This window comes from Polaribacter litoreus, assembly GCF_054584775.1.
Map to the genome: position 1 here is coordinate 1 of NZ_JBTLRD010000013.1, position 57,671 is coordinate 57,671.

56 protein-coding genes and 1 pseudogene (1 of these 57 running past the window's edge) are annotated in these 57,671 nt (G+C 29.6%); 30 read left to right on the forward strand and 27 right to left on the reverse strand.

The features are described 5' to 3' along the window. Positions 1–142: 142 nt before the first annotated feature. The gene (gene ychF, locus ACW9UN_RS12185; protein WP_459486569.1) at positions 143–1,234 is read right to left on the reverse strand and encodes a redox-regulated ATPase YchF; all 1,092 of its coding nucleotides are present in this window, start codon (positions 1,232–1,234) and stop codon (positions 143–145) included. Positions 1,235–1,389: 155 nt separating this feature from the next. Here ychF and ACW9UN_RS12190 point away from each other — a divergent pair, with 155 nt between their 5' ends. Continuing rightward, positions 1,390–2,892 carry a carboxypeptidase-like regulatory domain-containing protein gene (locus tag ACW9UN_RS12190; protein WP_459486570.1) on the forward strand — a complete coding sequence of 501 codons (1,503 nt, stop codon included), beginning with the start codon at positions 1,390–1,392 and terminating at the stop codon, positions 2,890–2,892. Between the two features lie 248 nt (positions 2,893–3,140). Here ACW9UN_RS12190 and ACW9UN_RS12195 read toward each other — a convergent pair whose 3' ends face one another. From ACW9UN_RS12195 to ytxJ, 7 genes are all read right to left on the reverse strand, one after another. Then, entirely contained in the window at positions 3,141–3,416 is a 276-nt protein-coding gene (locus ACW9UN_RS12195) for a hypothetical protein (protein WP_459486571.1), read from the reverse strand. Positions 3,417–3,491: 75 nt separating this feature from the next. Further along, entirely contained in the window at positions 3,492–4,460 is a 969-nt protein-coding gene (locus ACW9UN_RS12200) for a deoxyhypusine synthase family protein (RefSeq protein ID WP_459486573.1), read from the reverse strand. Positions 4,461–4,603: 143 nt separating this feature from the next. Continuing rightward, the gene (locus ACW9UN_RS12205) at positions 4,604–6,127 is read right to left on the reverse strand and encodes a carbon-nitrogen hydrolase family protein (protein WP_459486574.1); all 1,524 of its coding nucleotides are present in this window, start codon (positions 6,125–6,127) and stop codon (positions 4,604–4,606) included. Positions 6,128–6,136: 9 nt separating this feature from the next. Beyond that, on the reverse strand, positions 6,137–7,081 hold the full coding sequence (speB, locus tag ACW9UN_RS12210; protein WP_459486575.1) for an agmatinase: 945 nt from the start codon (positions 7,079–7,081) through the stop codon (positions 6,137–6,139). A gap of 17 nt (positions 7,082–7,098) precedes the next feature. Further along, entirely contained in the window at positions 7,099–8,547 is a 1,449-nt protein-coding gene (locus tag ACW9UN_RS12215) for a type III PLP-dependent enzyme domain-containing protein (RefSeq protein WP_459486576.1), read from the reverse strand. Between the two features lie 481 nt (positions 8,548–9,028). After that, positions 9,029–10,579 (reverse strand): DEAD/DEAH box helicase, encoded by a 1,551-nt coding sequence (locus ACW9UN_RS12220; protein WP_459486577.1) that lies wholly within the window; start codon positions 10,577–10,579, stop codon positions 9,029–9,031. Between the two features lie 59 nt (positions 10,580–10,638). Beyond that, on the reverse strand, positions 10,639–11,040 hold the full coding sequence (ytxJ, locus tag ACW9UN_RS12225; protein ID WP_459486578.1) for a bacillithiol system redox-active protein YtxJ: 402 nt from the start codon (positions 11,038–11,040) through the stop codon (positions 10,639–10,641). Positions 11,041–11,198: 158 nt separating this feature from the next. Here ytxJ and clpB point away from each other — a divergent pair, with 158 nt between their 5' ends. Both clpB and ACW9UN_RS12235 read left to right on the forward strand, forming a co-directional pair. Continuing rightward, positions 11,199–13,805, forward strand: a complete 2,607-nt coding sequence (gene clpB, locus ACW9UN_RS12230) for an ATP-dependent chaperone ClpB (protein WP_459486579.1) — start codon at positions 11,199–11,201, stop codon at positions 13,803–13,805. Between the two features lie 88 nt (positions 13,806–13,893). Continuing rightward, a complete protein-coding gene (locus tag ACW9UN_RS12235; RefSeq protein WP_459486580.1) occupies positions 13,894–14,391 on the forward strand; it encodes a SixA phosphatase family protein in 498 nt (165 codons plus the stop codon). Between the two features lie 20 nt (positions 14,392–14,411). Here ACW9UN_RS12235 and ACW9UN_RS12240 read toward each other — a convergent pair whose 3' ends face one another. The 5 genes from ACW9UN_RS12240 to ACW9UN_RS12260 all read right to left on the reverse strand — a co-directional run bounded on the left by ACW9UN_RS12240 (position 14,412) and on the right by ACW9UN_RS12260 (position 18,633). Beyond that, the gene (locus tag ACW9UN_RS12240; RefSeq protein WP_459486581.1) at positions 14,412–15,014 is read right to left on the reverse strand and encodes an MCP four helix bundle domain-containing protein; all 603 of its coding nucleotides are present in this window, start codon (positions 15,012–15,014) and stop codon (positions 14,412–14,414) included. Between the two features lie 113 nt (positions 15,015–15,127). Further along, positions 15,128–15,427 carry a hypothetical protein gene (locus tag ACW9UN_RS12245; RefSeq protein WP_459486582.1) on the reverse strand — a complete coding sequence of 100 codons (300 nt, stop codon included), beginning with the start codon at positions 15,425–15,427 and terminating at the stop codon, positions 15,128–15,130. Between the two features lie 124 nt (positions 15,428–15,551). Next, the gene (locus ACW9UN_RS12250; protein WP_459486583.1) at positions 15,552–16,187 is read right to left on the reverse strand and encodes a response regulator; all 636 of its coding nucleotides are present in this window, start codon (positions 16,185–16,187) and stop codon (positions 15,552–15,554) included. A gap of 2 nt (positions 16,188–16,189) precedes the next feature. Beyond that, positions 16,190–17,836 (reverse strand): sensor histidine kinase, encoded by a 1,647-nt coding sequence (locus ACW9UN_RS12255; RefSeq protein ID WP_459486584.1) that lies wholly within the window; start codon positions 17,834–17,836, stop codon positions 16,190–16,192. Positions 17,837–17,889: 53 nt separating this feature from the next. Next, complete coding sequence (locus ACW9UN_RS12260; protein ID WP_459486585.1) at positions 17,890–18,633, reverse strand: DUF6503 family protein; 744 nt, start codon at positions 18,631–18,633, stop codon at positions 17,890–17,892. 86 nt (positions 18,634–18,719) lie between these two features. On the opposite strand from ACW9UN_RS12260, the gene smpB reads away from it, so the two are divergent. From smpB to ACW9UN_RS12280, 4 genes are all read left to right on the forward strand, one after another. Continuing rightward, positions 18,720–19,181: an SsrA-binding protein SmpB gene (gene smpB / locus ACW9UN_RS12265; protein ID WP_459486586.1), complete on the forward strand. Its 462-nt coding sequence runs from the start codon at positions 18,720–18,722 to the stop codon at positions 19,179–19,181. Next, entirely contained in the window at positions 19,174–19,752 is a 579-nt protein-coding gene (locus ACW9UN_RS12270; RefSeq protein ID WP_459486587.1) for a Maf-like protein, read from the forward strand. The genes smpB and ACW9UN_RS12270 overlap by 8 nt, the downstream gene beginning before the upstream one ends. Positions 19,753–19,875: 123 nt before the next feature. Further along, on the forward strand, positions 19,876–20,826 hold the full coding sequence (locus tag ACW9UN_RS12275; RefSeq protein ID WP_459486588.1) for a transketolase family protein: 951 nt from the start codon (positions 19,876–19,878) through the stop codon (positions 20,824–20,826). 52 nt (positions 20,827–20,878) lie between these two features. After that, positions 20,879–21,487, forward strand: coding sequence for a porin family protein (locus tag ACW9UN_RS12280; RefSeq protein ID WP_459486589.1), 609 nt, complete (start codon positions 20,879–20,881; stop codon positions 21,485–21,487). Between the two features lie 77 nt (positions 21,488–21,564). Here the strand turns inward: ACW9UN_RS12280 and bcp are convergent, their stop codons facing one another. Then, on the reverse strand, positions 21,565–22,017 hold the full coding sequence (gene bcp, locus ACW9UN_RS12285; RefSeq protein ID WP_459486590.1) for a thioredoxin-dependent thiol peroxidase: 453 nt from the start codon (positions 22,015–22,017) through the stop codon (positions 21,565–21,567). A gap of 89 nt (positions 22,018–22,106) precedes the next feature. Here bcp and ACW9UN_RS12290 point away from each other — a divergent pair, with 89 nt between their 5' ends. Beyond that, on the forward strand, positions 22,107–22,769 hold the full coding sequence (locus ACW9UN_RS12290) for an endonuclease III domain-containing protein (protein ID WP_459486591.1): 663 nt from the start codon (positions 22,107–22,109) through the stop codon (positions 22,767–22,769). Positions 22,770–23,032: 263 nt separating this feature from the next. Here ACW9UN_RS12290 and ACW9UN_RS12295 read toward each other — a convergent pair whose 3' ends face one another. From ACW9UN_RS12295 to ACW9UN_RS12305, 3 genes and pseudogenes are all read right to left on the reverse strand, one after another. Beyond that, positions 23,033–25,258 (reverse strand): TonB-dependent receptor, encoded by a 2,226-nt coding sequence (locus tag ACW9UN_RS12295; RefSeq protein WP_459486592.1) that lies wholly within the window; start codon positions 25,256–25,258, stop codon positions 23,033–23,035. 19 nt (positions 25,259–25,277) lie between these two features. Beyond that, on the reverse strand, positions 25,278–26,573 hold the full coding sequence (locus ACW9UN_RS12300) for a tetratricopeptide repeat protein (protein WP_459486593.1): 1,296 nt from the start codon (positions 26,571–26,573) through the stop codon (positions 25,278–25,280). 141 nt (positions 26,574–26,714) lie between these two features. Beyond that, a pseudogene (locus ACW9UN_RS12305) lies at positions 26,715–27,950 on the reverse strand (DUF4331 family protein). A gap of 198 nt (positions 27,951–28,148) precedes the next feature. Here ACW9UN_RS12305 and ACW9UN_RS12310 point away from each other — a divergent pair. From ACW9UN_RS12310 to ACW9UN_RS12320, 3 genes are read left to right on the forward strand one after another with little or no spacing between them, the layout of a single operon-like run. After that, entirely contained in the window at positions 28,149–28,964 is an 816-nt protein-coding gene (locus tag ACW9UN_RS12310; RefSeq protein WP_459486594.1) for an ion transporter, read from the forward strand. Further along, positions 28,961–29,884, forward strand: coding sequence for a tRNA (adenosine(37)-N6)-dimethylallyltransferase MiaA (gene miaA, locus ACW9UN_RS12315; protein WP_459486595.1), 924 nt, complete (start codon positions 28,961–28,963; stop codon positions 29,882–29,884). Before ACW9UN_RS12310 ends, miaA begins: the two co-directional genes overlap by 4 nt. 60 nt (positions 29,885–29,944) lie before the next feature. Beyond that, positions 29,945–30,478: an OmpH/Skp family outer membrane protein gene (locus ACW9UN_RS12320; protein ID WP_459486596.1), complete on the forward strand. Its 534-nt coding sequence runs from the start codon at positions 29,945–29,947 to the stop codon at positions 30,476–30,478. 174 nt (positions 30,479–30,652) lie between these two features. Here ACW9UN_RS12320 and ACW9UN_RS12325 read toward each other — a convergent pair whose 3' ends face one another. After that, entirely contained in the window at positions 30,653–30,949 is a 297-nt protein-coding gene (locus ACW9UN_RS12325; protein WP_459486597.1) for a DciA family protein, read from the reverse strand. A 100-nt stretch (positions 30,950–31,049) separates the two neighbouring features. Then, positions 31,050–32,129, reverse strand: a complete 1,080-nt coding sequence (gene recF, locus ACW9UN_RS12330; RefSeq protein ID WP_459486598.1) for a DNA replication/repair protein RecF — start codon at positions 32,127–32,129, stop codon at positions 31,050–31,052. 113 nt (positions 32,130–32,242) lie between these two features. On the opposite strand from recF, the gene ACW9UN_RS12335 reads away from it, so the two are divergent. The 8 genes from ACW9UN_RS12335 (at position 32,243) to ACW9UN_RS12370 (ending at position 39,727) form a co-directional block, all read left to right on the forward strand. Next, positions 32,243–33,013 carry a tetratricopeptide repeat protein gene (locus ACW9UN_RS12335; protein WP_459486599.1) on the forward strand — a complete coding sequence of 257 codons (771 nt, stop codon included), beginning with the start codon at positions 32,243–32,245 and terminating at the stop codon, positions 33,011–33,013. 77 nt (positions 33,014–33,090) lie between these two features. Continuing rightward, entirely contained in the window at positions 33,091–33,597 is a 507-nt protein-coding gene (gene ribH, locus ACW9UN_RS12340; RefSeq protein ID WP_459486600.1) for a 6,7-dimethyl-8-ribityllumazine synthase, read from the forward strand. A 258-nt stretch (positions 33,598–33,855) separates the two neighbouring features. Continuing rightward, complete coding sequence (locus ACW9UN_RS12345) at positions 33,856–34,131, forward strand: riboflavin synthase subunit beta (protein WP_459486601.1); 276 nt, start codon at positions 33,856–33,858, stop codon at positions 34,129–34,131. Beyond that, a complete protein-coding gene (gene mutL / locus ACW9UN_RS12350; RefSeq protein WP_459486602.1) occupies positions 34,131–35,945 on the forward strand; it encodes a DNA mismatch repair endonuclease MutL in 1,815 nt (604 codons plus the stop codon). Before ACW9UN_RS12345 ends, mutL begins: the two co-directional genes overlap by 1 nt. A gap of 2 nt (positions 35,946–35,947) precedes the next feature. Next, a complete protein-coding gene (locus ACW9UN_RS12355) occupies positions 35,948–36,673 on the forward strand; it encodes a rhomboid family intramembrane serine protease (RefSeq protein ID WP_459486603.1) in 726 nt (241 codons plus the stop codon). Then, on the forward strand, positions 36,673–37,521 hold the full coding sequence (locus ACW9UN_RS12360; protein ID WP_459486604.1) for a rhomboid family intramembrane serine protease: 849 nt from the start codon (positions 36,673–36,675) through the stop codon (positions 37,519–37,521). Before ACW9UN_RS12355 ends, ACW9UN_RS12360 begins: the two co-directional genes overlap by 1 nt. Positions 37,522–37,542: 21 nt before the next feature. After that, positions 37,543–38,553: an endonuclease/exonuclease/phosphatase family protein gene (locus ACW9UN_RS12365; RefSeq protein ID WP_459486605.1), complete on the forward strand. Its 1,011-nt coding sequence runs from the start codon at positions 37,543–37,545 to the stop codon at positions 38,551–38,553. A 31-nt stretch (positions 38,554–38,584) separates the two neighbouring features. Further along, positions 38,585–39,727: a geranylgeranyl reductase family protein gene (locus ACW9UN_RS12370; RefSeq protein WP_459486606.1), complete on the forward strand. Its 1,143-nt coding sequence runs from the start codon at positions 38,585–38,587 to the stop codon at positions 39,725–39,727. A 16-nt stretch (positions 39,728–39,743) separates the two neighbouring features. Here the strand turns inward: ACW9UN_RS12370 and ACW9UN_RS12375 are convergent, their stop codons facing one another. Next, a complete protein-coding gene (locus ACW9UN_RS12375) occupies positions 39,744–40,061 on the reverse strand; it encodes an antibiotic biosynthesis monooxygenase family protein (RefSeq protein ID WP_459486608.1) in 318 nt (105 codons plus the stop codon). Then, the gene (locus ACW9UN_RS12380) at positions 40,058–40,555 is read right to left on the reverse strand and encodes a GNAT family N-acetyltransferase (protein ID WP_459486609.1); all 498 of its coding nucleotides are present in this window, start codon (positions 40,553–40,555) and stop codon (positions 40,058–40,060) included. Before ACW9UN_RS12380 ends, ACW9UN_RS12375 begins: the two co-directional genes overlap by 4 nt. A gap of 116 nt (positions 40,556–40,671) precedes the next feature. On the opposite strand from ACW9UN_RS12380, the gene mtaB reads away from it, so the two are divergent. The 3 genes from mtaB to ACW9UN_RS12395 are packed head-to-tail and all read left to right on the forward strand — an operon-like array spanning position 40,672 to position 43,674. Further along, positions 40,672–42,006, forward strand: a complete 1,335-nt coding sequence (gene mtaB / locus ACW9UN_RS12385; RefSeq protein ID WP_459486610.1) for a tRNA (N(6)-L-threonylcarbamoyladenosine(37)-C(2))-methylthiotransferase MtaB — start codon at positions 40,672–40,674, stop codon at positions 42,004–42,006. A gap of 57 nt (positions 42,007–42,063) precedes the next feature. Next, positions 42,064–42,723 (forward strand): alpha/beta hydrolase, encoded by a 660-nt coding sequence (locus ACW9UN_RS12390; protein ID WP_459486611.1) that lies wholly within the window; start codon positions 42,064–42,066, stop codon positions 42,721–42,723. 48 nt (positions 42,724–42,771) lie between these two features. Further along, positions 42,772–43,674, forward strand: a complete 903-nt coding sequence (locus ACW9UN_RS12395; RefSeq protein ID WP_459486612.1) for a lytic transglycosylase domain-containing protein — start codon at positions 42,772–42,774, stop codon at positions 43,672–43,674. 355 nt (positions 43,675–44,029) lie between these two features. On the opposite strand, the gene ACW9UN_RS12400 is transcribed toward ACW9UN_RS12395, so the two are convergent. The 5 genes from ACW9UN_RS12400 to ACW9UN_RS12420 form a co-directional block, all read right to left on the reverse strand. Beyond that, positions 44,030–44,221, reverse strand: a complete 192-nt coding sequence (locus ACW9UN_RS12400) for a cold-shock protein (protein WP_397446816.1) — start codon at positions 44,219–44,221, stop codon at positions 44,030–44,032. Between the two features lie 113 nt (positions 44,222–44,334). Next, positions 44,335–45,219, reverse strand: coding sequence for an NAD(P)H-dependent flavin oxidoreductase (locus tag ACW9UN_RS12405; RefSeq protein WP_459486693.1), 885 nt, complete (start codon positions 45,217–45,219; stop codon positions 44,335–44,337). A gap of 56 nt (positions 45,220–45,275) precedes the next feature. Beyond that, positions 45,276–46,940: a S8 family serine peptidase gene (locus ACW9UN_RS12410; RefSeq protein ID WP_459486613.1), complete on the reverse strand. Its 1,665-nt coding sequence runs from the start codon at positions 46,938–46,940 to the stop codon at positions 45,276–45,278. A 35-nt stretch (positions 46,941–46,975) separates the two neighbouring features. Continuing rightward, positions 46,976–48,163, reverse strand: a complete 1,188-nt coding sequence (mnmA, locus tag ACW9UN_RS12415; RefSeq protein WP_459486614.1) for a tRNA 2-thiouridine(34) synthase MnmA — start codon at positions 48,161–48,163, stop codon at positions 46,976–46,978. Positions 48,164–48,306: 143 nt separating this feature from the next. After that, on the reverse strand, positions 48,307–48,972 hold the full coding sequence (locus ACW9UN_RS12420; protein ID WP_459486615.1) for a toxin-antitoxin system YwqK family antitoxin: 666 nt from the start codon (positions 48,970–48,972) through the stop codon (positions 48,307–48,309). 94 nt (positions 48,973–49,066) lie between these two features. On the opposite strand from ACW9UN_RS12420, the gene ACW9UN_RS12425 reads away from it, so the two are divergent. From ACW9UN_RS12425 to ACW9UN_RS12460, 8 genes are all read left to right on the forward strand, one after another. Then, positions 49,067–49,654 (forward strand): HEAT-like fold family protein, encoded by a 588-nt coding sequence (locus ACW9UN_RS12425; protein ID WP_459486616.1) that lies wholly within the window; start codon positions 49,067–49,069, stop codon positions 49,652–49,654. Between the two features lie 43 nt (positions 49,655–49,697). Next, positions 49,698–51,041 (forward strand): adenylosuccinate lyase, encoded by a 1,344-nt coding sequence (purB, locus tag ACW9UN_RS12430; protein WP_459486617.1) that lies wholly within the window; start codon positions 49,698–49,700, stop codon positions 51,039–51,041. A gap of 44 nt (positions 51,042–51,085) precedes the next feature. Then, positions 51,086–51,553, forward strand: a complete 468-nt coding sequence (locus tag ACW9UN_RS12435; protein WP_459486618.1) for a hypothetical protein — start codon at positions 51,086–51,088, stop codon at positions 51,551–51,553. Further along, positions 51,554–52,321 carry a TerC family protein gene (locus tag ACW9UN_RS12440; RefSeq protein ID WP_459486619.1) on the forward strand — a complete coding sequence of 256 codons (768 nt, stop codon included), beginning with the start codon at positions 51,554–51,556 and terminating at the stop codon, positions 52,319–52,321. 37 nt (positions 52,322–52,358) lie between these two features. Then, positions 52,359–52,643, forward strand: a complete 285-nt coding sequence (locus tag ACW9UN_RS12445; RefSeq protein ID WP_459486620.1) for a hypothetical protein — start codon at positions 52,359–52,361, stop codon at positions 52,641–52,643. Positions 52,644–52,679: 36 nt separating this feature from the next. Beyond that, positions 52,680–55,094: a TonB-dependent receptor gene (locus ACW9UN_RS12450; protein ID WP_459486621.1), complete on the forward strand. Its 2,415-nt coding sequence runs from the start codon at positions 52,680–52,682 to the stop codon at positions 55,092–55,094. Between the two features lie 8 nt (positions 55,095–55,102). Next, positions 55,103–56,170: a hypothetical protein gene (locus tag ACW9UN_RS12455; RefSeq protein WP_459486622.1), complete on the forward strand. Its 1,068-nt coding sequence runs from the start codon at positions 55,103–55,105 to the stop codon at positions 56,168–56,170. Between the two features lie 118 nt (positions 56,171–56,288). Continuing rightward, entirely contained in the window at positions 56,289–57,023 is a 735-nt protein-coding gene (locus tag ACW9UN_RS12460) for a hypothetical protein (protein ID WP_459486623.1), read from the forward strand. A gap of 1 nt (position 57,024) precedes the next feature. Here the strand turns inward: ACW9UN_RS12460 and ACW9UN_RS12465 are convergent, their stop codons facing one another. Further along, positions 57,025–57,671: the 3' end of an MFS transporter gene (locus ACW9UN_RS12465; protein WP_459486624.1), read on the reverse strand. It continues 661 nt past the right edge of the window; only the last 647 of its 1,308 coding nucleotides appear in the window; its start codon lies beyond the right edge, outside the window — the gene reads right to left on this strand; it ends in the stop codon at positions 57,025–57,027.

The window sequence follows — 57,671 nt, forward strand, 5'->3', positions numbered from 1 at the left end:
TATATTTGAAAACAGGATTAAACTATGAAAAATCTAATCCTGTAATTTTTAACTTACACACTTGATGGGAAAGTGTCTAAAATCAAAAAAAAAGTCTCAATAATTAAATTGAGGCTTTTTTATTTTTATAACTACTTTATGTTTATACGTTGAATCTAAAGTGCATTACATCTCCATCTTTAACAATATACTCCTTACCTTCTACTCTCATTTTACCAGCTTCTTTCACTTTAGCTTCAGAGCCGTATGTTACATAATCATCATAAGAAATGGTTTCTGCTCTAATAAATCCTTTTTCAAAATCTGTATGGATTACACCAGCAGCTTGAGGCGCTGTTGCACCAATAGGAATGGTCCAAGCTCTAACCTCTTTAACACCAGCCGTAAAATATGTTTGTAAATTTAATAATTTGTATGCAGAACGAATTAAACGAGAAACACCAGCTTCTTCCAAACCAATATCTTCTAAAAACATTTGGCGTTCTTCATAATCTTCTAATTCAGTAATATCAGCTTCTGTGCCAACAGCTAAAACAATTACTTCTGCATTTTCATCTTTAACAGTTTCTTTTACTTTATCTACATAAGCGTTTCCTGAAACCGCTGAATTTTCATCAACATTACAAACATACAATACTGGTTTAGCTGTAATAAATTGTAAAGATTGTACAAACGCTATTTCTTTTTCATTAAAATCTAAAGCCCTTACAGAAATCCCTTGCAATAAGGTTTCTTCTACTTTTAATAAAACTGTCAATTCTGCTTGCGCCTCTTTATTGCCAGTTTTTGCAGTTCTTTTTACACGTTCTAAGCGTTTTTGAACAGTTTCTAAATCTTTTAATTGCAGTTCAATATCAATGGTTTCTTTGTCTCTGACAGGATCAATGGAATTATCTACATGAATAACATTATCATTATCAAAACAACGTAATACGTGTAAAATAGCATCAGTTTCACGAATATTTGCCAAGAACTGATTTCCTAAACCTTCACCTTTACTTGCTCCTTTTACCAAACCAGCAATATCTACAATTTCTACAGTTGCAGGCAGTACTTTTTCTGGTTTTACCAATTCTTCTAACTTTTCTAAACGTGAATCTGGCACATTTACAACACCTAAATTAGGTTCTATAGTACAAAAAGGAAAGTTTGCACTTTGGGCTTTTGCATTCGATAAACAATTGAATAATGTTGATTTTCCTACGTTTGGCAATCCTACAATTCCGGCTTTCATATTGTATAAAATAATAGTTTATAAACGGTTTAACTTAAATTAAGATAACTATTCATAATTTTTTCAGAATGCAAATATAATACTTTGTTAAAGTTAAATGTTGATTTATTTGTAAATCTAAAAAATGTATACTTTTCAAAAAAATTAACTTAACTATGATTAAAAAATTACAGTACCTTATTTTATTTTTCTACGGATGTGTAACAATTCAATCTCAAATTGTAAGCGGTAAAATTATTAGTAAAACTAACGCTAAACCAATTTATAGAGCAGCTATTGTTACTGACTTACAAACAGGAACAGAGTCAGATAAAAATGGTGATTACAAACTACAAATAAAAAATGTAAAAACGGTTACGTTTTCTTGTTTGGGGTTTGCATCCAAAACCTATACTATAAAGGACTTGCAACAACTAAACTTCTTAGTAGCTTTAGACGAAAATATTGATCAGTTAGATGAAATTCAACTTAATCTTACGAAAATAAATTTAGACTCTCTATTGATAAAAACTAAAAAAAGGATGCAAGATCGTTTTATTTCTGAAGCCATTCAAGGACGTATTTATGCTAAAGAATACTCTGAAATCGACTTTAAAAATTTAGATTTATCCTTAGAGAAAAGCACTTTACTAAGCCGAAAATCGCGAAAATTAGCCGAAAAAGAATTGATGGCTTATGCAAAAAAACTCAGAGAAAGTAATCCAAAAGTTAGTTCTGAATTCTTTGGTACTTTAAAAGCGCAAAAAAAATATTCAGAAAAATGGAAAAAAGATATTAATTTCTCAGTAATTGACACCATTAAGGGGATTACCTTTCTTGATAATAACAAAAATATTACGTTAAAAACTGCTCAAAAAAGTTTGCAAAATATCGTTTTAAAACACTTAGACACAAATAAAACCTATAAAATTAATTCTGGTTTATTTAGAATAGAAGATTCACTTTCGTTAAAAAAAATTATTACAGAAACAGATTCTTTAGCTAGCAATAATTCTTTTAATAAAAATTACCCTAAATACTATTATAATGATGCTTATAGTAGTGCTTCCTTTTTTAAATTAGATAATAAAAGTAACTTTTTAAGCCCAAAATACTATGAACATTATTTAGATAAAAATGAGTTTCTAGGCAATAACATGTTTTACTGCATTAATTTTAAACCTAGAAAATCTAAATCAAAATTTAGTGGAAAAATTTATATTTCACCTAATAACTATACCATAAAAAAGATAACTTACTCTTATGCAGAAGATAAAAAAGGATTTAGCCTTAATTTAAAATGGGTTTTGGGGATTAAAGCCTCTCAGACTGTAAATACCGCCACTATTTATTATGAAACAAATCTTGATGGCAAAGTTTATGTATCTTACTTTAAAGAAACTTTAGGAAATTATGCGTATGTACATAGACCCATAAAATTTAAAGAGAATTCTAAGGAAAAAGAAAAAGTGAAATTTGATATTAAAATAGAGGTCAATGTGTTATCTGATAAAGAAGTTTTATTATCAGACATTCAAACTATTAAAAAATCAGAAATTGAATTTACAAAGAAAAATCGACCTATTAAAAAAATACCCTATATTTCGATTGACGAATACAATACAACCATTTGGAAAAATAGAGCGTTAATTGTTGATTATTTAAAAGCCTACGAATAATTGGTTTTAAGCCTATCAATCTGGAGTTTTATCACCAAAACCTTACCTAAAATAATTACAAAAGTTAAGGGCAGCTGTCTGAAAAGTAAATTTGTATATCATTTTATACAAAGTCGAAAAAACCATACAAATAATTTTATCAATAAATAATTTCTCCAATATAGTCGAAACGACATGTTTTAATACTTTTCAGACAGCCTCCTGTTTTTGGTGATAGCTAAAAATTAGTTTACAATTGTTTTCTAATTCTAATCTTCATCAGTAATATTTACATCAAAATCATCATTATCTTCAAAGAAATCTTCATCATCTGCATATTCTTCCATTGCTTCTTCTAACCTGGTACTAATTTTAACTAAATAGTCAGTATCTTCTGTTTTTACTTCTACAGCCTTAATGGTTTCTCCTTTTGCATTTTTAAAAGAAATAATATCACTGTAATCATAACCATCTGGATATTTTTCTATTAATAAATCTAAAATGTCTTTTGTTAATTTTGCGTACTCTACAATTACTCTCTTCATTTTAAGAATTTTTCAATAAGTTTTATTAGCAATATTTAAAATTAAAAAATAAAATTCAATAAAACTTAAACGGGTTTACATTTCTAATAAATATGCAAAAATTAACGGAGCCACAATGGTTGCATCACTTTCTATGATAAATTTAGGCGTATCAATATCTAATTTACCCCAAGTAATTTTTTCATTGGGTACAGCACCAGAATACGAACCATAGCTTGTGGTTGAATCTGAAATTTGACAGAAATAACTCCAAAATGGTGTGTCAGTTCTTTCCATATCTTGGTATAACATTGGCACAACACAAATTGGAAAATCACCTGCAATTCCTCCTCCTATTTGAAAGAATCCAATTCCGTTTTTAGAATTTTCTGTATACCAATCTGCCAAAAACGTCATGTATTCAATACCAGATTTCATAGTAGATGCTTTTAACTCTCCTTTTAAAACATAAGAAGCAAAAATGTTTCCCATTGTAGAATCTTCCCAACCAGGAACTACAATTGGTAAGTTTTTTTCTGCGGCTGCATACATCCAAGAATCTTTGATGTCAATTTCATAATACTGCTCTAAAACACCAGACAATAACAATTTATACATGTATTCATGTGGCAAATAACGTTCTCCATTCGCTTCTGCTTCTTTCCATATTTTTACAATATGTTCTTGTATTCTTCTAAAAGCTTCTTCTTCTGGTATGCAAGTATCTGTAACTCGGTTTAAGCCTTTTTCTAACAAATCCCACTCTTCTTGTGGTGTTAAATCTCTATAATTGGGTACACGTTTGTAATGAGAATGTGCCACCAAGTTCATGATATCTTCTTCTAAATTAGCACCTGTACAAGAAATGATTTGCACTTTATCTTGGCGAATCATTTCTGCAAAAATTTTACCTAATTCTGCTGTACTCATTGCGCCTGCTAAAGAAACTAACATTTTAGATCCTTTATTTAATTGGTCTTCATAGCCTTTTGCAGCATCTACTAAAGCAGCAGCGTTAAAGTGTAAAAAGTATTTTTCTATAAAATTTGTAATCGGTTTTTTCATTTTATTATTTTGTTTGATAAAATTTCTAAATATTCTCGATACGATTTTTCGAAAAAGAAAAATCACTCGAACTGACAGTCCTTTCTTTAAGTGATTATTTATTTAGAGATTTTATCGGTATTCTATTAATTAATTATTTTTTTTTAAAGTTTTTTAACTTCGAAGATGTCTTTTCTTCTATCTTTTAAATTACGTACACTACCAAACTGATTTAAATCTTTTAACAAATCTAAATCTACATCAGCAATTAAAATCATTTCGGTATTTGTAGTGGCTTCTGCTTTAATTCCGTTTGCTGGAAACGAAAAGTCACAAGGTGTAAATACCATGGATTGTGCATATTGTATGTCCATATTATTTACCTTTGGCAAATTACCAACACTACCAGCAATGGCTACATAACACTCGTTTTCTATGGCTCTTGCTTGTGCACAATGACGCACTCTAGAATATCCATTTTGCGTATCCGTTAAAAACGGAATAAACAAAATATCCATGCCTTCTTCTGCTAAAATTCTGCTGAGTTCTGGAAATTCTGAATCGTAACATATTAACACACCAATTTTACCACAATCCGTATCAAACGTTTTTAGCTCATTTCCACCTTGCATTCCCCAAACTTTGGCTTCATCTGGGGTAACATGCAATTTTTCATAACGCTCTGTGCTACCATCTCTTTTACAGATATACCCCACATTGTAAAGCAAACCGTCCTTAATTTCTGGCATACTACCTGTTATAATATTGATGTTATAACTGATGGCCAATTCAGAAAATTTCTGAACAATACCTGGTGTATATTTTGCCAATTCTCTAATGGCTTGCGATTCTGGTAAGTGATTGTTATCTGCCATTAAAGGCGCATTAAAAAATTCTGGAAACAATGCAAAATCAGAACGATAGGCAGAAACTGCATCCACAAAATATTCTGCTTGTTGCATCAATTCTTCCAAATCTTTGTACAAACGCATTTGCCATTGAATTAAACCCAAACGTACTACTTTTTTCTTTGTAGCTGCTTTTTTAGATTTTTTCTCGTAATAAATGTTGTCCCATTCCAATAAAACTGCAAATTCACCAGAATTTTCATCGCCTTCTAAATATCCTTTTAAAATTTTTGAAGGATGAAAATCGTTAGAAATTTGAAAATTTAAAACAGGATCATTTATTTCTTTGCGTTTTACTTTTTCGATATATTCTTTAGGCGATAAACTTGTTGCATACTTGTGGTAATTAGGAATTCTACCACCAAAGGCAATTCCTCTTAAATTCTGCTTTTCTGCCAACTCTTTTCTGTAATCGTACAATCTTCTACCCAGGCGTAAACCTCTGTATTCCGATTTTATAAAAACATCAATTCCGTATAAAATATCACCATTTTCATCATGCGTATCAAAGGTATAATTATCAGTAATATCTTTATAAGTATGCTGATCATCAAAACTATCGTAATCTAATTTTATAGACAATGCACAACCTGCTAACTCTCCATTTATTTTGATAACTACTTGTCCTTCAGGAAATTTATCAATCAACGTTTTAATTTGATTTTCTTTCCAATAGGCATCTGGCATACTTGCATACGCTTGAATCATTGCAGCTTTTAACGCTTTATAATCATCTAAAGTTAAAAACTGCAATTCGATATTTTCTATGTTTTTTATCATTATAGAAACTTAAAAATCGTCGTCATCGTTTTTAAACTTTGATAATTTACTAAACGGATTTGTGTTGTTGATATCATCTCCAATATCATAAGTATCATCATTTGAAGCAAACTTATAGCTTAACATTTTGTAAAACAATTTCGCTGCTAAAAAGTCTGAAGATTTATCCATTTCATTAGGACATAATTCTACCATATCAAAACCAACCACATTTTTTTGTTCAAAAACTTGCTTTAAAAACTCTAAAGTTTCGTAATAAAATAATCCACCTGGTTCTGGAGTTCCTGTTGATGGCATTATTGATGGATCTAAAGCATCTAAATCGAACGTTATAAAAACGTTTTCAGTTAATTGATCAATTACTTCATCCATCCAATAATCATTGCTAGCCATATCGTGTGCAAAGAAAACTTTATCAAGATTCATGCTTCTTTTTTCAGAAATATCCATACTTCTAATTCCAACTTGCACTAAATTCGTTGTAGAATTGGCCTCGTAAACAGCACAAGCGTGGTTGCATGTAGAACCTTCGTATTCTTTTCTTAAATCTGCATGAGCATCTATATGCAACACCGTTAAATTGTTAAAACACTCATTAAAAGCTCTAATTGTACCAATAGAAATGGAATGTTCTCCTCCAAAAACAGTTACAAATTTATTTCTGTTAATGTATTTTTTGGTGATGTCATGTACAGCATCTACCAAAGTTTCTGGAGATGCATTTTCTGTAATTGCGTCTGCCAAATAAACACCTTCTTTATACACTTCAGAATCCGTTTCTATGTCATACAATTCCATGTTTTCAGAAGCTTCTAAAAAAGCTTGTGGCCCTTTATCTGCTCCTTTTTGCCAGGTGCTTGTTCCATCATAAGGAACAGGAATTAATACAATTTTAGATGTTGACAGTTTTCCATATTCTTCGGAAATTCCTGCATAAGTATTACGCGTATTCATTTTGTTATTTTTTGAAGTTAAAAAACTTCTGCTTTTATTAATTTTTCTGATTCTATGTTGTTTTCCTTGGCGTTTTCATATCCTAATATCGATAGTAATTCGCTACTTTTTTGTTGTTCTTTAAATATGCTTGTTATCAAGTTTCCATCTTGATCTCTATCAATAATTAAATGTTTTGGATGCGGAATTAAACAGTGTTGTAAACCGCCAAAACCTCCTATAGATTCTTGATAGGCTCCTGTATTAAAAAAACCGATATAAAGCGGATTTTCTTTTTCGTAAACAGGTAAATAAATTCCGTTAATGTGTTGTTCTGAGTTGTAGTAATCATCACTATCACAAGTTAATCCGCCTAAAAGCACACGTTCATATTGTCTGTTCCATTTATTAATTGGCAACATTATAAAACGTTTATTTATAGCCCAAGCGTCTGGTAATGTTGTAATGAATGATGAGTTGATCATGTTCCAACGTTCTCTATCATTTTGCTTTTTTTGATATAAAATTTCATAAATAGCAGCACCAGATTCGCCAACCGTAAAACTACCAAACTCCGTAAAAATATGAGGTACTTCTACTCCTGCTTCATCACAAGCTTGTTTAATTTGATTAATGATTTCGTCTATCATATATTCGTAATCATAATCAAAACCCAATGAATTTTTAATCGGGAAACCACCACCAATGTTTAAGCTATCTAAACTCGGGCATACTTTTTTTAGGTTGATGTAAACATTTAAACATTTCATCAATTCATTCCAATAATATGCATTGTCTTTGATACCAGTATTGATAAAAAAATGCAACATTTTTAAATCAACTTGTTTATTACCAGCAATTTCACGTTCGTAAAAAGAAACAATATTTTTATACCCAATTCCTAAACGAGAAGTATAAAATTCAAATTTTGGTTCTTCTTCGGATGCAATTCTGATTCCAACATGTAGTTTTTTATCAGTTTCGTCTAATAAAAGGTTTAGTTCTTCGTAATTGTCTATAATCGGAATGCAGTTTTGATGTCCGTTATTGATTAAATCTCCAATATTTTTAATGTATTGATCGCGTTTAAAACCGTTGCAAATAACATAAGTATTCTCTTTTATTTTGCCTTCTTTTTTTAAACTGTTTACAATATCAATATCAAAAGCAGACGAAGTTTCTATATGTATTTCGTTTTTTAAAGCTTCGTTTAAAATGTGTTTAAAATGCGAGCTTTTTGTGCAATAACTGTAAAAATATTTGCCTTTGTAATTGTGTTTTTCAATACTATTTTGAAACCATCCTTTTGCTTTATTGATGTTTTCTGAAATTTTTGGCAAATAGGTAAATTTTAATGGAGCTCCGTATTTGGCGGTTAATTCCATTAAATTAATGCCATGCCAAAATAATTTGTTGTTTTCCGTTTTAAATTCCTCTTGAGGAAAATCGAATGTTTGTTCGATTAAATCTTTGTATTTAGTGTTCACTTGTTTTTTAAATTAATTGTATGATAAATCCACCTAAACTAAAACATATCAACATTTTAGAATAGAAATTATAACCTTAGAAAAAGGGTGATTATCACTGTAATATTTGCAAGTAAACAACATGCAACTTTGAGAAAAGCTGCAATTCTTGAAGAAAAGAAAATGGAGATACCTTAATTTTTTCGTTGCATTTCCAAAATGCAATGTACCCTCCATTCTCCAATAAAGAGCTACTTCCGAAATAAGAAAAACTAAACATTTTACTTAACAATAAGTATTGTAAAAGTAAATTATTTTTCAATACAAAAAACAAAATCAAAAAAAAAGTAAAAAAATAATGCGTTTTTATTTTTCCCTTTAAACATAAGGCTTTCAACACAAAAGAAATTCTATCGCAAAGGAAATAAACTTAAGAACAAGCCAAAACAGAAAAGATAAAACAAAAAAAACGCTGAATACTCAGCGTTTTTTTAATAATAATTTATTCTTCTATTGGTGGATGACCATGAATTTTCTCATAATCTTCGTCGAAGTTTTCTCTTAGATAAGAATTTAGTTTTTTTCTGTAATCGTCTTTTAACCAAGTTACAAAGTTGTGTGTACTTTTAGAAATACATTTTGCGTATCTGTTTATTCTATCGTCTATCTCCTCACCTAGCATTTTAGCTAAAATTAAGGCATCAAAAACATCTTCGCTATTTTCAATACACATTTTTGCGTGGTGAACAATCGATTTTTCTAATACTCTTTTAGAAGATTCTCCTGAACGAATGGTATCTATGTATACTTTTTTCATATCGAAATAGGTATCTGTAGATTTTGCAAATTCTTTTTTAACATCTGCAGGTAATTCGTATCTAAAAGTGCTTTCTATTTCTTCATCAGAAAGAATGGCATTTAAATAATAATCTGGAGCTCTAAACATTTTTTGCCAATCTAAATCAGCGCCCCAAGGTCCAAATCTGTAAAAGTTGTTACCTAAATCAACAACATCAAAAGTTGTTCTGTTTTTATATATACGAGAACCACGACCAATCATTTGATAATACAGAGTTAACGATTTTGTGGCTCTATTTAAAATGATGGCTTCTATACTAGGCTCATCAAAACCTGTAGTTAAAATACTCACAGAAGTTATGATTGCATTTGGTGTTTTATGAAACCAACGTAAAATTAATTCACGTTCTTTTTTGGTATTGGTATTATCTAAATGAGCTATTGGATACCCTGCTTTTTTAAATGCGTGAAACACCTGAATAGACGTATTAATACCATTGTTAAAAATTAATGTTTTCTTGCCTTTTGCAGTTTCTTCGTAAGCAGAAATTAACTTAGAAAGCATGTCTGAATTTGTATATAAATCCTCTGAAGATTTTACAGTATAATCTCCATTAGCACCAACCTCTAAAGAAGTTAATCCCACATTATAAGAATACATATTTGCTTTTGCCAAATAGCCACTATCAATCAAATCTTGAATAGATTCACCTACAAACAATTCTTGATAGTTCTCATACATTGGCAGTTTAATATTAGAACTTAAAGGTGTTGCTGTAACTCCTAAAATAAAAGAGTCATTAAAAAACTTAAATATTTTTGTAAAAGAGTTATAATGCGCTTCATCTACAATTACCAAACCAATATCAGAAATGTCTAATTTATCGTCATTTAAACGATTTTTTAAGGTTTCAACCATAGCCACAAAACAATCAAAATCTTTCTGATCATCTAATTTTGCGGTAGAATTGATAATTTTATTGCTTACACCAAACTCTTTTAACATTCTAGAAGTTTGTTTACTTAGCTCAATTCTATGCGTTAGCACTAAAACTTTCTTTTTAAATGTTTCTAGGTAACGCCTTACAATTTCTGAAAAAATTACTGTTTTTCCTCCACCTGTAGGGAGTTGATACAATAAATGATAATCTTTAGGTGCATTTTCAAATCGTTTAAATATCTCATGCAATGCATCTTTTTGATATCCATATAATTCTTTACCTACAATTTTATTTGAAGTATTTGTATCTGCCAAAAGTTAAAAAATTTAAGTAACAAAAATAAGATTTAAATAAGGTTTAATGCAAGTTTATGTTATATAAATGTTGATAAATCTGTTTCTATGATGTCTTGATGTGATGCATTATATACAGAAACTTCATTTTTAATGACCAATAATTGTGGAGATTGATGCATCACTTGAAATCTAGCTGCTATTTCTGAAGAAATATCTCTATAATTTAGTAAGTCTAAATAGTAAACTTTCAGTTTTTGATGATCTTCTGTAAATAATTTTTCGAATTGCTTGATAACCATGTTACTAATACCACATCTGGTAGAATGTTTAAAAATAAAAATTGGTTCTGTTTTAGACTGATTTTTAATATCTTCTAATTGCTCTAAAGAGCTTAATGGAATCCAATTTAGAAATGAATTACTTTCTTTTTTAGATGATTTACCTTCTTTTTCTCCAAACATTTTATTAAATAAGCCCATTTTTATTATTTTATTTGTACAACAAAGATATAAAACTTTTACGCGTCAAAAAGTCAGTTTTTAAAAGGATTTTAAGACAAAATGACACGACCTCTGTATAAATTAAAGGTGGTATTATTATTGACACATTGTAATTGTAAAAGAAAAACTTAAAAAAAATGAACTTTAATAATTATACAACAAAATCACAAGAAACCATACAAATGGCGCAGCAAATTGCGCAAGGTTATGGGCATAATCAAATAGAAAACGAACATATATTTAAAGCATTAACTCAAGTTGATGAAAATGTATTGCCTTTTTTATTAAAGAAATTGAACATCAATATTAATATTGTAAATCAAATCGTAAACAAACAATTAGAAAGTTTGCCTAAAGTTTCTGGTGCTGAATTAATGCTATCTAGAGAAGCAGGTAAAACTTTAAACGAAGCGTCTATTATTGCTAAAAACATGAAAGATGATTATGTTTCTATAGAGCATTTAATTTTAGCAATTTTTAAATCGAAATCTAATATTGCACAGGTTTTAAAAGACCAAGGTGTTACAGAAAAACATTTAAATTCGGCTATAGACGAGTTGAGAAAAGGAGAAAGAGTAACCTCTCAATCTCAAGAAGAAACGTACAATTCTTTAAATAAATTTGCTAAAAACCTAAACGATTTAGCAAAAAACGGAAAATTAGATCCTGTTATTGGTAGGGATGAAGAAATTCGTAGACTATTACAGATTTTATCACGTAGAACAAAGAATAATCCAATTTTAGTGGGAGAGCCTGGAACAGGAAAAACGGCGATTGCAGAAGGATTAGCACACAGAATTGTTGATGGTGATGTACCTGAAAATCTAAAAGATAAATTGATTTTTTCTTTAGATATGGGGGCTTTAATTGCTGGCGCAAAATACAAAGGTGAGTTTGAAGAGCGTTTAAAAGCGGTAATTAAAGAAGTAACCACTTCTGATGGAGATATCGTTTTATTTATTGATGAAATTCACACATTAGTTGGTGCTGGAGGTGGACAAGGTGCCATGGATGCTGCAAACATTCTAAAACCTGCTTTGGCTCGTGGAGAATTGCGTGCAATTGGTGCTACTACCCTAGATGAATATCAAAAATATTTTGAAAAAGATAAAGCTTTAGAACGTCGTTTTCAAAAGGTTTTGGTAGATGAACCAGATACTGAAAGTGCCATTTCTATTCTTCGTGGAATTAAAGAAAAATACGAAACACATCATAAAGTGCGTATAAAAGATGAGGCTATTATTGGTGCTGTAGAATTATCGCAAAGATATATTACCAATCGTTTTTTACCAGATAAAGCTATTGATTTAATGGACGAAGCTGCTTCTAAATTACGAATGGAAATCAATTCTAAACCAGAAGAACTGGATGTTTTAGATCGTAAAATAATGCAACTAGAAATTGAGATTGAAGCCATTAAACGTGAAAAAGATGAAGTAAAATTAAAATCTTTACGTTCTGATTTGGCAAATATTAAAGAACAACGTAATGAAATTAATGCCAAATGGAAATCTGAAAAAGAAGTTGTAGATAATATTCAAAATGCAAAATCGAATATCGAAAACTTTAAAATTGAAGCCGAAAAAGCAGAACGTGAAGGAGATTATGGTAAAGTTGCCGAAATTAGATATGGTAAAATTAAACAGGCTCAAGAACAGTTAGAAGAATACCAGCAAATTTTAGCAGAAAATCAGAATGGAAATTCTTTAATTAAAGAAGAAGTTACTTACGAAGATATTGCTGAAGTTATTGCAAAATGGACAGGAATTCCTGTTACTAAAATGATACAGTCTGAACGTGAAAAACTCTTAGTTTTAGAAAATCAATTGCATAAAAGAGTTGTAGGGCAAGAAGAAGCTATAATTGCTGTTTCTGATGCTGTTAGAAGATCGAGAGCTGGTTTGCAAAATCCGAATAAACCCATTGGTAGTTTCCTGTTTTTAGGTACAACTGGTGTAGGTAAAACAGAATTGGCAAAAGCACTTGCAGAATATTTATTCGATGATGAAAATGCCATGACACGTATAGATATGAGCGAATATCAAGAACGCCATTCTGTAAGTAGATTGGTTGGAGCGCCTCCAGGATACGTAGGTTATGATGAAGGAGGACAATTAACAGAAGCTGTAAGAAGAAGACCTTATTCTGTGGTACTTTTAGATGAAATTGAAAAAGCGCATCCAGATACTTTTAATATTTTGTTACAAGTGTTAGATGAAGGAAGATTGACTGATAACAAAGGTAGAATAGCAGATTTTAAAAACACCATTATTATTATGACTTCGAACATGGGAAGCCATATTATTCAAGAAAAATTTGCAGACCCTAAAGCTGATGTTGATGCTGTTACAGAACTCGCAAAAATTGAAGTACTTGGATTGTTAAAAAAATCGGTAAGACCAGAATTTTTAAATAGAATTGATGATGTAATTATGTTTACTCCTTTAAACGAGTCTGATATATTTGAAATTGTAAAATTACAAATAGAAAATTTAAAGAAAATGATTGGCAAACAAGAAATTACCTTAGATGCTACTGATGAAGCCATAACCTATTTAGCAAAAAAAGGGTATCAGCCAGAATTTGGGGCAAGACCTGTAAAAAGAGTCATTCAGAAAGAAGTATTAAATCAGCTTTCTAAAGAAATATTATCGGGTAAAATTACTACAGACAGCATTATTCTTTTAGATGCTTTTGATGATAAATTGGTCTTTAGAAATCAGTCTGATTTGGTAATAAATTAAAGATTAAAATTGGGGGATTTTGAAAAGTGGTGTTTTAAAAAACATCACTTTTTCTTTTTTGATTATATTCGTCATCAAAATCAACCTAATGAAAAAATATTTCTTTCTTTTTGTATTTATTTTTAGCCTTTTAATTTCCTGTAGTTCTGGTGATAACACAACGTATTATTTAATTCGCCACGCAGAAAAAGACAGAACAGATCAATCCAATGGCAACCCAAATTTAAATTTTGAAGGCGAAAAAAGAGCGCAACGTTGGGCAAATTATTTTGACGATATTAAAATTGATGCGGTATACTCTACCAAATATTTTAGAACCATGGAAACTGCAACGCCAACAGCCATGACCAAGAAATTAAGAATACAATACTACGATCCAAGAAATATGTACGATTCTGTTTTTAAAGCAGAAACGAAAGGAAAATCTGTTTTAGTTGTTGGGCATAGCAATACAACACCCGCTTTTGCTAATAAAATATTAGGAAATAATATTTATGAAAATATGAATGATAATGACAATTCTAGCTTATACATTGTAACTATTTCTGGTGATAAAAAAGAAAGCAGAATTGAAAAAGTTGAATAATAAAACAAAAATATTTTTTGTTATTCTTTCTTTTTAGGATTATAAATAATTATAATTTGCACAATAACAGCTAAGAAAACTAAAAAATAAATTTCAATTTGAGTAAATAACTCTATTGTAGAGAGTGCTTTTTTACTGACCGACATTAATCTACCTCCTTCTCTAATTTGAATTTCAGACAAATTTTTAAGGCTCTTTTTTATTTGTAAAATAATATTTAGGTAGTTTTTACGATTGGCACTATTTACGTCGTTTAAACTGGCATTTTCTAACTTTGTTAGTGCGCTGATTTGTTCTTTTAAATTATTAAAAACATAGCTTTCTTCTGTAGTTAAATTTGTTTGTTCAAAACTAAAAAGTAATTGATCAATCTCTTTATTTACACTACTATTTTCATGCTTAAAAAAATCTAGATCACTACTAACAATTGCAACTTCTTTAGTGTTAATTTTATTAGAAACTTTAAAAATTAAATCTTTGGCAATAAGTCTATCTTCATAAATAGTAATTGCAGTGTCTTTTACTCGTGTAAAATTATCTTTATCGATTAAGTTTGTTGTAATTATTAACACAAAAATTATTAAAACCCCTAAAATCCATTTTATTTTATCAAAAACTGTCATTCTTAAAACCTTTTAAATTAATTAATATATTTAGAAAAACCTCAAGATAAAAAATCTTGAGGTTTTATAGAATAACATCTGTTATAAAATTAAGATGCTAAACAACAACGTTTTTATTGGTCGTCTCTCCAAGGTTTATAATTCTTATATGCTGGTCCAGTAAGTTTGCTTCTTTTACTAGAAACTACTACAATTTTTGTTTTTTTACTGTTATCTTTCCAAGGCTTATAGTTTTTATAAGCAGGGCCTTTTAAGTCTTTTTTATTAGTACCAACAAAAATTGGTGTTGGTTCAGATTTATGTTCCCAAGGTTTATAATTCTTATATGCTGGCCCTTTTAAATCTTTTCGTTTTTGTGCAAAAATAGATGTTGAAATAAAAACTAATGCAAATACTAAAACTAAATTTTTCATGTTGTTGTTGTTTTAAAGTTATGCCAAACACTATTGTTTAACTACTTCAAATTTACACATGAAACCTAGGTTTTTGTGATATGAGAAAATTGGTAATTTTGTATCCGTATTTATACGGATACAATTATAAGAGTTTATAATCTGCTGCCTTTTTAATAAGCTCAGCAGTATTTTTAACTTCAATTTTTTTTAAAATGTTAGCTCTATGCGTTTCTATTGTTCTAGTACTTACAAATAAGCGATTGGCAATTTCTTTAGTTGTATTACCTTTGGCAATTAATTTAAGTACTTCTGTTTCTTTATTGGTTAAAATATTGGCACTTATTGGGTTTTCTGCCATAAAATTTATCATTTTTTCAGATATTTCAGCACTAAAATATTTTTTACCATTGGCTACTGTTCTAATACTGTTTAGCAGCTCTTGTTCGTCTGCGTTTTTTAATAAATATCCGTAAGCACCATCTTTTGCACATTTGGCAATATAATTACCTTCATTATGCATAGAAATAATAATTGGCTTTGCCTGCGTATTGATTTTTTTGATTTTTTTTAGCACTGTAAAACCATCTAAATTTGGCATGGTAATGTCTAACAAAATAATATCAATATCGTTTACTTTTTGTAAGATGTGCAACAATTTTTCTCCATCAGAAACAGTATCAACAATAAGAATATCTTTATTTTTTTTAAGTAATTCAGATAAACCTACTCTAAAAAGATCATGGTCGTCTGCTATGATTACTTTTATAATTTTATCCATATTTATATTGGTAATTCAATTACAAAAATAGTACTACCATTATTGGTATTTATGTCTATTTTTCCATTAAAAATTTCTACTCTTTCTTTTATGTTTGTTATTCCAGAACCTAATTTTATTGTTTTTAAATCAAAACCGCAACCATTATCAAAATAGTATAAAGATATAAAATCATCAAACTCAGAAAGCGTAACAATTACTTGGGTAGCGTTTGCGTGTTTTATGGTGTTATTGATTAATTCTTGAACAATTCTAAACAGATTTACAGCTTGTTTGTTAGCAATATTTGAATCATTTTTTTTAGATAAATCTTCAAAATTAATTTGAATTTGTACAGATAAACTTATCGCATCAATATAATTTTTTAGGGTAGCTCCTAAACCAAAATCCTCTAAAGTAGATGGCATTAAAGCGTTGGTCATAGACCTTACCTCTGTAATTGTGTCATCAATTCTATTTTTTATTTCTTTTTTATGCCTATCATTATCTACATAATTTTGAACATAAAATTTTAATGATGTTAAAAAAGGGCCAATACCATCATGTAATTCTCTTGCTAATTTTCTGCGTTCGTCTTCTAACCTTTCTACTAAAATCCTTTTATTTAAAAGATTTATTTTTTGTTCTTTATTTCTAAATGCAATTAATTTTTGACGCATTTTTAAAAGTGTATGACCCAATAAATCATCTGAACTTTTAGGGTTGTAGGTTGATTGTAAATTCATGTTTCCTATCTCCACAGAAAAATCAACAGCACCAGAAAGTGCCACTTTAAGACTGGTTAATGCTTCAAACATTTCGTTAATTTCTTTAGGTTTTTTTGAGAAATTACTTACACTACTGTCATCAACATAATTACCTTTTGCCATCACCATTAAATTTTCTTTCATTTTAATGATTGGGTTTGTAATTATTTTGGTTAAAAATAAAGAAAGAATTACAGCAAGAATAAGAATACAAATTATAATGGCAAATAGTTTATGACGCATTTCTATTAAAGGTATTTCAACTTCTTCAACATCCATTTCAGATAAAATACCCCACTTTAAATTAGATATATTTATAGGTTGATAAGCACTATACACATTAATGCCTCTATAATCAGGGAAAATACCCGTTTTTTTTATGCCTTTAATGGCATTGATTGCTCCTTTTGTTTTACAAACAATACTATTTGGAGTTTTACTAGGAAAAAAACGAGATTGTGAGCGTAATCTATAATCGTTACCTACTAAATAAGATTCACCACTTAAACCCATTCCTGTTCTTTCTAGCAAAATATCCTTTATTTTTTGATATGGTAATACACTTGCTATTCTTTTCCCTTTTTCTGTTTTTATAAAAGTGATTGATGTTTCTTTTTTAGGATGCAAATGTGTTAAATCATAAATTCCTGGTGAAGTATATTTATCTTTTGGAATATCAAATTCAATAACATTGTATACAGAGTCTACTTTAAAATTTTCCCATTCAGAATGTAATAACTCTTCAAATTGAATGTACTTTAATGTTTTTATGGAATTTAATTGTTGTAAAACACGGTCGTCTAAAACTTTTGAAAACTCCTTATAAAATATTGCTGATATAAATAGCACAACAAATACAACTAAAACATTAATAATAATCATTATCCAAGTTCTAATATTCATTCGTAAAAAGTTGTTGTGTATATTTATAATTTAAAATTAGTAAAATAATACGATTAATCTAAAATATTAACCTTGACATCTTGTAAAATAATCTCAGAAACCTTTTCTAATTGATTATTCTCAAAAGCGTTGTCTAAATTAATCAATTCAATTGAAGTATTTTTTGGTTTATAATTAAAGTAATCTACAAACCGTATTCCGTTTATATTACACTGTTCTTTTAATACTCTAAAACGCTTTCCACCACCATTTGTATGATATGAATAGGCCAAATAATCGATTAAAAAATCGTCTTTACCAATCCAATATATAAAAACATCTTCAAAATCTTCTCCTCCTCCATCTTCCGAAAACGTAATTTCTACTTTATAGTATTCTTTATTGTGTATTGTAGATGATGGTAATAATTTTTTATGAACGGCTTTATCATTTAAACCAAAAGGCAACACCGAAAAATAATGCACAGAATTAACTGCATTAGCGTATACAGAGGCTGTCGAATCTTCAATTTTTATCAGTTCATCATCTATAAATCTTTTAAAACCATCATTTTTTAAAACATCTACAACCGAATCAAAACTTCTTGAAAGCTCAAATTTTCCATTCTTTCGAATGGCTTTATAGTTTTTATCTCTAAACCTAAACGTAATTTTTGAACTTGCTACTTTATTAGTGCCAGAAGCCAAAATACTATGATCTATAATTTCTTGAGCGGTTAATTTTTTTTCAGTGGGTTTACAAGAAACTGCAATCATCAAAATAAAAAGAAGACAATATTTCATTACGTTTTGTTTCATTTGGTCTATAAATAGAGCTCAAAATTACATTTCTTTGACCAAAGTAAAAATGTATCTTTGTATAAATTTAAAATTTAACTGTAATAGTGCAGAAAAAAATAAACATACAGAATAAAAAAGCGCGTTTCGAATTCGAAATTCTTGACAAATATGTAGCTGGAATTCAATTAACAGGTACAGAAATAAAATCGATAAGAAACAGTCAGGCAAGAATTACAGAGAGCTTTTGCGAATTTAATGATCGAGGAGAATTGTTTATTGTAAATATGTACATACAAGAATATATGTATGGCCATCATTTTAATCATAACCCAAAAAGCGAACGCAGATTATTGTTGAATAAACGCGAATTACGAAGCTTAAAAAAAGATGTTGAAGCCAAAGGAAACACCATTGTGCCTCTAAAATTGTTTATTAATGATAGAGGTTTTGCTAAACTAGAAATTGCTTTAGCCAAAGGAAAACAAACGCACGACAAACGAAATGTTATTAAAGACAGGGATAACAAACGAGATTTAGCCAGAATAAAGAAAAGCTTTAATGCTTAAAGAAAAATTAAAAGACTACAATATAATTTTGGCTTCTGGTTCGCCAAGAAGACAGCAATTCTTTAAAGATTTAGATATCGATTTTACAATTGAGGTAAAAAAAGTCGATGAGATTTATCCAGATCATTTAAAAGGATCAGCCATTACTGATTATTTAGCAGATTTAAAGGCTAAAGCATTTTCAAATTTATCAGAAAAAGATATCTTAATTACTTCTGATACCATTGTTTGGTTAGAAGACCAAGCACTTGGTAAACCAAAAGATGCAGCAGATGCTTTTAAAATGTTAAGACAATTATCAGGTAAAAAACACCAAGTAATTACCTCGATCAGTATTAAAAACCTTCATTTTCAAAAAATTATAAATGATACCACTACCGTTACTTTCAAAAACTTAACAGATGATGAAATTCATTATTATATCAAAAATTACAAACCTTTTGATAAAGCTGGTGGGTATGGAATTCAAGAATGGATTGGTTTTATTGGGATAAAAAAAATAAAAGGCAGTTATTTTAATGTAGTTGGTTTGCCTGTTCAAAAACTTTACGAAGCATTAATGAAGCTATAACCTTATACTTTATAATGATGGTTGATACTTTGTTAAAAAATCTTTAAGCATATCTCAATTTTCTTTTCTTAAAAGCAAAATAAAAGAGTACTTTTACTGCAAATTTTACAATACACTCTTATAATGAAAAAATACACTTACACAGAAAAAAAAGACACTCGTTCTGGTTTCGGTGATGGTTTAACAGAATTAGGAAGAACAAACGAAAACGTAGTTGCTTTATGTGCTGATTTAGTAGGTTCTTTAAAAATGGCAGATTTTATTAAAGAAAACCCAGAAAGGTTTTTTCAAGTAGGTATTGCAGAAGCAAATATGATGGGTATTGCTGCTGGTTTAACCATAGGTGGTAAAATTCCGTTTACAGGTACTTTTGCAAACTTTTCTACAGGTCGTGTGTACGATCAAATTCGTCAATCTATTGCATATTCAAATAAAAATGTAAAAATTTGTGCATCACATGCAGGTGTAACTTTAGGTGAAGATGGTGCAACACACCAAATTTTAGAAGATATTGGATTAATGAAAATGTTACCAGGTATGACAGTAATTAATCCTTGTGATTATAACCAAACAAAGGCGGCTACTATTGCCATTGCTGATTTTGATGGCCCTGTTTATTTACGTTTTGGTAGACCAAAAGTGCCAATTTTTATGCCAGAAGGTGAGTTTGTAATTGGTAAAGGAATTCAATTAACAGAAGGTACAGATGTTACCATTGTAGCAACTGGTCATTTAGTTTGGGAATCTTTACAAGCTGCAGAACAATTAGAAGCCGAAGGTATTTCTGTAGATGTAATTAACATTCATACTATTAAACCTTTAGACGAAGAAATTATCTTAAAATCTGTTGCAAAAACAGGTTGTATTGTTACTGCAGAAGAACATAATAAATTAGGAGGTTTGGGAGAAAGTGTTGCTAGAACTTTAGCATTAAACACCCCTACTCCACAAGAATTTGTTGCTACTGATGATACTTTTGGTGAATCTGGAACCCCAGCAGATTTAATGGCAAAATATGGTTTAGATGCAGCCGCAGTAATTAAAGCAGCAAAAAAAGTAATTTCTAGAAAATAATAACGTTTAAGATTTTAAACGCGTCTTTATTAAAACGATAAATTTTTAAGTGATGAAAAAAATAATTTTAGTATTATGTTTGGCATTTGGATTTAGCCAATTTTCTAATGCACAGTTTAATTTTGGTATAAAAGGTGGTGTAAACTACAATTCAAATTCTGTTGATGGAGTAACAGGTGCAGGTCAAGATATTTTTGGTGGTGCTAATAGTAAAACTGGTTATCATATTGGGGTTTGGTCTCGTTTAAAGATACCTGTTTTAGGAATATATGTAAGACCAGAATTGGTATACACCAATTTAGAGAACGAAGTTGAGTACAACCAATCTGCCAAAACAACTACGCATGCTTTTCAAAAAATTGATATTCCTGTTTTATTAGGTAAAAAGATTTTTGGAATTGGTAATGTATTTATTGGGCCATCATTTCAATATATCCTAGATTCCGATTTTGGAATTGACGATATTTCTAGTGTTGATTCAGATGGATTTACTGTTGGCTTACAATTAGGTGGTGGAATCGAATTTGGTAAATTAGGTATTGATGTACGTTGGGAAAGAGGTTTTTCTGATGTAGAATCTTCATTTGTAGGGCCATTAGGGAGTGTTGAGTACGATACAAGAGTAAATCAAATTATAATAGGACTTTCTATTCAGTTGTAATAACTTCTTGTAACTATCATATAAAAAAAGAGGAAAACGATTTGTTTTCCTCTTTTTTTTGTGATTTAAATTTGCATTTATTCTAAAATCTGAGCAGCGTGTGCTTTAGTTTTTACTTTGGTAATTACATCTTCAATTACTCCATTTTCATCAATAATAAAAGTAGTTCTGTGAATACCATCATATTCTTTACCCATAAATTTCTTTGGTCCCCAAACATTAAAAGCTTCTATAACAGCTTTGTCTTCGTCTGCCAATAAAGGAAAAGGCAATTCGTTTTTATTGATAAAATTTTGCTGTCTTTTGGCAGAATCTGCACTTACACCTAAAACGTCATACCCTTTTGCTAAAAACGTTTGATAATTGTCTCTTAAATCGCAAGCTTCTTTTGTACAACCAGGTGTACTTGCTTTTGGATAAAAGAATAACACTAATTTTTTACCTGAATAATCTGATAATTTTATGGTGTTTCCTGCTTGGTCTTTGGCTTCGAATTGTGGAGCCTTATCTCCTATTTTTAATGATGTCATATTTTTAATTTAATATTTAAAATTCAAAGTTTAAAATTACGAATAAGTTAGCTAACTTTGAGTGTTAAATTTTGAACTTCATATTAATAATGAACAAACAAGAAAAAGTACAATTTGTAATTGACACACTTCAAGAATTTTATCCAGAAATCCCAATTCCTTTAGATCATAAAGATCCGTATACGCTTTTAGTGGCAGTGTTATTGTCTGCACAATGTACAGATGTTCGTGTAAATCAAATCACGCCTTTGTTATTCGCTAAAGCGGATAATCCTTTTGATATGGTTAAAATGACCGTGGATGAAATTAAGGAAATTATTCGTCCTTGTGGTTTATCACCTATGAAATCGAAAGGAATTTATGGTTTATCAAAAATATTGATTGAAAAATATAATGGAGAAGTTCCGCAATCTTTTGAAGGTTTAGAAGAATTGCCAGCTGTGGGGCATAAAACGGCAAGTGTGGTAATGAGTCAAGCTTTTGGTGTACCTGCTTTTCCTGTTGATACACATATTCATAGATTATTATACAGATGGAATTTAACCAACGGAAAAAACGTAAATCAAACCGAAAAAGATGCAAAACGTTTATTCCCAAAAGAATTATGGAACGATTTACATTTACAAATTATTTGGTATGGGCGTGAGTATTCTCCTGCTCGTGGTTGGGATTTAGAGAAAGATATCATTACAAAAACCATTGGTAGAAAATCGGTTTTAGACGCATACTACAAAACCAAGAAAACACTTTAATGCATTTATTTTTAAGTACTAAACCAAAAAGTGTGTAAGTAAAGTTATTCTCAAGTTTTTTGTCTGTCCATGCGTCATGTTTAAATTAAAAATAAAAACACCCATTGCAATTAAGCAATGAGTGTTTCATCCAACTAAAACCAAACAATGGTTTCTTTATTACACATCAAAAGTATCTAAATGTTCTAACTATTAAGATATTTATTTTTGTTGATGCTAAACTAATGTTAGCATTTGTAATGTAATTTTTAAAGATTACATCATTAAAATTGATATGTAATGGTAGCTTTCGCAAAAAATGGGGTTCCTGGTGTAAAGTGAATTTCCTCTACTGAATTTACTTCATTTTGCAATCTACTTTCTGTAGCAAATTGAGTTTCATTCCAAGCTACATCAAAAATATTTTCTACAGCCACACCAAATGTGATGTCTTTTAGCGTATAATTAATATTAAAATCACTTACAAAATAACCCTCAGCTATAATACTATTATCTTCGTTTGCAGGCCTGTCTGCTAAATATCTATAACGTAAACCTCCAGAAAAATTTCCTAAGTTACTAAAAGACAAACCTCCTGTCATTGTAAAACTAGGCGCTAAAGGAATATAATCTTCTCCTGAAAAAGCCTCTAAACTTCTTGCTTTGGTTATTGTTGCATCAGTATCAAAATAGATATTATCTGTAATTTGATAACGAATACCTACATCTAATCCATATCGTTCAGATTCTCCTGAGGGTTCTACAATACCTGCATCACCCACATACACAAATTCTTCTTCAGAAAACAAGTACCACACTGCTGTATTTAGCACAATATTTTTAGTGGGTTTCCAAATATTTCCGAAATCTACTCCATAAGCTCTGGGCAAAACCTTATCTGCATTTTCTTGTAAAACTACTCTTGCATCATTTGAATGAAACCCAATTCCTGATTTTAGAAACCATTGCAAATTATCATTTTGAGTGTATAAGAAATTTAGCTTCGGATTTACAATTGCCTTGGTTTTACTCAATGTTTCATAAGTAGTACTTAAATTATTATTATACAAAAACTTAAAATAATCAAAACGAATTGCAGGTGCTATTTTAAATTTTCCAATTTCGAATTCTGAATTAAAAAAACCGTAAAAATTAGTTTGTTCTACATCGCCAAATTGAATTTGATTTAAGGTTTCTCTTCTATTTTTGGTTGATGACAACTCGTTATCTGTAATATGATCAAAACGCAAGCCTAAACCTTTTGTAAATTTTGCTTCAACACTTCCATACTCTTTTTCAGAAATAATTTTTGCATTCATTCCATAAATATTTCTATCTTCAAATTGTTTAATTTGATCTCCATTTATAGGATCTTCCAAGAAAAAAGTAAAATTAGAATACAACTCAAAATTATAGTTTGAATAAAAAGCATTTGCTAAAAAAATAGATGCATCTGATAATGTTTTTTGTAGTTGTACATTAACATTAGACCTTGATGTAAAACCACCCTCTGTATCATCAATGGCACCAAAACGCGTTATTGTTCCGTTATCAACTGCTCTTTGAGGTATTTGTCCAGAAGCATCCCAACTGCTTGTAAAATGTGATGCTGTGAGCGTTAGCTTATCAGTGCCTTTAATAAATGTATTGTATTTTGCAAATAGGTTTAATCTATTAAAATTTTGTGGCGATTCAAAAGGTCCATCAAATTCAATATATTCTAAAGCTACATAAGCATTGTCTTTGTTTGAATTATCGAGTAAATTAAACATTCCGACTGTTCTGAGCGAATTAAAATCGCCATAACCTACAGCAACCATGTTTTTTTGAATGGCTGTTTTTGTAGCAAAATTTACATAACCAGCCGTATTAAAATCACCTTGATTTGCATAATAAGGTCCTTTACCAAAATCGATATCTTTAATTGTTTCTGGAATCATAAAGTGTAAATCTGAATATCCTTGTCCATGTGCATGAGATACCATATTTATTGGCATACCATCAACAGAAAGTGTAATATCTGTTCCGTGATCTATATCAAAACCTCTTAAAAAAATTTGTTCTGCTTTTCCACCTCCTGCATGTTGGCCAATAAATAAACCTGGTACTTTTCTTAAAATTTCTTGGGAATTATTAACAGGATTCAATTGCAAATCAATTTTAGTTAAGGTTTGCAAGGCATTAATTTCTTTACGCAACACCATTTCATCTAACTTAAATATTTTTGTTTGTAAAATAATGATGATACCATTGTTTATATCTGTTTCTGATACGTTAATAGTTTTCTTTTCAAAACCAAGAATGCTTAGTTGTATAGTACTATTTACTGTAGTTTTTTGTAGCGTAAAACTACCATTTTCGTTAGTATGTGTATGTGTATTTGCTGCAACGTTTACGATATAAACATTTTCTAAAGGTTGATTGAAAGTATCAACAACACGCCCTTTTAATATTTGTCCAAACGATTGTAAACTAAATGCTAGAACAATTAATACTATAATTTGTCTCATTGTGTATAGATTAAAACCGTTAAATATTATGAATTTGTTGTTCAGAAAGTGGCCCTAATTCATAGATGGCTCCTAGTAATTCTTTTTTAATTTCTCTGGCTTGTTTTTGATTCCCATTAGCCTTTAGAATATAAGCTGTATGTAATAATGCTTCTGGCTCAAAAGTATGCCCCAACACAAATTTTTCTGAAATTTCTATAGCTTTTTTTGCATTCCCATTTTTATAATGTGCCCAAGCCAATAAATCGTAAGATTGCGCTGTTGGTCTTGCCTTTACCTCTTGTTTTGCTATTTCTAATGCTTTGTTTCGTTTAGAATCATCATCTGCAAATAACAATACATTGTATTTTGCATACATTGCTCCGTAGCTTTTGTTTTTCACTTTAATTAAGTAGTTTTTTATTTGCTTTTTTTCTTCTAATTTATTGCCAACAAAATTAGCAATTTCTGCTCTTAATAAGTGATAATCTGGTGATGCGTTTTCTTTAGAGATGGTTTCTAAAATTCGTAATGCTTCATTTGGATTTCTTTCATAAGAATACACAATCCAAGCAATTCCTTTTTTAGCATAGCTATTATTTGGGTTTATTGCTAGGGCTTTTAAATAGGCATTATAAGAGTCTGCAATTCTACCTGCATGGCCATAATAATCTGCAAGATTTGTATAATTCCATTGCACTAAACTTTTATTATTAGATGATTTTGCAATTTGTAAAGCTTTTTCTAAGTAGTTAATCGCATTGTTTAAATTGCCTAAGTGGTCATTATATTTTGAAAGACGTACTAAATAATCAAAATCTTTTAGGTTTTTTACTTTTGATAAATATTTTTCTACTTTATTGTAGTTGCCCAATTCTAAATGCACATCAATTAGCATAAATTGAGTTTGTTGTAATTTTTCTCCTACATTTTCTGCTTTATGTAATAACTTTAAAGCTTCTTTAAAACGGTGTTGAGAAATATAATTTTTTGCTAAACTTCTTAAATATCCAGAATTCTTGAAATTGGTTTTTTGGTTAAGAGTTTGCAAACTGTACTCTGCTTTTTTTAATTGATTGATATCTCCTGTTAACTGAAAAATTCTTGAATTTGCTGTGGCAATCTTTGAATAATATGGATATTGATTTGGTGTATTTTTTAATTTACTTTCCCAGAAATCTAACTCAGATTTTGTATTGTTTAAAGCGCTATTGGTTTTAATTTGTAAAAAAGCTTCATAGTCTTTTGAATTTGTTATTTGTTTGGTTTTATGAGTATTGCAACTATTTATGGATACAAAAGTTACAAATACTAAAATAAGTTGGATATATTTCATGATTTGTAGTTGTAATGGTTTTTAATTAACTGGCGCGAAGCTAAACACACCAGTTTTGTTTTTTAGAGGATGTTTTCGGGTGAAACTAGCGTAAATCTTCCAACTTACGCCAGTACAAAGCTTTTTTAAAAAAGCCTTAAATTATTGCCAAGGTGAAGCTAAATAAGGAAATGATGTTAAAAAATCTTTATCATTAGCACTTACATTATCGTCAGATAAACTAGGGTTTTCAGAGAAATCTTCTCCACCAAAAATCAATAACAATTCAACGGTTATTACATCATCTGCTAAAGCTCTACCTGTTAAAACGTTAGTACCATCATAAAAAGTTGTTGTACCGTCTAAAGACACATTTAAAACATCAGTTGCTAATAAGCCTGTAAAGCTTGGTGCATCTAATCCTAATGCATTTGTATCTCCTGAATTTGCATATGCAGGGCTTAATCCTGTTAAATTAGTTTCAAACATCGATTGAAACATTGCACCTTGCTCAGAAGGTATTGTTGTATTAAAGTCATCTTTACTTGCTGCTGATACGAAAACAGTATTTACTGCTGGTCTACCCATTTGATCTTTTTGCACAAAGGTTCCTGAAAAATCTACAGTAGGTTCTGTTGGCATATCATCATCATTATTATTACAACTGATAATAAATAGCGAAAAAACTGCGATGGTAATATATTTTATTTTTGAAATTTTCATAATATGATCTTTTAAATTAGTTGTTAGTTTTTATTGTTTTGCTTTTGCTTCTACCCAAGTGTTTATGGTTCCTGAACCTCCTATTTGGCTTTTTGGCACCTCTATTACAATAGACATTACGTTTGTACCCGCAAAAGTATCTGTACCTGGGCTATTGAAACCTGTTGCATTTCCTGCTATAATTTCGCCATATTGTGCAAAATCCATAAAAAAAGGATCATCTCTTGGGCCTGCAAAAAATTGCATTCCGTTTTGACTTGATGTTATTGCTGATGAAGATGAAATAGCAACCATTGATTTTGTAGCCATTTCATTAATTGTACTATTTAAACCTGTTTGTGATGGTGCATAAGGCCCAAAGAAATACATTTTTCCATCTCTGGGAATGGCTTGAATAACCAAATCTTCTACTTTATCATCATTGGTATCAATGTTAAATTCTACCATTACATTTTCATCAAAAGAGGCAGTTGCTGTTGCAGTAGGACTTAATAATCCTTGTACATTAGCAACAAATACAATATTGTTTGTGTTTTCTCCCTGAAAAGCATAAAAGTCTGTAATGTCTGCTGATGTTCCACTGGTTGCAGGAGCATCAATATGATCTGCTGCAATTGTAATTAAACCAATAATCGATACGAAAACGGTTGCTACTAAAATTTTTGTTTTTTTCATTGTGTGAGTTTTTAAATTATTAATTGAATCTCACCAATACTTACGAGGATATGTAAAGTACGGTTTTAAAAAAGTGCTATTTTTTTGAAAATAAATTACAACCCCCTATAAACAAAGGGAAAAAAGAAGGTAAAAAAACCTCAAATTCAGTAAATAATTGTAATATTGTACTGAAAAATTAATATTATTTTAAAAGAAATGACAAAAAAAAGCTCTTGGAAACAACGCCTTCATGAAATTATTTATGAAGCTGATACACCAGAAGGCAAACTTTTTGATGTGGTTTTACTAATAGCTATTATTGCAAGTATTCTTTTAGTAATGTTAGAAAGTGTTGATAGTTTTGATAAAAAATATCACAATTTCCTTAATCTTTGTGAATGGATTATAACCATCCTTTTTTCTATTGAATATGTGTTAAGAGTTATTTCTATACAAAAACCAACAAAATATATTTTTAGTTTTTACGGTATCATCGATTTACTGTCAACAATACCCAAATACCTATCGTTTATATTTGTAGGTTCTCAACATTTAGTTGCTTTAAGAGCTTTACGATTGTTAAGGGTATTTAGAATTTTAAAACTAACTAGATATGTAGGTGCTTCTAACCATCTTTTGGTGGCTATGAAATCTAGTAAGGCAAAAATATCTGTATTCTTATTTTTTGTTATCATTATTTGTATCATTTTAGGCACCATTATGTACATGGTAGAAGGTGCAGACAATGGTTTTACAAGCATTCCTAGAAGTGTATATTGGGCAATTGTTACTTTAACGACAGTGGGTTTTGGTGATATTGCCCCTCAAACTCCTTTAGGGCAGTTTATATCTAGTATTATTATGATTTTAGGGTATGCTATTATTGCTATTCCTACGGGTATTGTAAGTTCTGAAATGACAAAGAATTCAAAACATGAAAATAACACCCAAGCCTGCCCTAACTGTTTAAAAGAAAAACATAAAGACAATGCAATATATTGTTACAACTGCGGAAGTATTTTAAATCCATGACAAAAAAATTACACAATACTTTAATTACCATTGTTGGGCCAACAGCAATAGGTAAAACTGCCTTAAGCATTCAATTGGCCAATTATTTTAAAAGTGATATCATTTCTTGCGATTCTAGACAGTTTTATAAAGAAATGACCATTGGTACAGCTGTACCTGAACCAAATGAGTTGGCTGCTGCTCAACATCATTTTATACAAGATAGAAGTATTTTTGAGAGTTATAATGTTGGCGAATTTGAGAGAGATGCTTTAAAAAAGTTAGAAGGTTTATTTCTAAAAAATCCGGTTCAAATTATGGTTGGTGGTAGTGGTTTGTATGTAGATGCAGTTTTAAAAGGCTTAGATTATTTTCCTGATGTAGACAAGCAAATCAGAATTGATTTAACTAAAGAGTGGCACGAAAAAGGAATTGAATCGCTTCAAAAAAAATTAAAAGTGTTAGATATTGATACTTACAATACTATTGCAATAGATAATCCTCATAGAATAATAAGAGCATTAGAAATTTGTATTGGCACTAAAACTCCTTATTCTACTTTTAAAAATAAACCCAAAACACCAAGAAACTTTAAGAGTTTAAAGGTGGGGTTAACCGCAGATAGAGATATTATATATAACAGAATACACCAAAGAGTAGATATTATGATGAATAACGGTTTATTAGAAGAAGCTAAAAAACTTTATGAACATAAAAATTTAAATGCTTTACAAACTGTAGGGTATAGAGAATTATTTTCTTATTTTGATGGTGAGTTTACCAAAGATTTTGCAGTTTCAGAAATCAAAAAAAATACCAGACGTTTTGCAAAGCGACAATTAACTTGGTTTAAAAAAGATCCAGAAACACTTTGGTTTGATTATTTAACTGACATTAACAAAATTATCTCAACCATTTCTAGAAAAATTAACGCTTTTTAAGTCATTTAGATTTTGGTTAACCATTCGCTTTTATATATTTGCGCATCTTAATTTAAAACCATGAAATCAAAAATCACACTTTTTTTTATTGCATTTATTAGTTCCATTTCTGTTGCACAAACAAAAACAGGCATTATTAATAACGATTATATCATCAATTTAATGCCAGAAGCAAAAATTGTTATTAAAAGAGCACAATCTTATGGGGCTAAATTAGATTCTTCTTTTTCAATAAAAATGAAAGACTATCAAGATAGAGTTGCCGATTTTAGAAAAAAGGAAAAAGAAATGGGCGAATTAATGAAAAAAACATTAATCAAAGAACTATCTGCTTTAGAACAAGATATTCAAAAATATCAGAAAAACGGTAGTCAGTTGATGCAGTTAAAACAGGCAGAATTAATGCGACCATTGTATAAAAAACTAAATAATGCTATACAAGAAGTTGTAAAAGAAAAAGGCTACACTTTAATTTTAGATAAAAATGGAAATCAGTTTGCTTACATTGATGAAAAATACGACATTACATCATTAGTGATGGATAAATTAGGCTTAAAAGCACCTGAGCCACAAGCTGAACCCTCTCAAAATTAACAGCATTCAATTCATAAAAAATGTGGCTGTTTGAAAAGTAGTTTTGGATGTCATTTTGAGCAAAGTCAAAAATCTTTGTATTCAATTATCAATAAATAAGATTTCTTCATTGCAGTCGAAATGACAAGTTTTAATACTTTTCAAACAGCTTCCATATTTTTTATAATATATTTACTAAACTAACATCAATTTAGTAATAACTTCTTCGCCGAGTTCTTCATTCATCATTTTAATTATTTTATCTTTTCCATAACTTAACTCCTCTCTTAAAACAGAAGAATTTAATTGAACAATAAGTGTTTTGTTTTGTAAACGCGCAGAAGTAGTGTGTGTTGCAACCCCTGGCCCCATCATTTTAGTCCAAGTTTCTTGCACTTTAATTTTTTGCATTCCTTTTGTTAAGTTATTTTCTTTGATAAAAGATTTCATCAAATCTTCAATTGAAAAGGAATCGTTTTCTCTTTTTGCCATTTTTTGGAATTTTTAGACTATTAGATTGTTGGGTTGTTGGGCTGTTGGGTATTTTAAAAAATTGATAATTTACAGCTCTGTAATTTTGAAACTTAATTACCTACAATTTAAAAATTTGATATGCCTTATCGCCTTGTTTTAAGATATTTTCTGTACGTTCTGCATGCGTATCTGTGATAAATATTTGTCCAAATTCATCATTATTTACCAAATCTATAATTTGCGACACTCGATTTTCATCTAATTTATCAAAAATATCATCTAACAATAAGATTGGTATTACCTTAGCTTGTTGCTTAATAAACTCAAACTGCGCCAATTTTAAAGCAATTAAATACGATTTTTGTTGCCCTTGAGACCCAAACTTTTTAATAGGGTACTCTCCTATCTCAAAACTCAAATCATCTTTATGAATTCCTGAGGTAGTGTATTGTAAAATTTTATCTTTTTCTAAAGATTTTTTTAATAAATCTTCCATCAAAAAATCGTGTAACTGACTTTTGTAATTAAGGTTTACTTGCTCTTTATCTCCAGAAATTATTTGATACTTATCATTAAAAATAGGAATAAAAGTAGCCAAAAAGGCTTTCCGTATTTCGTAAATTTTTGCTCCATATGTAGTCAATTGTTCATCGTAAACACCTAAATTTAAAGCATCAAAAGTTCTATTTGCAGCAAAATATTTTAACAAGGCATTACGTTGACTTAATATTTTGTTATATGCAATTAAGTCTTGCAAATACGTTTTGTTTTGTTGAGAAATTACACCATCTATAAACTTTCTTCTGGTATCACTACCTTCGATAACCAAATCTCTATCTGCAGGAGAAATAATTACCAGAGGAAATTGACCAATATGCTCAGAAAACTTTGCGTAAGCTTTATTATTTCTTTTTAATACCTTTTTTTGTCCTTTTTTAAGACTACAAATAACTTTCTCGCTTCTACGATTCAATAAATACTCTCCTTCAATCATAAAAAAACCTTCGCCGTGTTTGATATTTTGAACAGCAACAGCATTAAAATAACTTTTGGTAAAAGACAAATAATAAATTGCGTCTAAAACATTAGTTTTTCCAACACCATTATTTCCCACAAAACAATTTATTTTCTCCTGAAAATCAAAAGATTGAGATGCGATATTCTTAAAATTGACTACTGAAATTTTCTGTAAATACATAAATATATTTGAAGATTGAAAACAGTTTGCAAATTATTGAAAATTTTGCAAAATAAGCGCTTTTAAAATCCAATTAAAAAAACTATTTTTGCGCCACTAATTTTTAAGGAAATATGGCAACATACAAGAAGAGAGGATACAAACCAAAAAATAAGGTTGAAGAACAACAAGTAGATAATATGGATAGCACCACTGCAGAAGTATTTAATACTTTAGATGAAACTGCTTCTAAATCTGAGCAATGGATAGAAAAAAACAGCAAGGTTTTATTTGGTAGTTTGGTTGTGGTTGTGGTTGTCTTTTTAGGCTATTTAGGCTATAATAAATACATAGTTGAACCAAATGAATTAGACGCATCTAATGAATTGGCTTTTCCAAGAAAATATTTTGATGAAGCTGCTACTGCAGGATCAGGTGTTGATTCATTGTTAAATCTAGGTTTAGAAGGTGCAGATGGTAGGTATGGTTTTACAGATATTGCTGAAAAATTTAGCGGTACTGACGCAGGAAATTTAGCAAACTATTATGCTGGTGTTTCTTATTTACAACTAAAGCAATACGACAAAGCCATTGAGTATTTGAGCAAATTTGATTCTGATGATGAAATGTTAGGCCCTGTTTCTTTGGGTGCTATTGGTGATGCTTTTGCAGATATCAACCAACAAGAAGATGCGTTAGAGTATTACGAAAAAGCGGCTAATAAAAAAGATAATGAATTTACAACACCTCTATTTTTATATAAAGCAGGACAAACTGCAATGTTATTAAAAGATTACAGTAAAGCTGAAGAAATGTTTACTAGAATTCAAGAAAGCTACTCAAAATCTGAACAAGGTAGAGATGTTGAAAAATTTATAAATGCTGCAAAATATGCTAAAAAATAGTGATGAGTTAAGAGTTATGAATTAGGAGTAAAACTCTAACTCAAAAACTCTGAGCTCTGAACTCTGAACTCGAATATATGGCAACAAGCAATTTATCTTATTACGATAAAGCAACAATCCCAAACGCGAAACCTTTTCGATTTGGGATTGTTGTTTCTGAATGGAATCCAGAGATTACTCAAAATCTAAAAAAAGGCGCTATTGAAGCTTTTTTAGACTGTGGTGCTACTGAAGATAATATTATTTCTTGGGATGTTCCAGGTAGTTTTGAATTGGTTTATGGATGTAAAAAAATGATTCAAACTCAAAAAGTAGATGCTATTGTTGCCATTGGTAACGTAATTCAAGGAGAAACCAAACATTTCGATTTTGTTTGCGAAGGCGTAACTCAAGGCATTATAGACTTAAATGTAAAATATGATGTTCCTGTAATTTTTTGCGTGTTAACAGACAATACAAAACAACAATCTTTAGACAGATCTGGGGGTAAACTAGGTAACAAAGGCATTGAATGTGCAGTAGCTGCAGTTAAAATGGCAGCTTTAAAAAACATAGACAGAACTTCTGATAGTATTGGTTTTTAATAAAATAACATTAAAAAGTATTCAGCAATATTCATAAAAAATTTACACTATAAGATTTCTTTAGCCTATTAGAAATCATCCATAAATTTAATCCAATACACAAACCTACAAGGTTTTAAAAACCTTGCAGGATTTTTAAGAATACTTTTAACATCATTTTTTGATGTATTGCTTTAAATTTTTTAATTTTGATAAGCTTTAAAATTGGTACAATAATTGTTTTTCTTAAAGCAATATTCACCAATTATCACAAAAACTATGGGATTTTTAAAAAGAACACATAAACAATTCGATTACCAACCTCGTTATTATAAAGGAGAAGGAAATCCTTACAAAATTGAGCATAAGCTCGACAAGTTTAGAAAAACAGCTGGAAAGAATAAAGGAATAAAAGCAAAATTTTCCGACGCTGTTGATGATTTAAAAAATGGCGAAAAAGGTTTTAACAAAACCATCATTTATATTGTTCTTATTTTAGTCTTTATTTTTTTATATATCATTGATTTTGACCTATCAATATTTATAACTAACTAATGTCAGACATCATTCAACTTTTACCAGATCATGTAGCAAATCAAATTGCTGCAGGAGAGGTCGTGCAAAGACCTGCTTCTGTAGTTAAAGAGTTGTTAGAAAATGCTATTGATGCAGGTGCAACTAGCATAAAATTATTACTTAAAGACGCTGGTAAAACCCTAATTCAAGTTATTGATGATGGTAAAGGCATGAGTACAATTGATGCAAGAATGTGTTTTGAAAGACATGCCACTTCTAAAATTCAAAAAGCCGAAGATTTATTTAATTTGTGTACCAAAGGTTTTAGAGGTGAAGCTTTGGCTTCTATAGCAGCTATTGCCCATGTAGAGTTAAAAACCAAACAAAAAAAAGAAGAACTTGGAACTTGTTTAAAAATTGAAGGCAGTAAAGTAATTAGTCAAGACTTTATTTCAACAGCTAAAGGCACAAGTTTAGCTGTTAAAAACTTGTTTTATAACATTCCTGCTAGAAGAAACTTTTTAAAATCTGATACTGTAGAAACCAGACATATTGTTGATGAATTTCAGAGAGTAGCTTTAGCACACCCAAATATTGCTTTTTTACTACATCATAATAACAACGAGGTATATCATTTAAAAAGCAGTAATTTAAGACAGCGTATTGTGGCTGTTTTTGGTGGCAAAATGAATGAAAAATTAGTACCTATTGATGAAAAAACAGATATTTTAGATATAAAAGGTTTTGTGGCTAAACCAGAGTTTGCCAAAAGAAAACGTGGTGAACAGTTCTTTTTTGTAAATGATCGATTTATAAAAAGTGCATACCTAAATCATGCAGTTGTTACTGCTTTTGATGGTTTGTTAGAGCAAGGTGCTCACCCATCATATTTCTTGTATTTAACTGTACCCACAAGTACTATAGACATTAACATACATCCTACAAAAACAGAAATAAAGTTTGATAATGAAAAGGCTTTGTATGCGATGTTAAGAGCCACTGTAAAACACAGTTTAGGACAATATAATGTTGCACCTGTTCTAGATTTTAACAGAGATGCCAATTTAGATACACCTTATCATTACAATAAAAAATCTACATCAGCAGCTACTCCAAAAATTACTGTAGATCCAAATTTTAATCCTTTTAAAGAAACACAAAACAAACAACCTCAAAATAACTTTAAAAAAGAACAACATACCCAAAGCTGGGAATCATTATATACGTCTACTGCAATTATAGATGAGCACAAGCAAGAAGACTTATTTGAAAATCAACAAGAAGTTAAAATACAGAAAACGTTTCAAATTCAACGAAAGTATGTAATGAGTTTGATAAAATCTGGTGTGGTGTTAATTCATCAATCTTCTGCACACCAACGTGTGTTATATGAAGAGTTTTTAGAAAGCATTACTGTAAAAGAAGCGAATAGTCAGCAATTATTATTTCCAGTAAAAATATCGTTTTCATCACAAGAAATAGAAATGATTTATACCATAAAATCAGAATTAGAAAATGCTGGTTTTTCTTTTGATGAATTTACCAAAGATAGTGTTACTATAAAGGGAATTCCGATTTCGGTAACAGAAAGTAAAATCACCATTATTTTAGAAGAATTATTAAATGATATTAATTTAGAAGTGCCAGATACTAGTTTTAGTCATTTTGATGTTATGGCCAAATCATTTGCCAAAACATTATCAATTAAAACAGGAACACAACTCTCTGAAAAAGAACAAGAAAGCTTGGTAAATAATTTATTTTCGTGTAAAGAACCAACCATATCTCCTTTTGGAAAACCCACTTTTAAAACCCTAACATTAAACGAAATAGACAACTTATTTAATAGCTAAACATGAATAGACTTACAGACGCCATAAAGCATTTAATTATAATTAATGTAATTCTATTTATTGCACCACAATTATTACAATTAGATTTTACTAATATACTTGCATTACACTTTCCAAAAAACCAACATTTTGGATTTTGGCAATACATTACTCATATGTTTATGCATGCAAGCTTTCCGCATATTTTATTTAATATGTATGGTTTATGGGCATTTGGTACACCATTAGAACAAATGTGGGGAAAGAAAAAATTTCTATTTTTCTATTTTTCTGCTGGTATAGGTGCAGGTTTAATTTATACTTTAGTAAACTATTATCAATTTAATAGTATTTATGAGCAATTGGTAAATTTTGGACTTTCTAATACACAAATACAAAATATTTTAGATATTGGTAGTTATAATGACCCTAGAATTCTTTTATCTACTGAGGAAATGATTAAATTTTATGGGCTTTATCATACTCCTGCTGTTGGAGCATCTGGAGCTGTATATGGTATTTTAGTGGCTTTTGGTTTGTATTTTAAAGATGCTAAATTAATGTTGATTTTTTTCCCAGTTCCTATTGCTGCAAAATATTTTATTCCGATAATGATATTAGGTGATTTATTTTTTGGGATGACAAAATATTCCGTTGGAAATGTTGCCCACTTTGCACATATTGGTGGTGCTTTAATAGGATTTATAATTGCTTGGTATTGGAAACAAAATCAATTTAAAATTAACTAATGAGTATTATAGACGACATAAAAAGAAGATATATTACTGGTAATATTATAGAAAAATTAATTTTAATTAATATTGGGGTTTTTATTTTAACGGTTTTAGCTGGCTTATTTCAAAAACCTTATGCAGGTAATATGAATTTTATTGCTGAGTGGTTTTCTTTAGATGACACGTTAAGTGGTTTATTTACAAAACCATGGTCTATTATTTCTTACGGATTTTTACATGCTGGTTTTATTCATATCTTATTCAATTGTATTGCTTTGTATTTTATTGGTAACTTGTTTATTCAATTTTTTTCGCAAAAACAACTTTTAAATTTTTATATTCTAGGTACTTTTTTTGGGGGAGTTTTATATATTTTTAGCCAAAGTTTTTTTCCACTTTTTGAAGGAAAAAACTCTTATTTAGTAGGTGCATCTGCAGGAATTTCTGCTATTTTTTTAGGAATTGCTACCTACATGCCAAATTACGAATTAAAATTTCCGTTAATTGGTTATGTTAAGCTTTGGCAGGTAACCGCAGTTTGGATTCTTTTAGATATTATTGGCCTTGTTGGAAACAATGCTGGTGGAAGTTTTGCGCATTTAGGTGGTGCATTATTTGGTTTTTTATATGTAAACAAAGCAAGTAACAAAGAAATAAATTGGTTTAATGGCTTAAATTCTTTATTCAAAAGAAATAAGAAATCGCCTTTAAAAACAGTATATAAATCTAAAGAAAAAAGAAAATCGAGTCCAGATTTAAATCAACAACAGGTAGATAAAATTTTAGATAAAATTAGTAAATCTGGCTATGATACCTTAAGCAAAGCTGAAAAAGACTTTCTGTTTCGACAAGGGAAAAAATAATAAAAGAACAATTCCCCAGCTGTGAAAAAATTATCATTTATCAATAAAATTGTATACATCATCAATTCTTTGATGGCTACGCTATTGTTGCTTTCTTATATATTACCTTACATATCTCCAAAAATTTTTCCTTCTTTTGCTATTCTTAGTTTACTAGCCCCTGTTATCATTCTAATTAATATTGCTTTTGTGTTTTATTGGTTGGTTGGCTTAAAAAAACAATTTCTGTTATCCACAATAATATTAACTATTGGTTGGTTTTTAATTCCGGATATTTACAAGTTTTTTGGAAATACATCTTCTTTAAATGATGATCTTAAAGTAATGAGTTATAATGTAAGAGTTTTTAATTATTGGAACTGGACTGACAATAAAAACTCATCACAATTAATTAAAGATTTTATAAAAAAAGCCTCACCAGACTTACTTTTAGTTCAAGAAAATTATGATGAGGAAAAAAATAATTTAAAATATCCTTACAGCTATATTAAATCTAACATTAAAAGTAAAAAAGCTGGATTGGCTATTTTTTCAAAATTTCCAATTATAAATAAAGGTTCTTTAAACTTTAAAAATACCGCCAATGATATCATATTTGTAGACATTGTTAAGAAAAAAGACACCATTAGAGTTTATAATTTTCACTTACAATCTTTACACTTAAGACCAGAAAAAGAAAATTTTGGTCAAGAAAACTCAAGGAAATTAATAGAAAGATTAAAAGACGGTTTTGTAAAACAAGCAATACAAACAGAACTATTTTTAGCTCATGAAAAACAATGGAAAGGTAAAAAAATAATTGGTGGCGATTTTAATAACACTTCATATTCTTGGGTGTACAACCAAATTTCAAAAAATAAAAAAGATGCTTTTATTGAAGCTGGAACAGGATTTGGAAAAACGTTCGATTATTGGTTTCCTATGAGAATCGATTTTATTTTAACTGATAATAATGCAATCATTAATAAATTTACCTCTTTTTCCGAAAAAAATTCAGACCACTTTCCTATTCAAGCAAAAATAAACTGGTAAAGCTTTATATTCGCAAAAAGATATCTTTTCTATGAAACATTTTACTGTAGCAATTATTGGTAGTGGGCCTTCTGGAGCATCAACTGCTTTTCATTTAGGAAAGCAAGGAATTCATACAGTAATCATTGAAAAAGAAACCTTACCAAGGTATAAAACCTGTGGTGGTGGTTTTGTAAATAGAGGTAAAAAAGAAATGCCTTTTGATATTGCTGAAGTTGTTGAACGTGAGTTTTGTAAGGTTAATACTTATTTTAATAATCACGAAAAATGTTACTATTCTAAAAAAGAGACACCTATTATCACTATGATAATGCGTGATGCTTTTGATAACTTAATTGTTGAAAAAGCAAAAGAATTCGGAGTAACCTTATTAGAAGATCATAAACTTTTAGCAATTGATTTTGTTGATGAAAAAGCCATTTTACAAACTTCTAAAGGAGATATTTCAGCTGATTTTGTAATTGCTGCAGATGGTGTTTTAAGTCCGACTGCAAAAATGGCGGGTTGGAAAAAAGATACGCGTAAACTAATACCGGCTTTAGAGTATGAAGTTGAAGTTGGGCAAGAAGATTTTGAACGACTTTCTAAAAATGCTCGTTTTGATATTGATGCTGTACCTTATGGTTATGCTTGGTGTTTTCCGAAGAAAAATCATTTATCGTTAGGCGTTTTAACGACTAAAAAAGGAAAAATAAATTTAAAAGAATATTACAAAAAGTATTTGAAAACCTTGGGTATTCAAGAAATTATAAAAGAAGATGCTCACGGTTTTCAAATACCAGTAAAACCAAGAACAGATGGTTTTGTAAAGCAAAATGTTTTTTTAATTGGAGATGCTGCTGGTTTTGCAGAACCTATTACAGCAGAAGGAATTTCTAATGCCATTTTAAGCGGAAAATATGCTGCAGAAGCTATTATAGAAAGTAAACTAAATAGAAACTTAGCTAAAAAAATCTATTTAGAAAAATTAGATATTAAATTATTGTATGAATTAAAATCAGGAGCTTTGTTGGCTAAATTCTTTTATCATAACAACCCTGTAAGAATATATTTGTTAAATAAATACGGGCAACTTTTTAATGATATTATGGTAGATGTTTTGCATGGAGATAGAGCTTTTCCTAAAAATATCCCAGAAAAGTTAAAAGCAAAACTTAAAGAGAAAATTTTTTAGATTTTTAAAAATTTAACTATTTCTTAAAACCATATTCACGTTCCACTTTACAGATTCTTAACTGGTATTGTTTGTACCATTTTTCTCTGCCTAAATTTCTGGCTTCTGTATGTTCTATATTATTTTTCCAATGGGTAATATCTGCTAATGTTTGCCAATAAGAAACAGTAATTCCTATTGTATTTCTTGCAGATTCTATTCCTAGAAAGCCTTTTTGTTCTTTTGCTAAAGCTTCTATTCTTTCAGCAGTTTCTAGATAATCTTCTAAATTATCATTTAAAATTGTGGTAAAAATAACAGCATAGTAAGGAGGTTTTAAAGTATCAACAATCATAATTCTAAAACGTATTTAGTTTCTGGCAATTTAATATCATCACTTATAAAATGCTTTACAATTTTAAACTTTAACTTTTCTAAAATCTTTGCTGATGCGATATTCTCATCTACACAATAAGCCACTAACTTTTTAATTCCTCTTTGTTTGCAATAGGCTATTGTTGCTTTGCAAACCTCAAAACCATAACCATTATTCCAATATTTCTCTAAAAAACGATATCCTATTTCATCATCAATATTGTCTTTTACCAAAGCTAAAGTACCTACAAATTTTTGGTCTGATTTTCTTTCGATAGCATAAATCCAAAAATCGTTTAAATGCTTATTGTATCTAGAGATTAAATCTTTTAATTCCTTTTTATTTTCAGAAAGAGTTTTCGCTTCTCCTGTTGCATATTTTAAAACTGTAGAATTGCTTTCTAATTGATGAAAAGGTTCTAAATCCTCTAAATTCAGTTTCCTAATAAGTAGCCTTTGTGTCTCAAAAATCATCAATAATGTTGTAAATTTGCAGAATTAAAAAATCATTTTAATAAGCTTTATTTTAATAAAAAAATAGGGGTTATTAAAAAAATATAAAACCTCGATTATCGAGTAAATGTACAGGAATGATGGCAGATAAAAAAGTAGCTTTTTATACTTTAGGATGTAAATTAAATTTTTCTGAAACATCAACTATTGCTAGAAACTTTGTAAATGAAGGTTTTGAGCGTGTAAATTTTACAGAAACAGCCGATATTTATGTGATTAATACTTGCTCTGTTACAGACAATGCAGACAAACGTTTTAAATCGATTGTAAAAAATGCATTAAAGAAAAACGATGAGGCTTTTTTAATTGCTGTGGGCTGTTATGCTCAATTAAAACCAGAAGAATTGGCTGCTGTAGATGGCGTAGATTTGGTTTTAGGTGCTACAGAAAAGTTTAATGTTACCAGTTATATTAACGATTTAACTAAAAATGATGTTGGTGAAGTGCATTCTTGCGAAATTATTGATGCCGATTTTTATGTAGGTTCTTATTCAATTGGCGATAGAACTCGCGCTTTTTTAAAAGTACAAGATGGCTGCGATTACAAATGTACATATTGTACAATTCCTTTAGCTCGTGGAATTTCTAGAAGCGATACTTTACAGAATGTAATAAACAATGCCAAAGAAATATCATCAAAAGGCATTAAAGAAATTGTTTTAACAGGTGTTAATATTGGCGATTATGGAAAAGGTGAATTTGGAAACAAAAAACACGAACATACTTTTTTAGAATTGGTAAAAGAATTGGATAAGGTTGATGGCATTCATCGTTTACGAATTTCATCTATAGAACCAAATTTATTAAATGATGAAACCATAGAATTTGTTGCAAATTCAGATTCTTTTGTACCTCATTTTCATATTCCTTTACAATCTGGTAGTGATGATTTGCTAAAGAAAATGAAACGTAGATATCTACGTAAAACTTACACAGATAGAGTTGCTAAAATTAAAAAAGTAATGCCAAATGCTTGTATTGGGGTTGATGTAATTGTTGGTTTTCCTGGAGAAACAGATGAACTATTTTTAGAAACCTACAATTATTTAAACGAGTTAGATATTTCTTATTTACACGTTTTTACCTATTCTGAAAGACCAAATACAGAAGCTGTAGATTTTGATGGTGTTGTACCTAAAAAAACAAGAGCAAAACGTAGTAAAATGTTGCGTGGTTTGTCTGCTAAAAAAAGACGTGCTTTTTACGAATCGCAATTAGGGAATACAGTAACAGTATTGTTTGAAAATGAAAATAAAGAGGGCTACATTAATGGCTTTACGGAAAACTATGTAAAAGTGAAAACGCCTTGGAACCCTGATTTGGTAAATACTTTACACAATGTTACTTTAACCAAAATTGATGATGATGGTTTAGTGCGATTTGATTTTGTGGAAGAAACTATTGCTTTGTAATTTAGCACTAAAGTGGTACTTTTAAAAGTATGGAATTTAATATCTTAAGTTTGATAAATGTCTAAAACTCATATTTATTTAATGCCTGGATTAGCAGCAGGTCCAGAAATTTTTGAAAATCTAAATCTTTCTAAAGATTATTATGAGTTGCATTATTTAACCTGGTTGGCACCTTTATCTATAAAAGAAACTATAGCCAATTATGCAATGCGAATGACCGATGAAATTGAACATCAAAACCCTGTTTTAGTTGGGGTTTCTTTTGGTGGAATTATAGTTCAAGAAATGAGTAAGTTTATAGATGTCCAAAAAATCATCATTATTTCGAGTGTAAAATCAAAAAAAGAACTTCCAAAGCGTTTTAAAATTGCAGCAAAAAGCAAAATTTATAAGCTTTTTCCTACTAAAATTGTTAGCAATTTTGAAAATTATGCTAAATTTTTTGTTGGCAAATCGTTAGAAAGAAAAGCCAAATTGTACAAAAAGTACTTATCTGTTCGTAATAAAGACTATATCAAATGGGCCATTCATAATGCTATTAATTGGGATCAAGAAAAACCATTAAAAAACATTACTCATATTCACGGCACAAAAGATGAAATTTTTCCTATTAAAAGCATACAGAATTGTATAAAAGTTAAAAATGGAAATCACTCTATGATTATCATTAAGGCAAAAGAAATTTCAACGATTATTGATACAAGTTTAACTTGTTAAAACTAATTGAATTAATTACTTTTATGCTAATAAGAAATTAATTTGATTATGAACAAAGCACTACGAATTTTATCTATTTTAAGTATTATTTTTATTACAGTACTTTTTATGAATGGTATAAACAAAGAAACTGTTGAACCCATTGTAAACACTCATAAAAACTACAAAATAAAAGCTTTAAAATTACCTGAAAATTTAAATTTAGCAGGCGAAAGAGTTCCTGTAGAAATACCTGATGTTCGTGAAAGAATGGAAAGAGAATTATTGGTAAACACCTATTGGCAATCTAATGGTTTGTTATTGTTAAAAAGAGCTAATAAATATTTTCCAATTTTAGAGCCTTTATTAGAAAAATATGGTTTACCAGATGATTTTAAATTTTTGGCGCTGGCTGAAAGTGGTTTTACAGATGAAACTTCTACTGTTGGCGCTGCAGGAATGTGGCACTTTATGAAACAAACAGGTAAAGAATACGGCTTGGAGATTAATAGAAATGTAGACGAAAGATACCATATTGAAAAATCTACAAAAGTTGCTGCTGAATATTTAAAAAAAGCTTACGATCGCTTTGGTTCTTGGACATTGGCTGCTGCTGCATACAATGCTGGTAACTATGGTATTTCTAGAAGAATTGAAGCTCAAGAAGTGAATAATTATTACGATGCAAAATTACCAGATGAAACTGAACGTTATGTTTTTCGAATTTTAGCATTAAAAGAAATTATCAGCAATCCAAAAAAATATGGTTTTGTTTTTGAAAAAGAAGATTTATATCACTTGAATAAAACAACTACAGTTAAAGTGGATACCGCAATTACAGATATTACTGCTTTTGCAAAAAAATTTGGGATGAATTATAAAGAGTTTAAAATTTATAATCCTTGGCTGAGAGAACATCACTTAAACAACAAAAGTAGAAAGCTGTACGAAATAAAAATTTTGGTAAAATAATCTTAAATAACGAGAGTTCGTTTCAAAAATCACTGATTATTAATATATTATCATTTTTATTCTTTGAAACGAGTTTCATTTCAACTGAAATGGAGAAATCTTAATTTAAATTTGAGATTTCTCAACTACACTATTTGCTTCGCAAACTACTTTTAATAAAAATATATTTTTATCATAGTAATGTTTGAAATAAAATTTGCTGTTTTTCAGTAAATTAAACCGTTATCAACATAAAAAGCTTTATCAAACTCAGGTTAAAAAGTATTTGCTTAGTGATGTAATATTAGATAAAAAAAAGCCTATCAAATTTTGATAGGCTTCTAGATAAAAATTAACTAGTGTAATAAAATATATATTATAATACTCTTACGTTTACTGCGTTTAATCCTTTTCTACCTTCTTTCAAGTCAAACTCAACGTCATCGTTTTCACGAATTTCGTCAACTAAACCTGACACATGTACAAAATGTTCTTTGTTTGTTCCTTCTTCAGTGATGAATCCGAATCCTTTAGATTCATTGAAAAATTTTACGGTACCTTTATTCATTATAAAAAATTAATTTGTTACTGTTTATTTACAGCAACGTTATGTTAAAGTGCAAATATACTACCAATAAAGTTAACTTAATGTAAATAATTGATTTTCTTTCAATTAAATTCTTAAAGCTTAGAAATAAAGGCTTTAACTTGATTAAATTCGTCTATTATTTTATTTATTACCTCTTTTGTAGGCTCTATTTTATGAATTAATCCAGCAATTTGGCCTATTTCTAGTTCTCCTTCTTCTAAATCGCCTTCAAACATTCCTTTTTTAGCTCTTGCTCTACCCAATAATTCTTGTAAATTTTCTTTAGTAGGATTTTTTTGATACAACGTTTGCAAATCATTAAAGAACTTATTTTTAATTAAACGAACAGGTGCCAATTCTTTTAAGGTTAAATGCGTATCGCCATCTTTTACAGCTACAATAGAATTTTTAAAATTGATATGTGCAGACGATTCTTGAGTGGCTGCAAACCTGCTCCCTATTTGCACACCATCTGCACCTAAAACCATTGCTGCTAACATTCCTCTTCCTGAAGCAATTCCACCAGCAGCAATTACAGGAATGTTAACCTGTTCTTTTACCATGGGTATTAACGTAAACGTTGTGGTTTCTTCACGTCCATTGTGCCCACCTGCCTCAAAACCTTCACAAACAATAGCATCAACTCCAGCTAATTCAGCTTTTAATGCAAACTTTACAGAACTTACAACATGAACTACTGTAATTTGTTTTTCTTTTAAAAAGGAGGTCCACTTTTTTGGGTTGCCTGCAGAAGTGAACACAATTTTAACACCTTCTTTTACAATAATATCCATTATTTTTTCAATTTCAGGATATAACATCGGTACATTTACACCAAAAGGTTTATCTGTAGCTTTTTTACATTTCTGAATATGTTCTTGCAACACTTCTGGATACATAGATCCTGCCCCAATTAAACCTAAACCACCTGCATTAGAGACAGCAGAGGCTAGTTTCCATCCAGAAACCCAAACCATACCTCCTTGAATTATGGGATATTTTGTGTTAAATAATTCTGTAATTCGATTTTTTTTCAATTTTTTAAAAGCTTTATTGTTTTCGATTGTTTGTCTGTAAATATCTTGATAAAATAAAGTCCACTATTTATAGCAGAAATATCAATAGGCTGAAATTGCAAAATATTTTTTTCAAAAACCATTTTTCCGAGAATGGAATATATTTTAATGTGATAATTATTAGATGATTTCGATTTACCAGAAATAGTAAATATATTTTCCACTGGATTAGGATAAATTTGTAAATCTGATAAAAAATTATCATTTAAAGAACCCACAGCTCCAATATAACTATTTAATGCATTTTGAAAGTTTGGTATTCCATAGCCATATTGATTTTCTGGGTTTTCATATTTATCAGCAGATTGATATAAAGCTTGTTTTAAATAAACATTAAAATTAGTGCTAGAAGTTGCAGATTTTAAGGTAAAACTTTCATTCTGATTCAAACAAGCAATTAAACCAGCTACAATTGGTGATGAAAAAGAAGTTCCATTTGAGGTAGATATGCCTCCAGTTGAATAATTGATAATAGTAGCGCTAACTCCTTGGCCAACAATTTCTGGCTTAACTCTATTATCAGCAGTTGGTCCAAAAGAACTAAAAGAGGCGATATTACCTGATGCATTTACGGCACCTACAGAAATTACGGAAGGCGCGTCTGCAGGGGCAGCAATATATTTCCAGGCATCATTTCCACTATTTCCTGCTGAATTTACAACCAAAATACCTCTAGAAGCTGCAATTTCTGCACCTCTAGAAATAAAAGTGGTTTTTCCATCCATATCTGCATAAGTATAACTGTGATTGGGATTATCAAAAGTTGTATATCCTAAAGAAGTATTAATAACATCAACCCCCAAACTATCTGCTCTTTCTGCAGCTTCTACCCATAAGGTTTCTTCTAAAACAGTTTCTGTTTCAGCAATTTCGGTAATAAACAAATAAAACTTTGCATCTGGTGCAGTACCCACAAATTCACCTTCTTTATAAGCTGCTATGGTTGATAAAACGTGGGTTCCATGACTATCTCTTGTATAAAAATTCTCACTTCTATCCGCAAAATTATAACCTCCTAAAATTTGATTATTTTCTCTTATTCTTTGAAAAGCATCTATCGTATTTACGTTAGGAAAACCAGCATCGATAACCGCAATTATTTGTCCACTTCCTGTTAAACCTTGTTGATGTAAAAAGTCTCCTTTCAACATTTTTATTTGATTTTCTGCACTACCATAATTAAAATCGGTTAGTGTTTTTAAAAATTTATCATGATGATTTGCGAGTACTTTTTTTTCCTTTTCTTTACCATTGGTGTTCAATGACTTGTTAGCAAACTCAATAGATGCAATAAAAGGAAAATTGGGTATCAAGCCATTTATTTGAGAAACTGTACCTTGAATATGGATGGCATTTAACCATTTCGATTTTCCTAAAACAACAATATTCCCTTCATTTTTAAGTTGATTATAATAATCTAAATGAATAGGAACATCTTTTTCGTCTAAAGAAATACCTAATTTAGTTCTTCTTTGTAATGCTTTTTCTGATAAAATGTCAATAGGATTTTGTAAAACCGTTGTTGCATTTGGTTTATCTTTGAAGTAAACCCATGCATCTTCGGTTTGTGAAAAAGCAGTAAAGACAGTTGTTGTACATAAAAAAAGTAGTATTTTTTTCATCTGTCTAAAATACTACTTTTTTTATTCTAATACTATTAAGAAATCACTCCTGAGCCTAACAATTCATCTTCTTTGTACCAAGCTACAAATTGCCCTTCTTGAATAGCAGATTGTTTATTTTCAAAAGCTACATACAACCCTTCATCTACTTTGTGTAAAGTAGCTTTGTCTAATTTTTGACGATAACGAATTCTTGCTGCTACTTTTAAGGTTTCACCTGAATTTAGTGCTAAATCTTCACGAATCCAATGCAGTTCATCATTCGAAACAAACAAAACATTTCGATATAAACCCGAGTGATTTTTACCTTCGCCTGTATAAATTACATTTTCATTGACATCAGTTTCTATAACATACAAAGCTTCTTTTGTACCACCAACATTTAGTCCTTTTCGTTGTCCTTTGGTAAAATAATGTGCTCCTTGATGTTTACCAACAACTTTTCCATCTTCTTTTTTGTAAGAAAATTTGGTAGACAAGTACTTCAATTCTGCTTCTTTGTTTTCAAATTTTGGAGCTGACTTTGTATATTGTTCAAAATCTGCGGGAATTTGAACGATTTCTCCTGATTTTGGTTGTAATTTTTGCTGTAAAAATTCTGGCAAACGTACTTTACCAATAAAACACAATCCTTGAGAATCTTTCTTTTCTGCGGTAATTAAATCGGCTTGTTTTGCAATTTCTCTAACTTCTGGTTTGGTTAATTCGCCAATTGGGAATAAGGCTTTTGACAATTGTTCTTGCGATAATTGGCATAAAAAATACGATTGATCTTTATTATTGTCTATACCTGCTAACAATTTATACACAGTTTGTCCATCAATAACTTCTTCTGCCTTTCTGCAATAATGACCAGTTGCTACATAATCTGCACCCAACTTTAAAGCGATGTCCATAAAAACATCAAACTTTATTTCTCGATTACATAGCACATCCGGATTTGGTGTTCTACCCTTAGAATATTCATCAAACATATAATCTACAATACGTTCTTTGTATTGCGCACTCAAATCTACCACTTGAAAAGGAATACCTAATTTTTCTGCAACAATCATGGCATCATTAGAATCTTCTAACCAAGGGCATTCATTAGAAATAGTAACAGAATCATCGTGCCAATTTTTCATAAAAAGCCCAATAACTTCATAGCCTTGTTCTTTTAATAAATGTGCGGTTACACTAGAATCTACACCACCAGAAAGACCAACTACAACTCGTTTCATTTTTTAATTTTTGAGGTTGCAAAGTTACGACTTTGTTAGTGAACTATAAATTGAAAGCATTGATGTATTTATTGTAAAAATTGATGGATTAAATTTGTAATATTATTAATGTCTAATCGTAATCCAAATAAAAAAACGAAGTATTAATTTTTATTGGTTTTCTTTTTAGTAAAGGTTTTCTTTTTCTTTAAACCTTCATCAGAAACCATTTCTCCATCCATAAAAAACTGCCATTTTCCATCACGCTTGCCGTTTTTATACCTTCCAGTTTCTCGTAAATCACCATCCAATTCAAAATATTTTGCCAAACCATTAGGCTTTCCATTGCTGTACTCAACTGCTTCAATCAGCACTCCATCACTCGTGTATTTTTTTGAAATACCATTTTTTAATCCGTTTTTATATTGGCTAATTTCTGCTGGTTTTTTATTCGGATAATAATTGATTAACTCACCATTTAATTTACCATCAACATAAAACTCTTTAGACAATAAATTACCATCAGCAAAAAAATACTTCCACTCGCCTACTCTTTTTTTTCCGATAAAAATACCTTTACTTTTTAAAACTCCGTTTACTGAATAAAAAGAAACATCTACAGAATCACTTGTGGCAGAAAATTTTTTAATAATGGTTGGGTTTTTAGAATCTGTAATATCATAAAATTTAAAAACACCAACTTCTTTTCCGTTTACAAACTTACCTGTATAACGTATTCTTTTATTCGGATGATATTTTCTCCAAACTCCTGTTCTTTTTTTATTGGCATCAAACTGATTTATTTTTTGAGCATTACACTCGTTACTCAAAAAAAAACAAACTGAAAATAGTAAAATAAAACTAAGTCTCTTTATATTTAGCATGGCAAAGATTTTAGCGTAAATATACATCAATCTAAGAAAAATGAGTGTTATTTTTTTAACAGAACACCTAAATAATATAGAAAATGCCAAAAGAGAAAACCGTCAAACAGTGGCTAATATTATTTTGGAAAAACAAGAGTTATTCAAAGATTTAGTTGCAATAACTTTTAATATTGATGATAGAATATCAATTAAAGCAGCTTGGATTTTAGAATGGATTTGCACCCATCATCACTTAAATTGGATATTACCACATTTAGATGAATTTACTACAAAAATAAGCACTTTAAAATTTGATGGAGCAATAAGGCCATGTGCAAAAATTTGTGAACATTTAGCAAATGCATTTTATGCTAAACATATAAATAATGTGCAAAAACAACTAAAACCTATCCATATAGACGCTATTGTAGAAGCTGGTTTCGATTGGTTAATTACGCCTCAAAAAATTGCAGTTAGAGCCTACACAATGAATACTTTATATTTATTCGGATTGCAAAAAGACTGGATACATCCAGAGCTAAAACATTTAATTGAAACTAAAATAATTCACGAAAGTAAAGGCACAAAAGCACGAGGAAAACACATCCTAAAATTGATAGAAAAACATCAAAAATCTGGTTCATAAATCTGTTGAAATCCGTATTTTTGCATTTAACAACAGAATTAAAATGAACTTGACACAATTAAATGCCATTTCTCCTATTGATGGACGTTACAGAGGTAAAATATCTAAATTAGCAAACTATTTTTCTGAAGAAGCTTTGATAAAATACAGAGTTCGTGTAGAAATTGAGTATTTTATTGCTTTATGCGAAATCCCTTTGCCTCAATTGGCTGGTTTTGACACCAATTTATTTGAAGAATTACGTAAAATTTATGTTGATTTTACTACTGAAGATGCTCAGAAAATAAAAGATATTGAGAAAATTACCAATCATGATGTTAAGGCTGTTGAGTATTTTATCAAAGAAAAATTTGATGCTTTAGGTTTAGAAAAAGATAAAGAATTTATTCATTTTGGCTTAACATCACAAGACATTAACAACACTGCCATTCCGCTTTCTATTAAAGAAGCAATGAATGACGTTTTTGTTCCTCATTATTTTGAAGTTTTAGAAAAACTACAAGAATTAGTTGTAGAATGGGCAGATATTTCTATGTTGGCAAGAACGCATGGTCAGCCTGCATCTCCAACACGTTTAGGAAAAGAAATTGAAGTTTATGTAGTGCGTTTAAAAGAGCAATTCAATTTATTGAATGATATACCTAGTGCCGCAAAATTTGGTGGTGCAACTGGTAATTATAACGCTCATAAAGTGGCTTACCCAACTATTGATTGGAAAGCTTTTGGAACTGAGTTTGTGCAAGAAAAATTAGGTTTACAACATTCTTTTCCCACTACTCAAATTGAGCATTATGATCATATGGCTGCTTTGTTTGATACTTTAAAACGTATCAATACAATTATCATAGATTTAGACAGAGATTTCTGGACCTATGTTTCTATGGATTATTTTAAGCAAAAAATTAAAGCAGGTGAAGTTGGTTCTTCTGCAATGCCACACAAAGTAAACCCTATCGATTTTGAAAATTCTGAAGGAAACTTAGGAATTGCAAATGCCATTTTTGAACACTTATCTGCAAAATTACCTATTTCTCGTTTACAAAGAGATTTAACAGATAGTACTGTTTTGCGAAACGTTGGTGTACCTTTTGGGCATACTATCATTGCGTTTACATCTACCTTAAAAGGATTGAACAAATTATTGTTAAATAAAGAAAAGTTTGAACAAGATTTAGAAAATAATTGGGCTGTGGTTGCAGAAGCGATACAAACCATTTTAAGACGTGAGGCGTATCCAAATCCTTATGAAGCACTAAAAGGATTAACCAGAACAAACGAAAAAATCAACCAAAACTCAATTGCTAATTTTATTGATACCTTACAGGTTTCTGATGAAATTAAAGACGAATTAAAAGTAATTACACCAAGTAATTATACTGGAATTTAGTTTGAAAAAGAAGTTTGAATTTGAAAATTAAATAAATAAAAATTATGATGATGCAAAAAAAGAGTTTTAAGAGCTGGAAGTTGGAAGTTGGAAGTTGGAAGTGCTTATTCAAACCTTTTTCTTTATACGTAATACTTCGTACTTCAATCTTCATAATTATATCTTCAATACTTTTATTCTTTTCTTCGTGCAAATCAGAATTTAAAGACAATTCAGATAAATTCAAAATTGGGGTTTTCGAAATTCCTGCTGGAGATGATTTTGTAAAAGAAACCATTATTAGAAAGGATAGCATACAAATTAGTAAGTATGGCAACAACATTGATACACTATCTATAAAATGGAAAAATAATTTCTTTTACACCTTAAAGTATATAAACCCAAAAAACAGTTTACAAGAAGACCCAATGTTTGTACAAATCAATAAAATTCGAGAAGATTCTTATGATTTTACCGTAAAAATTGGATTTTCTAAATTTTCAAAAAAAGGAACAATTTATAAAGTAAAATAAATGGAGCTATTTTTACAAGCAGAAACTTGGGTTTCTCTGATTACACTTACTTTTTTAGAAATTGTGTTGGGTATTGATAATGTTATCTTTATATCAATATCCGCAAATAAACTCCCTGAAAATCAGGTAAAAAAAGCAACGCTTCTTGGTTTGGGTTTGGCTATGGTTACCAGAATTTTACTTTTGTTTAGTGTATCTTATTTAATTGCTTTAAAAAATCCTTTTTTCACCATAGATTTAGGTTGGTTTAAAACAGGCTTAACTGGCCAAAGTATTATTTTATTTTTAGGCGGTATTTTTTTACTGTACAAAAGCACTAATGAAATTCGACAAAAAGTTGAAAAAACCAATGAAGATAAAGTATTAAAAGCTCCAAAAATTATTTCTTTTAAAAGTGTAATTATTCAAATTATACTTATAGATATTGTATTTTCTTTTGATAGTATCTTAACTGCAGTTGGAATGACCAACGGAATTGATGGTGCATTGATTATTATGATTATTGCAGTGATTGTTTCTATTATAATTATGATGATTTTCTCTCAGCCAATCAATAAATTTGTAGAAAGAAACCCAACAATTCAAATGTTGGCATTATCTTTTTTAATTTTAATTGGTTTTATGTTAATTGCTGAGGGTGCACATTTATCACATACCATGTTTTTTAACAAAACTGTTGGAGTTATTCCTAAAGGATATTTGTACTTTGCAATCGCATTTTCTCTAAGTGTAGAGTTGTTAAATTTAAGAATCAGAAAGAAAAAATAGCATTAAAACATTTAAAAAACATATCGGATTTTTTCTATTGGCAGTTTTTATATTGCCAATTGCTGTTCATTCTATTCATGATGCTCTTAATCACGAACATAATGTCTGCAATTCAAAGATAGAACAACATATTCATCAAAAAGATGTAGACTGTAAACTACATTTATACAAACAGAGTACTTCTTTTTTAGCTAGTATCGATTATTCTATTCCTATAAAAACTAACATTTCTAAAAGTGTTGGTACACAGTATAGTTTCTTAAAAAATCATTATCAATTATCGTTTTCTTTAAGAGGACCTCCTCTTTGTGTTCATGCCTAAAAATTCCTTTTTTTTTGAACATAAAAGATTACTTTAATGCAAAAATTTTTCTTTTTGTGTGTGTTTCTATGTGCCGTAAGCACAAAAGTAACTGCACAAGATTGTGAGTTTACCTTTAAAGGTAAAATTATTGATTTTCATGATAAAACACCAATTGTTGGTGCATCTGTTGCTATTTTAAATTTAAAAAAATACACTACATCAGATCTTGATGGTAATTTTGAAATAAACAAACTCTGCAAAGGGAAAATCATTGTAGAAGTACGTCATATTTCTTGTGATACTAAACAAATCACGCTAAATCTAAACGAATCCATATCAAAAGAAATTTTTTTAGAGCATCATTTAGAAAAACTGAATGAGGTTGTTGTAAAAACCAATACAAAAACCGAACAAACAAGTGTAGAACAAACTATTAAAAAAGAAGTAATTGCTGATTTTACAGATAAATCTTTAGGAGATGTCTTAAATACAGTTAGTGGTGTATCTTCTTTAAATACCGGTAACGCTATTGTAAAACCAATGATTCATGGTTTACACAGTAGTAGATTATTGATTATTAATAATAATGTTCGTCAATATGATCAAGAATGGGGTGCTGAACATGCACCTAATATAGATATTAATGCTAGTGATAGAATTGATATTGTAAAAGGTGCAAATACGCTTATGTATGGCAGTGATGCTATAGGAGGTTTGATTTTAATACGTCCTGATAATTATGCAGCTAAAGACAGTTTATTTGGCAGCACATCAACATCATTAAATTCTAATGGTAATGGAGGGAATATAAATTCTAAGTTGATAAAAACTTTTAAAAGTGGTTTTTACACCAAGCTACAGGCAAATTATAGAATGTTTGGCGATTTTAATGCCGCCAATTATAATTTGTCGAACTCTGGCATTAAAAACATAAATGCTTCTACAAGGTTTGGATACAAATCTTTTGAAAAAGGTTTTGATGTTTATTACAGTTATGTAGATAATACTATTGGTATCATTAGAGCTGCACATGTAGGTAATGTAAATGATTTAGTAAATGCTATTAATAGAAAAGAACCTTCTTTTATTGATGATTTTACATATACTATTGATAATCCTAAACAAACCATAATACATCATTTAGCAAAATTAGAAGCTTACAAACGGTTTAAAGGACTAGGAAAATTAACATTACAATACGATTTTCAACTCAATAGAAGAAAAGAATTTGATAGAAGAAGAGCCAGTTTTAGAGATCTAGCTGCTGCAGACTTTACTTTATTTACAACCTCTTTTCAGCCTAATTTAAAAATTGATGCCATAGATAATTTAGAAATTAACTCGGGTTTTTTGTTGCGTTTTCAGCAAAATGATTCAGCAGATGAATCCATCACAAGAATTAGTATTCCTTTAATTCCAGATTACGACAAATATGAAACCGGTATTTTTACCATAGCCAAATATAAATTCAATGCAACTACCGAAATTAGTGCAGGCTTAAGATATGACTTTGCCAGAATAGAAGCAGAAAAGAAATACAAAGTATTTGATTGGGAAGAAAATAATTACGATGAATTATTTCCAGAATTTAGTTCTGGAATTGTAGATAATTTTGAAATTTTTACTTCTCCTAAATTCAATTTCAACAATTTTTCTGCAAGTTTAGGACTATCACAACTTTTAAAGAACGATTTTAAGTTGTTATTCAATTACGGATTGGCCTCAAGAACACCCAATGTTTCTGAACTATTTAGTAATGGCTTACACCATAGTGCCGCAAGAATAGAAACAGGTAGTCTTTTATTAAAAAATGAAGTTGCCAATAATTTTATAGCCTCTTTTGAACGTAATTCTGACAGTTTTGGTTTTTCGATAAGCCCATATTACAAGTATATCAAAGATTTTATTCAACTAATACCCAATGGTAAAGCTGTAACAACAATTAGAGGAGCTTTTACAGAATGGCAATATTATCAAATTAATGCACAAATTTTTGGAGTTGATATTGATATCAACAAAAAAATTAGCGATAGTTTTCAATATTCAGGAAGTTTAAGTCTTTTACAAGGTGATAATTTAACCGATAAATTACCTTTAATCCACATGCCAGCAACTAATTTCAGTAATCGATTAATTTATACGAATCCAAATTTAAACCAATTAAAAATCGGTATACATCATAAAACGGTTTTACAACAAAAGAGATTTCCAGATTACAACTTTTTTACTTTTAATGCTATATCTCAAGAAGATGTTCTTGTAGATATTAGCACTACACCTCCTACATATTCTTTATTTGGATTAAATACTTCAGCAATATTTAATGTTTTTAAACAAAGTAGGTTACAAGTAGAGTTTAACATAGAAAACATGTTCAATGTAGCATACAGAGAACATTTAAACAGATTGCGATATTTTGCAGATGATTTAGGAAGAAACTATAACCTAAAAATTAAATTAAATTATTAAACAAAATTATGAAAATTCCAAATACTATTAAAATTACCAAATTATTAGCCATTTTATTTATTTCGGCGCTAACTTTAACGGCGTGTTCAGACGATGATCATGATGATCATGATGATCACGAACATGAAGAAGAAATTACTCAGTTGGTTTATACACTTACCAATGTTGAAGATAGTACAGATGAAGTAACACTTACATTTACTGATGAAGATGGTGAAGGTGGTGCAGACGGAACTACAAATATTTCAGGAGAATTAAAAACAAATAGCACATATACTGGTGTTTTAAAACTAATGAATCTAGCAGAAAACGAAGATGTTAGTGCTGAAATAGCTGAATCAGAGGCAGATGAACATGAAATATTTTATATTACAGATATTTCAGGACTTACTTTTGAAACTACAGATACTGACGGAAATTCATATCCTTTAGGGTTTAACACTACTGTAAATACTGGTGATGAAGGTGAAGGATCACTAACTATTTCTGTAGTGCATGAAGGAAAAAAACCAAATGATGGTACAATTGCAGATGCATTATCTGAATCTGGTACAACAGATATTGAAGTGATTTTTAACATTGAAGTACATGAAGAAGAACATGAACACGAAGAGGAAATTACAAAAGTAGAATACACACTTACCAACACAAATGACGCTACAGATATTGTAACTTTTACGTTTACTGATGAAGATGGTGAAGGTGGTGCAGATGGAATTACTGTTGTATCTGGTTCTTTAACTGCAAACGCATCTTATTCTGGTGTTTTTAAATTAATAAACCTTGAGGAAGATGAAGATATTAGTGCGGAAATAATAGAAAATGAAGCAGATGAACACGAAGTTTTTTACATAACTAATGTTGCAGATCTTACGTTTGAAACTACCGACGTTGATGGAAACTCAAATCCTTTAGGTTTTACAACTAATGTTACTACTGGTGGTGCAGGAAATGGCTCGTTAACCATTGTTGTGATACATGAAGGAAAAAAACCAAATAATGGTACAGTTACAGACGCTTTGTCTGGTGCAGGTACAACAGATATAGAACTTACTTTTAATATTACTGTAGAGTAAAAGGAATATTTAAAAAACAAAAAAGCAGTTTTAACAACTGCTTTTTTGTTTTTAATATTAATCGTTTTGAAAAGTTTATCTTAGGTTGCCCTAACAAAAATGTTTTTGAATATTATATATGCCTAAAGAAACTATATTAAACGAAATTATCCTAGGATATAGAATTCTAATAAAAGATCGTTATCAATATCATCTTTTAAAAGATTCTTATAATTTTCCTGAAACCATAAATGAAGAAATTGTTAACGATATAAAAACATACTTTTTAACCTACGTTTATCCTGATTTAGAAAAAAGAGCAACCTTAAATGAAGCCTTTAGTACTTTAGATGACTTTATAAAACATCCTGAAAAATTATTGAACTTAGTTTTAGATTCTTTTCAATTAATTTTTACACATGGAAAGCATTTACCTAAAATATTCAACGCTGGCTTAAAAGCAATGAAATCTTTTAGAGGTGCCACAAAATTTGAAAGCGCTTTAGTAACTAAAGCAATTCATAAAAAAATTGAACCTCCCTACTCCAGTGAAAAAATAAATGCTCTAATTCAATTTTTGCCTTATAAAGAAATTGAAGAATTTATGAAAAACACAGAAACGTTTTTCAACATTATTTATGATAAGGAGTTGGTAAAAAAAATTAAAGAAATTATCGCATTTCTAATTTCTAAAATGAAAAAAAAGCCAAAAATATTCTCTAAAAAAGAAATTTTCGGATTAGAGTTAGCCTTAGAAACCATTACCAAAGGCGAAGAAATGTTGAATAAACTCAACCAAAAAGATCAAGAAATTTTAATAAATGTTGTTTTACAAATAGAACAAGATCATATCCATAAACTCTTTTCAAAATAGACTATTGCACATATTTCGTCTTCTTTATTCTACTTAAAAAAATAAAAGCCGCTAAGAAAAAAATTGCCAAAGCCAAAACACTAGATTGGATGGTAAACACAGAGTTTAATACTCCAAAAGTAATCATACCAACTACTAATGCAATTTTTTCGGTCACATCAAAAAAACTAAAGTAAGAAGTTGTGTCTTCTGTTTCTGGCAGTAACTTAGAGTAGGTTGATCTTGCTAAAGATTGTATTGCACCCATAACCAAGCCAATTAATCCACCTAAAATATAAAAGTATAGATCTATATTAGGTGTATCTTTCGTTAAATTAAAACCAATAAAACAAACCACCCCCCAAATGGCAATTGTAATTTTTAACGTTGCAATATTCCCTATTTTGTTGGATAATCTCGAAAACAAAAAAGCACCTAAAATACCTACAAATTGAACGATTAAAATAGTGCCTATTAAATTTAATGTGGCTAAACCCAAAATAGTTCCGAAAATACCCGCCATTAAAATAATGGTCTGCACACCTATACTCAAAAGAAAAAAAGAAATTAAAAATATTTTTAACTCTCTATATTGAAAAAGTTCATGAGCAACAGCCTTAATTTCTTTTAGTCCTTTTTTGAAATAATTGTCTTTAGGTAATAATTTTT

Coding starts and splice junctions, on each gene's coding strand:
- ychF (WP_459486569.1), bottom strand. CDS start 1,234: ATGAAAGCCGGAATTGTAGGATTGCCAAACGTAGGAAAATCAACATTA.
- ACW9UN_RS12190 (WP_459486570.1), top strand. CDS start 1,390: ATGATTAAAAAATTACAGTACCTTATTTTATTTTTCTACGGATGTGTA.
- ACW9UN_RS12195 (WP_459486571.1), bottom strand. CDS start 3,416: ATGAAGAGAGTAATTGTAGAGTACGCAAAATTAACAAAAGACATTTTA.
- ACW9UN_RS12200 (WP_459486573.1), bottom strand. CDS start 4,460: ATGAAAAAACCGATTACAAATTTTATAGAAAAATACTTTTTACACTTT.
- ACW9UN_RS12205 (WP_459486574.1), bottom strand. CDS start 6,127: ATGATAAAAAACATAGAAAATATCGAATTGCAGTTTTTAACTTTAGAT.
- speB (WP_459486575.1), bottom strand. CDS start 7,081: ATGAATACGCGTAATACTTATGCAGGAATTTCCGAAGAATATGGAAAA.
- ytxJ (WP_459486578.1), bottom strand. CDS start 11,040: ATGGGCTTATTTAATAAAATGTTTGGAGAAAAAGAAGGTAAATCATCT.
- clpB (WP_459486579.1), top strand. CDS start 11,199: ATGAACTTTAATAATTATACAACAAAATCACAAGAAACCATACAAATG.
- ACW9UN_RS12235 (WP_459486580.1), top strand. CDS start 13,894: ATGAAAAAATATTTCTTTCTTTTTGTATTTATTTTTAGCCTTTTAATT.
- ACW9UN_RS12240 (WP_459486581.1), bottom strand. CDS start 15,014: ATGACAGTTTTTGATAAAATAAAATGGATTTTAGGGGTTTTAATAATT.
- ACW9UN_RS12245 (WP_459486582.1), bottom strand. CDS start 15,427: ATGAAAAATTTAGTTTTAGTATTTGCATTAGTTTTTATTTCAACATCT.
- ACW9UN_RS12250 (WP_459486583.1), bottom strand. CDS start 16,187: ATGGATAAAATTATAAAAGTAATCATAGCAGACGACCATGATCTTTTT.
- ACW9UN_RS12255 (WP_459486584.1), bottom strand. CDS start 17,836: ATGAATATTAGAACTTGGATAATGATTATTATTAATGTTTTAGTTGTA.
- ACW9UN_RS12260 (WP_459486585.1), bottom strand. CDS start 18,633: ATGAAACAAAACGTAATGAAATATTGTCTTCTTTTTATTTTGATGATT.
- ACW9UN_RS12270 (WP_459486587.1), top strand. CDS start 19,174: ATGCTTAAAGAAAAATTAAAAGACTACAATATAATTTTGGCTTCTGGT.
- ACW9UN_RS12275 (WP_459486588.1), top strand. CDS start 19,876: ATGAAAAAATACACTTACACAGAAAAAAAAGACACTCGTTCTGGTTTC.
- ACW9UN_RS12280 (WP_459486589.1), top strand. CDS start 20,879: ATGAAAAAAATAATTTTAGTATTATGTTTGGCATTTGGATTTAGCCAA.
- bcp (WP_459486590.1), bottom strand. CDS start 22,017: ATGACATCATTAAAAATAGGAGATAAGGCTCCACAATTCGAAGCCAAA.
- ACW9UN_RS12290 (WP_459486591.1), top strand. CDS start 22,107: ATGAACAAACAAGAAAAAGTACAATTTGTAATTGACACACTTCAAGAA.
- ACW9UN_RS12295 (WP_459486592.1), bottom strand. CDS start 25,258: ATGAGACAAATTATAGTATTAATTGTTCTAGCATTTAGTTTACAATCG.
- ACW9UN_RS12300 (WP_459486593.1), bottom strand. CDS start 26,573: ATGAAATATATCCAACTTATTTTAGTATTTGTAACTTTTGTATCCATA.
- ACW9UN_RS12310 (WP_459486594.1), top strand. CDS start 28,149: ATGACAAAAAAAAGCTCTTGGAAACAACGCCTTCATGAAATTATTTAT.
- miaA (WP_459486595.1), top strand. CDS start 28,961: ATGACAAAAAAATTACACAATACTTTAATTACCATTGTTGGGCCAACA.
- ACW9UN_RS12320 (WP_459486596.1), top strand. CDS start 29,945: ATGAAATCAAAAATCACACTTTTTTTTATTGCATTTATTAGTTCCATT.
- ACW9UN_RS12325 (WP_459486597.1), bottom strand. CDS start 30,949: ATGGCAAAAAGAGAAAACGATTCCTTTTCAATTGAAGATTTGATGAAA.
- recF (WP_459486598.1), bottom strand. CDS start 32,129: ATGTATTTACAGAAAATTTCAGTAGTCAATTTTAAGAATATCGCATCT.
- ACW9UN_RS12335 (WP_459486599.1), top strand. CDS start 32,243: ATGGCAACATACAAGAAGAGAGGATACAAACCAAAAAATAAGGTTGAA.
- ribH (WP_459486600.1), top strand. CDS start 33,091: ATGGCAACAAGCAATTTATCTTATTACGATAAAGCAACAATCCCAAAC.
- ACW9UN_RS12345 (WP_459486601.1), top strand. CDS start 33,856: ATGGGATTTTTAAAAAGAACACATAAACAATTCGATTACCAACCTCGT.
- mutL (WP_459486602.1), top strand. CDS start 34,131: ATGTCAGACATCATTCAACTTTTACCAGATCATGTAGCAAATCAAATT.
- ACW9UN_RS12355 (WP_459486603.1), top strand. CDS start 35,948: ATGAATAGACTTACAGACGCCATAAAGCATTTAATTATAATTAATGTA.
- ACW9UN_RS12360 (WP_459486604.1), top strand. CDS start 36,673: ATGAGTATTATAGACGACATAAAAAGAAGATATATTACTGGTAATATT.
- ACW9UN_RS12370 (WP_459486606.1), top strand. CDS start 38,585: ATGAAACATTTTACTGTAGCAATTATTGGTAGTGGGCCTTCTGGAGCA.
- ACW9UN_RS12375 (WP_459486608.1), bottom strand. CDS start 40,061: ATGATTGTTGATACTTTAAAACCTCCTTACTATGCTGTTATTTTTACC.
- ACW9UN_RS12380 (WP_459486609.1), bottom strand. CDS start 40,555: ATGATTTTTGAGACACAAAGGCTACTTATTAGGAAACTGAATTTAGAG.
- mtaB (WP_459486610.1), top strand. CDS start 40,672: ATGATGGCAGATAAAAAAGTAGCTTTTTATACTTTAGGATGTAAATTA.
- ACW9UN_RS12390 (WP_459486611.1), top strand. CDS start 42,064: ATGTCTAAAACTCATATTTATTTAATGCCTGGATTAGCAGCAGGTCCA.
- ACW9UN_RS12395 (WP_459486612.1), top strand. CDS start 42,772: ATGAACAAAGCACTACGAATTTTATCTATTTTAAGTATTATTTTTATT.
- ACW9UN_RS12400 (WP_397446816.1), bottom strand. CDS start 44,221: ATGAATAAAGGTACCGTAAAATTTTTCAATGAATCTAAAGGATTCGGA.
- ACW9UN_RS12405 (WP_459486693.1), bottom strand. CDS start 45,219: ATGGTTTGGGTTTCTGGATGGAAACTAGCCTCTGCTGTCTCTAATGCA.
- ACW9UN_RS12410 (WP_459486613.1), bottom strand. CDS start 46,940: ATGAAAAAAATACTACTTTTTTTATGTACAACAACTGTCTTTACTGCT.
- mnmA (WP_459486614.1), bottom strand. CDS start 48,163: ATGAAACGAGTTGTAGTTGGTCTTTCTGGTGGTGTAGATTCTAGTGTA.
- ACW9UN_RS12425 (WP_459486616.1), top strand. CDS start 49,067: ATGAGTGTTATTTTTTTAACAGAACACCTAAATAATATAGAAAATGCC.
- purB (WP_459486617.1), top strand. CDS start 49,698: ATGAACTTGACACAATTAAATGCCATTTCTCCTATTGATGGACGTTAC.
- ACW9UN_RS12435 (WP_459486618.1), top strand. CDS start 51,086: ATGATGATGCAAAAAAAGAGTTTTAAGAGCTGGAAGTTGGAAGTTGGA.
- ACW9UN_RS12440 (WP_459486619.1), top strand. CDS start 51,554: ATGGAGCTATTTTTACAAGCAGAAACTTGGGTTTCTCTGATTACACTT.
- ACW9UN_RS12450 (WP_459486621.1), top strand. CDS start 52,680: ATGCAAAAATTTTTCTTTTTGTGTGTGTTTCTATGTGCCGTAAGCACA.
- ACW9UN_RS12455 (WP_459486622.1), top strand. CDS start 55,103: ATGAAAATTCCAAATACTATTAAAATTACCAAATTATTAGCCATTTTA.
- ACW9UN_RS12460 (WP_459486623.1), top strand. CDS start 56,289: ATGCCTAAAGAAACTATATTAAACGAAATTATCCTAGGATATAGAATT.